The sequence below is a fragment of the Jiella flava genome, from assembly GCF_017349315.1.
GTDB lineage: Bacteria > Pseudomonadota > Alphaproteobacteria > Rhizobiales > Rhizobiaceae > Jiella > Jiella flava.
Map to the genome: position 1 here is coordinate 56710 of NZ_JAFMPP010000001.1, position 57671 is coordinate 114380.

The window sequence follows — 57671 nt, forward strand, 5'->3', positions numbered from 1 at the left end:
TCGGCGCAAGCAGTTTGACGACGGTTAAAACCGACGACGACAGAGCAGTCCGCGTGAAATTTCAAGGCCCAACTTCAGCATCAGGCGACCTTGAAGAGCGCGAATTCTCCGGCGCAGAAGCCGATATAAGCCTCAAGCGCTGGTGTTGGTGCAACATTTCCCGGAACGGGGTCATAAGGGATAATTTAATTTTTCACGATCGGCCGGTGTGCGGCCTGAGCGCAGCGTCAATGTGCGGCGCGTCCATGCCCGAAACGCCTGTCGCATTGACGCGGATTTCCGTTGAAATCCACCGTGCCCAGTTTCACTATGAAAGTGATTTCGGTAACGATTTGTTCTCCGCAGCTCTTCGAGCAAACGTCAGATTTTCCGGAGATGAGCCTGGCAACGATGTGGGAGCGCGGCAGAGGCCTCTGCCTATCAAGATCGGAATGAGATGTGCCATTAAAATGATAGAAAAATAAATCTCATTGATGAATCGATGAGCAATATCATTTTCCAATGACATTACATCTATATTTCGACCTCCATTAGAAAACTCAACATAATTGTAATTTAAATGCAAATGACATATGATTAGCAAAATAATATTATATCTTTTCCGCTAGAGGCCGCACGGCGCACGTTATTTTGAGAATGCGAGACGGACCAATGCCAATCAATAAGAGCAGATCGGTGATTCTTTACGGCAACAGCCACGTCGAATGTGTCGCCCGCGCCGGTGTAACATGGCCCGATTTTTCAATTGCCCGCATTTGCAGCATCCGAGAGGAGGAAGACGAACTATCAGGAAAACAAATGACGGGCAGCTTTATTGAGCGCTCCAGAAACTTTTCTCGCAGCGTTAAGATATTCACCTCATATCTTGGTACATATCATAATATTATTGGCTTATTAAACCATAATATTCCGTTCTCACTCCTTGATGGCTTTGATGATTTGGATCTCAACAACGTTGAAATAGTGCCAGAATCGGTCATGGAGGAAGTCATTTCCGATTACTGGAAATCAAAATCATTTCTACCACGCTTACGAGAGTCGACAAACTGCGAGATTTACCATCTGATGTCGCCGCCCCCAAAACAAGATTTGCAAAGATTCGCTTCGAAAGCGAAACGATATCGTGGTCAAGCGATTGCAGATTACGGCTATGCACCCGCAAAGCACCGCCTCGCCTTGTGGAAGCTGGAAAAGGCGTTCATCGACCAATATCTCAACAGCCTCGGCGTTACGTCACTCGGGCCGCCAGCTGATGCTGCGACGCCAGAGGGGTATCTCAAACCCGAATTCTGCGCCTACGATGCCCAGCATGGAAATGAAGCTTATGGAGCATTGGTCGCGAGGCAGATTCATCAAGTCGCCGAAGCTGAAGAGCCCTTGACCGTCAGCCGATGAGGCGGGCGAAGAGGCGATCTCCGCGCCACCTCGGAGGGACCGTCTGAAATTGGTCTTGAACATCGTGCCAATTCCGCAGTGCGCACGCAGCGTGAACGCGCGTGGGTTCCATGGGCGTGAGTTCGTCAGGCGTTTCGGCCGAAAACACACAGACGGGGATGGCCTGGAATAGGCGCCCGTCACGCCGCGCCAAGCCCATGCAAGCCATGCCGACGACGCGTCGGATGATCGCTCCGCCCCGGTAGCAATCGGGCGGGTTTCTTGCCATATAGGGGCTGATTTGAGCTGCAGATCCGGTTTCGAGACGTGTCAGAGCCTTCCGTCCCCTTTGCCCGCATGAACGGTTGCGGCAACGAGATTCTCGTCGTCGACCTGCGTGAAACGACGGCGCGCGTCGCCGCGGAGGCGGCGGTGGCGCTGGCGGCGCAGGCGGAGACGCATTTCGATCAGATCATGGCGATCCATGCGCCAAAGACTGTCGGCACCAGCGCCTATATCCGCATTCTCAACTGCGACGGTTCCGAGGCCGAAGCCTGTGGCAACGGTACGCGCTGCGTCGTCCAGGCGCTATCCTCCGAGACCGGCGAAACCCGCTTCACCTTCGAGACCCGCGCCGGACTGCTCCTCGCCGAAGAGCACACCGACGGCTCGATCTCCGTCGACATGGGCAAGCCGCGGTTCTCCTGGCAAGAGATCCCGCTGGCCGAGGAGTTCCGCGACACGCGCGCGATCGAGCTTCAGGTCGGGCCGATCGACGCGCCGGTGCTGCACTCGCCTTCGGTCGTCTCGATGGGCAACCCCCACGCGATCTTCTGGGTGAAGGGCGGTGTCGAGACCTTTGCCCTCGACAAGTTCGGACCGATCCTCGAACATCATCCGCTCTTTCCCGAGCGCGCCAACATCTCGATCGCCGAGGTCACCTCCCCCTCGGCTCTGACCATGCGCACCTGGGAGCGCGGCGCCGGCTTGACCCGAGCCTGCGGTTCCGCCGCCTGTGCCGCGGCCGTCTCGGCCGCACGCACACGGCGCACCGGCCGATCGCTCGCCGTCACCCAGCCGGGCGGCACCTTGCAGATCCTCTGGCGCGAGAGCGATGACCACGTGATCATGACCGGCCCGGCCGAGTGGGAATGGTCCGGCCGCCTCGATCCCGAGACTGGACGCTTTCGCCGCGACGCGGCCGAGGAGCTTAAGATCGGCTGATGGGCGTCGAGGTGATCTCCTTCGGCTGCCGGCTCAACACCTATGAGTCGGCGGTGATGAAACGCGAGGCGGAAGAGGCTGGCCTCGGCGAGGATGCGCGCGGCGCGATCGTCTTCAATACCTGCGCGGTCACGGCCGAAGCAGTGCGTCAGGCGCGCCAGCAGATCCGCAAGGCGCGGCGCGAAAACCCCGACGCGCGGATCGTCGTCACCGGCTGCGCGGCGCAGACCGAGCCCGGCCGCTTTGCCGACATGGCCGAGGTCGACGCGGTCATCGGCAACATGGAAAAGCTGACCGCCGAGAGCTATCGCCGGTTGCCCAATTTCGGCGTTTCGGCCGAAGAAAAGATCCGCGTCAACGACATCATGAGCGTGACCGAGACGGCCGGGCACATGATCGACGCGATCGAGGGCCGCTCGCGGGCGATCGTCCAGATCCAGAACGGCTGCGATCACCGCTGCACCTTCTGCATCATTCCCTATGGCCGGGGCAATTCGCGCTCGGTGCCGATGGGCGCCGTCGTCGAGCAGATGAAAAAGCTCGTCGCCGGCGGCTATCACGAGGTGGTGCTGTCGGGCGTCGACATGACGAGCTGGGGCGCCGATCTTCCCGGCACACCGAAGCTCGGCAATCTCGTCCAGTCGATCCTGCGCCACGTGCCGGATCTGAAGCGGCTGCGGCTCTCTTCGATCGATTCGATCGAAGCCGATCCGGCGCTGATCGAGGCGGTCGCTTCGGAGCGCCGATTCATGCCGCATCTGCATCTGTCGCTCCAGGCGGGCGACAACATGATCTTGAAGCGGATGAAGCGGCGGCACAGCCGCGAGGATTCGATCCGCTTTTGTGCCGATATCCGCGCCAAAAGGCCCGACATCGTCTTCGGCGCGGACATCATCGCCGGTTTTCCGACCGAGACCGAGGCGATGTTCGACAATTCGCTGGCGATCGTCGACGAATGCGGTCTGACCTATTTGCACGTGTTCCCGTTCAGCCCACGCGAAGGAACGCCGGCGGCGCGTATGCCGCAGCTGCCCAAGGCGGTTGTCAAGGAGCGCGCGGCGAGGCTTCGGGCGCGCGGCGAAGCGGCCCATGCCACGCATCTCGAGCGTCTCGTCGGCAGCCGCCAAAGCATCCTGATCGAACGCGAAGGCCTCGGTCGGGCCGAGAACTTTACCCTCTGCCGCATCGATGCTGGCCTCCCCGGCGAGATCGTCGACGCTATCATGACCGGGACGACGGGCGACATCTGCATCGCCCGCCCCGCCGCGGCCGCCGACACCGCGACCAAGACGACGAAGGACAGGCATGGCTGAAACAAAGAGCTTCTTGCGGAAGATCTTCTCCTTCGGCCCGTCGAGCGAAGCGGAGCGGCCCCCGGAGCACGGCACGACGCCCCGCCCCGCCGAGATCGAGGGCGGCGGCATCACGCCGCCGAGCGAGCGCGAAGCATCGCCGACAGCGTCTGCCGAACTGCCAGCGGCGGGCGAGGCTCAAAAAAAAACGCTCTCGTCTCAGGAGCCGCTGGACTTAGATCCGCCTGACGAGCCGCTGGCGCCGCACCATCCAATCGAAGCTGAGGACGAGCCGGACACCGATTTCTCTTTCCTCGACGATCCGGCGCCGATGGCCGAGAGCGAGGCGGATTTTTCCTTCCTTGACGAACAGGTCGAACCCGTCGAGAGCGCCACGCGCGAACCCTCCGCAGTCGCCGACGCGGTTTCGCCGTCGGTCGAGCCGGCAGGCGATGACGATCACATCGGCGTCGAGCCGGCGGAGCCCGGCACCGCCGATGACCTGGGCGATGGCCTCGGCGATGACAACAACGATGACGGCGCCGACTTCTCCTGGCTCGACGAAGATCTGCCGCCCGAAGAGGACGACACGCCGGCCACGCGCCCGAGCGACGCCGCGCCGGCCCGGGCGCCTTTGCCGGACGATTCCGGTTTCCGCCTGCGCGAACGCCCGACCGAAACCGTCGCACTCACCGCAGCGCCGAAGGTCTCCTGGGTTGAACGCCTGCGCCAAGGCCTGTCCCGCTCGTCGACCCAGCTCACCGGCTCGATCACCTCGCTGTTCACCAAGCGCAGGCTCGACGAAGACACGCTGCAAGATTTCGAGGACGTGCTGATCCAGGCCGATCTCGGCGTGGAGACCGCGACGCGGATCACCGACCGGCTTTCGGATGGTCGCTTCGGCCGTGAAATCGCCGGATCGGAAGTCCGCCGCATTCTCGCCGAGGAGATCGAAAAGGCGCTGGATCCGGTCGCCCAGCCGCTGGAACTTGATCTCGAAAAGAAGCCTCACGTCATTCTCGTCGTCGGCGTCAACGGCACCGGCAAGACCACCACGATCGGCAAGCTCGCCGCGAAGCTGACCCGCGCCGGGCTGAAGGTCACGCTGTGCGCCGGCGACACTTTCCGCGCCGCCGCCGTCGAACAGCTGAAGATCTGGGGCGAGCGCACTGGCTCCGAGGTCGTCGCCAAGCAGATCGGCGCCGACGCGGCGGGCCTCGCCTTCGAGGCTTACGACCGGGCGGTGGAGAATGACTCCGACGTCTTGATCATCGACACCGCCGGCCGGCTGCAGAACAAGGCCGAGCTGATGGCCGAGCTGGAAAAGATCAACCGCGTTTTGGCCAAGCGCGAGCCGGACGCCCCGCACACGGTGCTGCAGACCCTCGACGCCACAACCGGCCAGAACGCCCTCTCCCAGGTCGAGATTTTCCGCAATGTCTCCGGCGTCAACGGACTGGTGATGACCAAGCTCGACGGCTCGGCCCGTGGCGGCATCCTGGTCGCCATCGCCGCCAAGCATCGCTTGCCGGTCTATTTCGTCGGCGTCGGCGAAGGGATCGACGATCTCGAACCGTTCAAGGCGAAGGATTTCGCCAGCGCCATCGCCGGAACGCCGCTGAGCTGATATCGATCGCGGCAACGAGACGCCACCGCCGCACGGCCGGCGGGTTTCGCGCGCCACACGATGTTTTGCTGCGAAATCCGGCTATCAATCGCTGTCAGCTTCGCCCATATGGGGCGGAGAAAGAGGTGAGCATGACTGATCGCATCATCGAACGCGAACCCAACAAGCCCGGCCGCAAAGAAATGAGCCCGCTGCTCAAATTCGCGTTGGAGCTGGGGCCGCTTCTGGTCTTCTTCTTCGCCAATTCGCGCGGCGATCAGCTCGCTGACGCCTTTCCGGTGCTCGGGCAGCTCGGCGGGCCGTTGTTCATCGCGACGGCGCTGTTCATGGCGGCGATGGTCGTCGCTCTCGCCGTCTCCTGGAGCGTGACCCGCACCCTGCCGATCATGCCGCTCGTCTCCGGTCTCGTCGTGCTGGTTTTCGGCGGCCTGACCCTCTGGCTCAAGGACGAGACCTTCATCAAGCTGAAGCCGACGATCGTCAACGCGCTGTTCGCCGGCGTGCTGCTCGGCGGGCTGTTGTTCGGCAAATCATTTCTCGGCTACGTCTTCGATCAGGCCTTCAAGCTCGACGACGAAGGCTGGCGCAAGCTGACCTTCCGCTGGGGGCTGTTCTTCGTCTTCCTTGCCATCGTCAATATCGTCGTCTGGCAGGCCGCGGATGCCTATTACGGGCCCGGTAAGATCGCCGACGATGTCTGGGTCGACTTCAAGGTCTGGGCGACGATGCCGATCACCATCGTCTTCATGCTGTTTCAGTTTCCGCTGATCAAACGCCATTCGCTGGAACCGCTCGGCGGCCAGAAAGACAAGTCATAAGACTGCGCCCATCATCGAAAAGCGAAAATGCCGGGCGCCGTGCAGCCCGTGGATGCCCGGCGCCGAGACCTCTTGATGGCGATCTGACGCCGCTTATTGCATCGTCACGTTCATCCAGGTGTCCGCCTTCATCGCGCCACAGCGCTGCCGGCGGACGCGCTTGTCGGCCTCATAGCATCGGGCTTTTCGACGGCGAAGTCGACCTTCATGCTGCCGGCTTTCTTGAACATCAGCGTCACGGGCAGCGTCTCGCCTTCCCTGATGCGCTTGGCCGGCTTCATCAGCATCAGGTGGACGCCGCCGGGCTGCAACGTGACCGTGCCCCCGGCCGGGATTTCCAGGCCATCCTTCAAACGGCGCATCGTCATGACGCTGCCGTCCATTTTCATCTCGTGGACCTGAACCTCCTTGGCCGCCGAGGTCGTGCCGCCGATCAGACGATCGGAGGTCTTGCCGGTGTTCTTGATGGTCATGTAGGCGCCGGCGACCGGAGCATTCGGCAGGGTCGCGCGGGCCCAAGCGTTTTCGATGACGAGCGCGCCCACTTTGACGGGCTGAGCGTCGGCGCTTGCGACGGTGGCGATGAGGGCGGCGATGGCCAAAGCGGTGGTGATGATACGCATGGAGAACTCTCTCGATCAGACGTGACCTTGCCGCGAGGGCGTGGCCGCTGGCAAGGAAGCGCTGGTTCGGTTCGCAGACCAGCCGGCGGCGGGCAACCTGCGACGGCCAAGGCCGACACGGTCATCCGATCGCACTGCAGTCCTCGAAATCCTCCCATCGCCGGCTGTTTTGGCAGGGAAGATATCCGATGTCATCAACGGCTTCGACTTTGCCGATTGCGGCGCGGATATGCCGCTCCGAAACGCTTGATCCGGCGATCGATCAACGACGACGCCGCGACCTTTGCGCCAAAATTCGCTGAAGCGCTTGAAGCCGAGGGAGCAGGCGCGCTACGCGTGAAACCATGTGCACCGCCCGCTCCCTCGCCTTGCTGCGATCCGTTCTGCTCGTGGTTCTTGCAGCCTTCGTCTTCGTTGGGCGGGCTGCGGCCTTTGAGACCAGCGCACCGACCGCGATCCTCGTCGACGTTGCGACCAAGCGCGTGTTGTTCGAAAAGAACGCCGACGATCCGATCCCGCCGGCCAGCCTTGCCAAGCTGATGACGGCAGCCGTCGTCTTCGACGCGCTGAAGGACGGCAAAGCCTCGAAGGACGAAACCTTCACCGTCTCCGAGCGAGCCTGGCGGGAGGGCGGCGCCAGTTCTGGCGGCTCGACCATGTTCCTGCCGCTCGGCAAGACGGTGACGCTGGGCGACCTAATCAAAGGGCTGATCATCCAGTCCGGCAACGACGCGGCGATCGTGATCGCCGAGGGGCTTGCCGGCAGCGAAGCGGCTTTCGCTCAGCGGATGAACGCTGAAGCCAAGAAAATCGGCCTTTCCCACTCCCATTTCGTCAATCCGCATGGCTTGCCGGCGCCCGGTGAAGTGGTGACGATGCATGATCTGGCGGTGCTCGCGCAGTATCTGATCGAGACCTTTCCGGACGAATATCCGCTGTTTTCAGAGGAGCGCTTCACCTATAACGGCATCACGCAGCGAAATCGCAATCCGCTTCTCGCGCTCGGCGCCGATGGCCTGAAGACCGGCTACACCGACGCTTCGGGTTACGGCCTCGTCGCCTCGGCCAAGCGCGATGGCCGGCGGATCGTACTCGCCATGTCCGGGATGAAATCGGCCACAGAGCGGGCGCGCGAAGCCAAACGGCTGATGGATTTCGGCCTGCAGGACTTTCAAGAGGTCACGCTGATCGCCGCCGATCAAGTCGTCGGCGCGGCCACCATCAGCGCCGGCACCAAGACCAGCGTGCCGCTTATCGCGGCGAAATCGCTGACCATGCTGGTGCCGCGCGGCAGCCTTGCCGACGTCAAGCGCCAGCTGGTGAGCAACGGCCCCCTGCCCGCGCCGGTCAAGAAGGGCCAAAGGGCCGGCTGGGCAGTGTTCTCGCGCGGCGACGAGACGCTGCGCGAGGTGCCGCTTTATGCCGCAGAGGATATTCCCCGGGCCGGCATTTTCGCGCGCATCGCCGACACCGTCGCCGGCCATTTCGCGCCGCTGCGAAAGTGACGGTGGGCGCGCACAGCAGGACCCGCGTCCCGAATTCACCTTGACGCGCTGCGGCAAAACAACGATATAGGCGCCTTCACGCCGTGATCGCGCGATCGTCGTTTCAACCGTTTTCAGTCCACCGGATCGTTTCCGGATTGAAGACCACCGACGAATTCGGATCGGCCCGCAGGCTCCTCGCCGCTGGCCCGCCCGACACGGCCCGTCGAACCGTCCGCCCGCGCGAAGATGTTCGACATGTTCCGCGGATCGAAGCCGATCCGCACGCATCCTAAAGGCCTCTTTTTGACCTCTCTTGATTTCCAGGCGTTCGGCCTTGCCGACACGCTTCTTTCCGCGCTTGCGCGTCTTTCCATCACCGAGCCGACGCCGATCCAGGCCCAGGCGATTCCCGCCGTGATCAGCGGCCGCGACGTCCTCGGCATCGCCCAGACCGGCACCGGCAAGACCGCCGCCTTCTCGCTGCCGGTCATCCACCAGCTCCTCGCCAAGGGCGGCCGTCCGGCCGCGAAAACGGCGAAGGTGCTGATCCTGACCCCGACCCGCGAGCTCGCCACCCAGATCGCCGGCAATGTGAAGTCCTATACGGACGGCACCAAGATCAGCCACACGGTGGTGTTCGGCGGTGTCTCGATCCGTCCGCAGATCGCCACGCTGCAGCGCGGCGTCGACATCATCATCGCCACTCCCGGCCGCCTCCTCGACCTGATGAACCAGCGGGCGGTGAATCTCTCCGGCGTCGAGCACGTCGTCCTCGACGAGGCCGACCGGATGCTCGACATGGGTTTCGTGCGCGACGTCATGAAGATCGTCGCCAAGCTGCCCGACGAGCGGCAATCGCTCCTGTTCTCGGCGACGATGCCGAAGTCGATCGAGGATTTGGCCGCCAAGATCCTGACCAAGCCGGTGCGCGTCGAGGTGACGCCGGAAGTCGTTACCGTCGAGAAGATCGATCAGAGCGTCTTCCTGGTACCGCAAAAAGCCAAGAAGCACTGGCTGATCGATCGCCTGGCGGATGCCGCGCTTGCCAAGGTGGTGATCTTCACTCGCACCAAACATGGCGCCAACCGGCTCGCCGGCGATCTCGAAAAGGCCGGCGTTCCGGCCCTCGCGATCCATGGCAACAAGAGCCAGGCGGCCCGTCAGAAAGCCCTCGCCGCCTTCCAGCACGGCAGCGCCCGGGTGCTCGTCGCCACCGACATCGTCGCCCGCGGCATCCATGTCGACGACATCACCCATGTCGTCAATTACGAACTGCCGGAAGAGCCTGAGAGCTACGTTCACCGCATCGGCCGGACCGCCCGCGCCGGCCGGTCGGGCATCGCCATCTCGCTGGTCGATCCGTCCGAGCGCAGCAAGCTGAAAGCGATCGCCCGGCTGACCCGGCAGACGCTGGAGCCGGAACAGACCAACTATGTCGTGCCGGAAGGGGCGACTTCGGATCACGACGACCGCCCGGCCCGCGGCGGTCGCCCGCCGCAGAGCCGCAACGGCCAGAAGCGTCGCGGCGGTCCGGCCAAGGCCGGACAGCGCAGCGGCAATGGCGGCGGCGGCGGCCGGCCGGACAATGCCGGTCAGCGCCAGGGCCCGCGGCGGCGGCGGCGCGGCGGCGGCGGGCAGCGCCAGGCTGTCGCCGGCGCCTGAGCGGCATCATGCTTGACGGACTGCAAGCCAGGAGCGCGGGGACAACCTCCGCGCTCTTGTCACATCAGGCGGTCCTTCTCCGCTCCTGTCTTGTGCCCGGACGAGTGAAATCGGCCGTAAGGTCAATGCTTTCGCTGCTCAATGCCGTTGCGAGGGGGCATCCGCACCGCCATATGCGTTTCTCCAAGGACATCAGGAGACGCTCATGGCCGAAACGGTGAAGGTCGACATCCCCCACAAGCTGACCCGCGAGACGGCTCGGGGCCGCATCGAGGGCGGCTTTGCCAAGCTGCGCGAGGACATGCTCGGCGGCATGGTCAAGTTCGAGGACACCTGGACCGGCGACCACCTCGACTTTCGCGCCCGAGTGATGGGCCAGACCGTCACCGGCCGGCTCGACGTTCTCGACGACAGCGTCCATGTGGAGATCGATCTGCCGGGCTTCCTCGCCGCCATCGCCGGCAAGCTCAAGGGCCAGTTGCAGAAGCAAGGCCAGATCCTGCTCGAAAAGAAGTAGATCGCCGGCGCAATCTGCCCGTCGCGCCGGCATCCTCGTGTTCTCACCGCGAAACTGCGACGGGCCGCGTCGCAATCGCGGGCGCTCTCACCCTTTGAATCGACGCATCGTGCTTTGCCGAAAATCGATTCCGATTGTCTCGCCGATGCTGTAGTGTAGACCGGGCCGATGATCGATACCACCGCCAGCCCGACCTTCACGCTTCTTGGCCAATCGCGGCCGGCCCCGCGTCCGGAGCCAGCGCTCTATCTGGTCGCGACGCCGATCGGCAATCTCTCCGATATCACGATCCGGGCGCTGCAGATCATCGCCGGGGCCGATCGCCTAGCCTGCGAAGACACCCGCGTGACCGGCAAGCTGCTGCAGCGCTTTGCCATCGAGCGGCGGATGACGCCCTATCACGAGCACAATGCGACCGACGCCGGGCCGGCACTGATCGCCGCGATCGAAGCCGGCGAATCCGTCGCGCTGGTCTCCGATGCCGGCACGCCGCTGGTGTCCGATCCCGGCTACCGGCTGGTGCAGAGCGCCTATGAGGCCGGCGTCAAGGTCGTGCCGATCCCCGGTGCTTCAGCGGTGACGGCGGCGCTGCTCGCCTCCGGTCTGCCGTCGGACGCCTTCTTCTTCGCCGGCTTTTTGCCGCAGAAGGACAAGGCCCGCGCCGATCGGCTGGAGGCGCTGACCCGCGTGCCCGGCACACTGATCGTCTTCGAGGCGCCGCATCGGATCGCCGCCAGCCTCGCCGCGATGGCCACCGCCTTTCCCGAGCGCGAGGCCGCCGTCTGCCGGGAGCTGACCAAGCTGCACGAAACCGTCTATCGCGGCGCGCTGCCGGTTCTTGCCGAAGAATTCGCGGCGATGGACGAGGTGCGCGGCGAAATCGTCGTCTGTATCGCGCCGCCGCTCGAAGACCGGCCGGTGGACGCGGCCGATGCCGACGCGATCCTTTCCGGCCTGCTTGCCGAGATGAAACCCGCCAAGGCCGCCCAGGAGGCGGCACGACTGACCGGCCTGCCCCGCCGCGAGCTTTATCAGCGCGCCCTCGCGCTGAAGGATCGATGAAATCCTGGCGCGCGCCCAAGACGGAGAAAGCACCGGGCGCCGCCGCCAAGCGTCGTCATCTGTTTCGCGGCCATCGCGGCGAGGTCCTTGCAGCCATGGCCCTGCGGCTGAAGGGCTATCGGATCGTCGCGCGCCAATATCGCACCAAGCTCGGCGAAATCGACATCATCGCCCGGCGCGGCGATCTCGTCGCCATTGTCGAGGTCAAAGCCCGGCCGACGCTCACCGGCGCCATGGATGCGGTCGGCATCGGTGCCCAGCGGCGGATCGAGGCCGCCGCCGATCTTTGGCTTTCCAAGCAGAAGGACGCATCGCGCCTGTCGATCCGCTTCGACATCGTTGCGGTGATGCCGCGCCGCTGGCCGGTCCATGTGCCGGACGCCTGGCGGGGACGCGCGTGAAAATCGCTGTTCAGGTCTCGGGCGTGCCCACGCCTTCGCCGCGATCGATGCCCGATCCTGGTTTGCGCGCGTAGCCGCGCGGCGTATAGGCCCAGCATCGGCCGTCGCCGGTCCGCACCGTACGGGAGTTCGATGAGCCAACGATGACCACGGTCAGCATGTCGACATCCTCGACCTCGAGCTTTTCCAGCGGCACGATACGCACGTTCTCGCCGGCTCGGCCGAGATTGGCCGCGAGAATCACCGGCGTGTCGGCCGGGCGATGCTGCAACAGCGTGTCCCGGGCGAACGCGAGCTGGGTGCGGCGCTTTTTCGAGACGGGATTATAGAAGGCGATGACGAAATCGCCCTCGGCCGCTGCCCGCACACGCCGCTGAATGTCGTCCAAGGGAGTCAGGAGATCGGACAGCGAGATGGTGCAGAAGTCGTGGCCAAGCGGCGCACCGGCCCGGGCCGCAGCCGCCTGTAGCGCGGAGATGCCGGGTGCGTTGACGATCTCGATCCGCCGGGCGGCGTCGGACAGGTCGCCGCGATCGATGAGCTCGTAGACCAGCGTTGCCATGGCGTAGATGCCGGCATCGCCCGAGCAGACCAGCGCCACCGTCCGCCCCGTTCCGGCGAGTTCCATCGCATGGCGCACCCGAGCCTCTTCCTGGCCAAGGTCGAAATCGTGGCGCGTCTTGCCGGAGACGAGCGGCCCGAGGAGATCGAGATAGAGCGAATAGCCGACGAGATCGCTGGCACGAGCCACCATCCGGCTGACCTCGGGCGAGCGCCAAGCCTCGCTGCCCGGCCCGATGCCGACAACGAAGAGTTTGCCCCGCGCCCGGCCGATGGTCTCCGGATCCACCGGCGCCGCCGCTTCACCCAGAGCGGCGGTGACCCGCGCCGCCTTGCGCTTGGCGATCCTGAGCCGCCCGCCCGGGCCGGTGGCAGCGAGCGCGGCCCCCTCGGCAACGCCATGGCAGCCGACTTCGGCGAAGACGACATCCGAGGGCTGTTCCAGCCGCGGCGTCTCGGCTTCCAGCCGCGCAGCGGAAAACACCCGCATCGGCACGCCGAAATGGTTGGCGACGGCATGCAGCGCCGCCTCGTCCGCCTTGACGTCGAGGCTGGCGACAGCGGCGAGCGACAACGGGCTGACGCCGGCTTCGGCGAGGACACGCGCGGCAAGCGCGATCGCCTCGTCGGCCGGCGCGCCGCGCTCGGCGCCCAAGCCGAGGACGAGGCTCTGCGGCCGATAGAGCAGCTCGTTCGGCTGAGCCGGGCGGGCTGCGCTCGAGACGGTGAGGCGCAGCGCCCCATCGGCCGAAACCGGTATAGCGGACGCATCGATCCACGGCGCCGAACCGCTGATCGTCGCGTCCTCGCCGGCGAGCAGCGCCGCCATCACCGCCTTGGCGTACTGCGGATTTTCAAGGCAATAGCCCGCTGGCGGCGCATCGAGCGCGACGCCGAAGGCCACGTCGCCCGCCGTCGTCACCGCCGCAAAGCCCTGCGTTTTGGCCGCAATCGTCCGCGCCAGATCGTTGGCGCCGTGGTGACCGCCGAGGAGCGGCACGACCGCCGAGCCATCCTCGGCAACGGCGACGACCGGCGGCTCGGTTCGCTTGTCGGCCAGGAGCGGCGCGAGAATGCGGATCAGCGCCCCGCTCGCCATCAACGCAACGATCGGCCGGCCCTCGGCAAACAGCACCCGCAATCGGTCGCCGACGCCGGTCTCACCATCACCTGCCCGCCGGCCAACTGCCTCGACCATCCCGCCGATTGCCGCCGCAATCGTCTCCGCCAGCGGGCGGGCAGCCTCGGTCAGATAGAGGACCACGGGTCGGGGATCTCGCGCAGCGCTCACGCCGGACCTTTCTCATGCGTCGGATCAACAGTCTGGCGGGCCGCCGCGTCGCGACGATAGCGCCCGGCGATCGCCGGCTCGTCGCCGCAATAGCCGAGGATCATCGAGAAGTAGGGGGCAGCCCCCGAGACCTCGGCAAGCGGCAGAATTCGCTCTTCAGCCAGACTCACACGCTCGCAATAGACCGACCGGTCGATCAGCCCGAGCCGCGCGATCAGCGCCCGCACGCGGTCGAAATGCCGGCCGAGCTTCATGATCACGAAGGCGTCGGCCGCTTCGAGCTGGGCGGCCAGAGCCTCGTCGTCGAGTGGCCCCGGGATCACCGTCAAGACGTCGTTGCGGGCCGCCAGCGGGCGCAGCGATCGTGCAGCCGATGCCATTGGCGAGGCGACGCCCGGCACAATCTCGATCGCATAGCGCTCTGCGAGCCGCTCGAAGAGATACATGAAGGAGCCGTAGAAGAACGGGTCGCCCTCGCACAACACGGCGACATCGTCCCCGGCGTCGAGCCGCGCCGCAATCTCATGTCCCGCCTGGTCGTAGACCTCCGCAGCCGGGAAGCGCTCGACCCGCATCGGCACCACGATCGGAATCTCGTCCTGATCGGCGCGCAAAAACTCCGCGACGATCGCGCGGGCAAAACTTGCCCCCTTATCGGGCGCCGGATACGCGACGACCGGGCACGCCCGCAACACACGCAGCGCCTTCAACGTCAACAGCTCCGGATCGCCGGGCCCGACGCCGAGGCCGAACAACCGGCCTGTCATCCCACAGGCTCCGGCTTGGCCTGCGGCTTTTGATAAGGCTTGGCGACATGCCAATGGATCACCGGCATCGCCGGCTTGAAACCGCGAAATGGGCCGACCTTTTCCGCCCGGTCGATCTGCGCCCGCATCAACTCGCCGCCATGGCGGGCGTGCAAGTCGATGAGGATCGCTTCGGATTCCAGCGTGACCGCGTGGGCGACCATCCGCCCGCCAGGCTTCAACGCGCTCCAGGCCGCTTCGAAGACACCGTCCGAAAGACCGCCGCCGATGAAGATCGCATCCGGCGCGTCGAGCCCGGCCAGCGCTTCGGGCGCCCGCCCTTCGACGATCAACAGTTCCGGCACGCCGAGGGTCGAGGCATTTTCGGCGATCATCGCCGCCCGCTCCGGCTTCAGCTCGATGGCGATGGCGCGCATGCGCGCAGCGGCGCGCAACCATTCGACGGCAACCGAGCCGGCGCCCGCACCGACGTCCCACAACAGCGCGCCGGGCATCGGCTCCAGCGCCGCGATCGCCAACGCCCGCAGCATGCGCTTGGTCATCTTGCCGTCGTGAATGAAGGCGTCATCCGGCAGGCCGGCGACGGCCGGGCGCGGCGTCGCGGCGCGCCCGGCGACGCAATCGACGGCGACGATGTTGAGATCGGCCTCATCAGTCAGGTCATAGCCGGCCGCGACGGTCTCGCGCCGCCTCTCCTTTGAACCGCCGAGATGCTCCAGCACGGTCAGCCGGCTCTGGCCAAAGCCCCGGCTGGTGAGGAGCCGCGCGATCTCTCGAGGCGACGCCGCATCGGCGGACAGAACCAACAACCGTTCGCCGGGGAACAGATGGCGCGAGAGCTGATCCACCGGCCGGCCGTGAACGGTGAGACAGGCGGCATTCTGCAGCGGCCAGCCAAGCTTGGCCGCGGCCAGGGAAAAAGCCGAGGGCGCACTGAGAACGCGCATCTCGGCGGCCTCGATGTGCCGGGCCAACGTCGCTCCGACTCCGAACCACATCGGGTCGCCGGTGGCGAGCACCACGGTTGGCGTGCCGGCGCGCTGCAGGAGGCGATCGAGCGCGTCCACGAAGGGCTTATCCCAGAGGAACGTTTCAGCGTGGGTATCGCCAAGCATGGCGAGATGGCGCTCGCCGCCAAAGATGGTCTTGGCCGCGTCGAGAGCGTCGAGCGCATCGCCGGTCAATGAGGCAAGGCCGGCATCGCCGATGCCGATGATCGTCAGCCAGGGCTCGGCGGCTGAAGAAGCGGCCCGTTCGTCGTCTGATGGCCCGGACGCGCCGGACAGCCAGGGGCGGACCGGATCGCTCATCTCTCCTCCGTGCCGATGGCAAGCGCGTTGACCACGGCGGCCGCGAGCGCCGAACCGCCGAGACGGCCGGACAGGGTGACGAAGGGCACACCGCGGGAGTCGGCGAGAAGCGCCGCCTTGGATTCGGCCGCGCCGACGAAGCCGACCGGCAGGCCGATGATCAGCGCCGGGCGCGGCGCACCGTCGTCCAGCCGCTCGAGCAGTCGAAACAGCGCCGTCGGGGCATTGCCGATAGCGACGATCGCGCCTTCGAGGAGGTCATCGCCCCACAGATCGACCTGAGCCGCCGAGCGGGTGGTGCCCTCGCGCTCGGCGATGCGCCGGGTGCGCGGGTCGGTCAGCCGGCAGACGATCTTGTTCTGCTGCTTCAGATTGGCGCTGATGATGCCGTGGGCGACCATTTCGGAGTCGCACAGGATCGGCGCACCGGCATCGAGCGCCGCGCGGCCGGCGGCAACCGCACCCTCAAAAATCGTCAAAGAAGAGACGATATCGGTCATGCCGCAGGCATGGATCATCCGCACCGCGATCGGTTCGGCCTCGTCCGGGATGCCGGACAAGTCGGCCTCGTCGCGGATGATCCGGAAGCTCTCGGCGTAGATCGCCGCCGGATCGCGCAGGTAACCGCCGGCGACGCCGTTGGCGAAAGCCTCGACGCCGCCCTCGCCGGACTTGTCCGCGACGAGATTGGCCTCCTGCAACTGATCGAGACCGACGATCCAGCCTTCTTCGCCGAGGATCACGCCAAGATCGTCCTCGCCGAGATGGCGCGGCACATCGAGCAGCGGGAAAAACCGATCCGCGGCATCAAGCCGGGCGAAGAGTTCGGCGAGCGTGTCGACCTGGGCTTCGTCGAGACAGGTCTTTTCGCCGCGATCGATGTCGACGAGGCTTGGATAGATTTCAGCGAGCACGATGGGCGCTTCGATCGCCTCGGCAAACCGCGTCTCGAACGGCCAGACGGCAATCTTGCCGGCAAATTCGGGATCGGCCCGCAGCTGCTGCAGGCGGGCAAGGCCGGTGATCGCCTGGCTGCCGACAGAGCCGGTGAAATTCAGCTTCCAGACCGGCTGAGCCTTGCCGGTGCGCGCCTCGCACAAGCGCTTTTCGGGCAGCGCCGTCGGATAAGGATCGGGCTTGGTGACCGACAGACCCGGCACCTCCTGATGCATCGGGCGGCCCCAATACATCGGCGCGAAGGCGAGCTTTTCGCGATTGAGCCGCCCGGTGACTTCAAAGCGGTTGGAGAAGTTGTCATCGCGGTCCTGCATCGCCTCGCCGAAATAGGCCCACAAGGCCTGCCAGCCGCCCTCGCCGGCGATCACCGTCGAGGCCCCGCGCGGATAGCCCAGCGGGAAATCGAAGCCGCAGAACACGGTCTTGTCATCGGCGAGCGCATCGCGCAGGAACTGACGCAGCCGCGCCATCGCCGCCGCGCGGGTCGGCGGATTGACGGTCTCGATCATCCGGATGCCGCCCGCAGCGCGCTCGGCAAGGGCGATCCAGATCGAATCCTTGCCGGTGGTCGGCGTATTGGAGGCCGACCAGTCGATGATGGCGTAGCGGTCGAAAAGGGGCATGGTCCTGTGTCGTCTCGTCTGTTCAGGCGCCGTATCTAGCGCATCGACCGCGGGCCGAGCGGGTGATCGGCATGCGGATAAGGATGGTGATGGTGGCCATGCCCGTGGTCGTGGGAATGGCCCTGCCCATGCGCATGCCCGTGATCATGGGCGTGATGATGACCATGATCACCGTGATGGTGATGATCGTCGTGATCATGCCCGTGATGATGGTGCGCGTGATCACCATGGGAATGGCCGTGGTCAGCCTTTTGCCGAGGCGTCTGTGGGCCAGCCGTGCCGCGATACTCGCTGTCGTCGGAAAAGCCGATTCCCTCGACGTGATGGTGATGGCTCTCCTGGACGAGCCCGACCTCTGCCTCGAAGCCGAGCATCTGCTCGCGATATTTGCAGAGCTGGCAATTCATGTTGTTGGTGCCTTCGAGGATCTCGGTCAGGCGATCGACGAAGGTCTCGACCACCAGATCCTGGGCACCGATATAGGAGGCCTTGAGAAAATTCAGCTCCGGATGGGCTGCGGCAACGGCGTCCGTCGCATCGTAGATCCGCCGGACCAAGATGCCGGTGAAGAGGAAATACGGGAAGACGACGATCCGCCGGTAACCGAGCTTGGCCGCATGGGTCAGCCCGGGCTCGACCAATGGGAAGGTCACGCCCGAATAGCAGGTCTCGCCCCAGCCGAAGCCGAAGCTCTCCCACAGCATCCGCATGACCTTGGCGACGTTGGAGTTGGCGTCGGGATCGGAAGCCCCGCGCCCGACGACGACGAGCATCGTGTCGTGTAGCGGCTCGCCCTCACGCCAGCCATCGGCCATCAGGCATTCCTTGATCCGCTCGCCGGCGGCCCGCAGCATCTTCAAATCGATGCCGAGTTCGCGGCCATAGGTGATCGTGATGCCGGTCTCGGCAGCGTAGGTGTTGAGCACCGAGGGAATGTCGTTCTTGGCATGGCCGGCAGCAAACAGCATGCCGGGCAACGCCATGATTTCGCTCGCGCCCTCCTTCCGCAGGCGATCAAGCCCGTCGCGGATGATCGGCTTGGCAAATTCCAGATAACCGTAATCGGTTGTCCAGTCGGGCAGACGCGCTTTCAGCTTTTCGGCAAGGCTGGCGAATTCCTGCACCGCCCCGCGATCCCGGCTGCCATGGCCGCACAGCATCAACGCTTTCATGACTGTCTCCGATCCTCCTGTCCCTGCACGACGCCGGAGGATCCACCGCCCCGATCTCGCGGGGGCCGGCGAATCATTCCGACAGCTCCGTCTTGGTCCCCTATTTGGGTCAACCGCACCGGAATCGCTTTCAACCCCATCGCGGGGGCACCGTCGTTTCGTGAGCCATGGCCTAGTGGTCCGATTCCGACATTTGATATCGTGTTGTGGAGACTGTTCAGCCAATATCGGAATCGAAATGACCACGAGCCAAGATTATGATCCTTGTGGATTTTTCGAATTTGACATTTGATTCAACGGACGATCCCAACTGGGATTCAAATGTCAAATTCAATCCACTAGAGGGGAATTGCCGCGCGGTCAAACCAGGTCGTGGCGGCGGCATCGCGGGCTGGCGGCCACGACTAAGCGTGGCGTGGAGCCGTGCAGCGGTGCCGAAGCTACCCTTCAGATATGGCTTGGCTCCGCGTTCCACGTTGCAAGCCATCGATCGAAGGCCTCAAACGGCATAGGCCGAGCGAAGTGATAGCCCTGAAACTTGTGATAGCCAAGCTCTTCGAGACTTGAGACTTGATCGTCGTCCTCCACGCCCTCGGCGATGCAGGGCAGCCCCACCGACGAGCACAGCGCCAGGATCGAGCGCAGCAACGCAGCGCCATTTTGGGATTTGTAGTCGCGCACGAAACTACGGTCGATCTTCACCCGATCGATCGACAGACGATGCAGATAGCTCAGGCTCGAATAGCCGGTCCCGAAATCGTCGAGGGCGATTTCGCAGTCGAGCGAGCGCAAGAGAATGATCGTGCTCTCGGCGATCTCGAAATCGCGCATGAGCACCGTCTCGGTCAGTTCGAAGATCAGCTTGTACGACGGCAGGCCAGACTTGAGCACGCGGGCGACGATCGACAGCACCGTCATCGAATTGGTCAGGTCGTGGGCTGACAGGTTGAACGACAGCTTGATCGCCGGCGGCAGGCGCGCGGCAATCGCCAGCGCCTTGTCGAGCAGCGTCAATGTCACCTCGTGCATCATGCCCATCCGCTCGGCGACGGCGATAAAGAGATCGGGCCGAACGTCACCGAGAACCGGACTTTTCCAGCGCGCCAGAACTTCCACGGCAACGATTTCATCCCGTCGCAGATCGATGATGGGCTGCAAGACGAGCTGCAGCTCGTTGACCAAGTTCGCTTGGCGCAGGGCTGATTCGATTTCCCGGGTCGAACGAACCTTGGCTTCATGTTCGAAGGAATAGGCGGTGACGGCGCTGCGCCGCTCGGCCTTGCAGCTGTGAACGACGAACGCCGTACGGCCGAATAGAGAGTCGGCACTTTCGTCGGCACCGAGCGTGGCCAGCCCGCAGGATGCCGTAACCCGCAGGTTCAACCCGGCGACCTCGAAGGGAAGGGTCATCGCGTTGCACACTCTCTCTCCGATGGCACGACCGGCAGATTCGTCGCTCTCGACCAGAAAGGCAAACTCGTCACCACCGAGGCGAGCGACAACGATGCTGTCGTCCACAACCGCCCGCAACCGTTGGGCAACCGCTTGCAGAAGCTTGTCGCCGACGATGTAGCCGTGGACATCGTTGATCAGCTTGAACCGATCGAGACCGACGATACCCAGCGTCAGGGGCTTTCCGGCGGCGACAGCCGCGTTGATCCGATTCTCAAGGACTTCGAAGAAAAACCGGCGGTTTGGGATCTCGGTCAAAAGATCGGTGTGGGCAAGCTGGAGATTGGCATGACTGAGGGTCTCAGCCGTCTCCATCGACTGCACCGACTGCCGAAAACTTTCGAAGCTGTTCAGCATGACCTTGATCATCACCGCGATCACGAGGGCGAGATTGAAGCTGATCGTAAGATGTTCGGCGCCGCCGTCATTCAGGAAGATGAACAGAGGTGGAACGACCACCACGGCGCTGACGATCAGAGCCGCCTGCGGGAGCAGGGTTAGCGACAAGATGCAACCGATCACCGTGATCGCCGAGAACACCATCACATGGGCTTCTGTGGTTTTGTCGCCGTAACGTGTCAAAGCCAGGGCCCAGAAAACATAGATGGCCGAAACGACGGCCGACAGGATGATCGCCCGACGCAATTTGCTCCTGGCTGCCTCAGCCGACATGCTTTCCACATTCGGGCGGATCCAGAAAAACGTGCGCGCCAAGAACGCCGACAGCATCAAGACCGGCATAAATATGGTCAGCGTCAGGGGCGCCTGATCCCTGAAACTGTAAGCAATTGAGGCGATATTGATGGCGAGGAAGGCATAGAGCAATGGCAGTTGCGGACGCAACTCGTGCAATTGCGAGACGAACATGCGGTCACCGACGTTGCGCAAGCTAAACCAATCGGCGGCCTCACTGAACCTCATGACATCTTCTTCCGGGAAATACACGCCAGCGCAACCAATAAGGCATATGTCAAACCACACTTAAATAAGCGTAAATCAGCGAAACATCCGCGATAATCATGCTTGTCATCGCGCGAATTTGAGTCAGCCCACAAGAAATTCTGGCGGCTCTAAGCGCACCGCGTTCCGCCTCGCTGGATTCGACGGTATATGCGATGCCACGCCACAGCGAAGACGCGTCTTGCCATCTCCTGCCGACCATGTTCGTCCGAGTTTGCGAGGCTCATTTCAGCCCTGCCTCCAATTTTACGGACGTCATGCCAATCGACATTCTGGTTCTTCTTGTCGCCGTCGCTTTCGTCGCCGGTTATGTCGACGCGGTCGCAGGCGGTGGCGGTCTGATCACCATCCCGGCGCTGCTTTTGGCGGGGGTTCCGCCGCTGACGGCGCTCGGCACCAACAAGGTGCAGGCGATCTTCGGATCGGCGTCAGCGACCTACGCTTATGCCGCCAAGGGCCATATGAATCTGCGCCGGCAGGCTCCGATGGCAGTCTTGTCCTTCGCCGGCTCGTGTCTCGGCGCGGTCGCGGCCCGCAGCGTGCCGACGGCGATCCTGCAAGTCGGCCTGCCGTTTCTGCTGATCGCCATCGCCCTGCTCTTCGCCTTCAAGCCGGGCCTCTCCGACGTCGATGCCGAGCGACGACTGTCGCCAGCGGTGTTCGCCTTCCCGCTGGTCCCGCTGATCGGCGCCTATGACGGCCTGTTCGGGCCCGGCACCGGTTCGTTCTTCATGCTCGCCTTCGTTGCGCTCGCCGGCTACGGCGTTTTGAAGGCGACGGCCCATACCAAGCTTCTCAACTTCGCCTCCAATCTCGGCGGCTTCGCCGTCTTCACACTCTCTGGTTCGGTGATCTGGCAGGTCGGCCTGGCAATGGGCATCGCGCAGTTCGTCGGCGCCCGGCTCGGCGCGATGACGGCGATGCGCTTCGGCTCGAAACTGATCCGCCCGCTGCTCGTCGTGGTGTGCCTCGCGCTGGCCATCAAGCTGCTCTGGACCTAAAGGAGATCGGCGGCAGCGACACGGAGGGTGCGCAGCAATGGCGACACGAACACCGGCGATCATGCTGCAAGGAACCGGCTCCGACGTCGGCAAATCGGTGCTGGTTGCCGGGCTCTGCCGGCTTTTTGCCAATCGCGGGCTGACGGTGCGTCCCTTCAAACCGCAGAACATGTCGAACAACGCCGCCGTCGCCGTCATTCCCGGCACGACCGATTTCGGCGAGATCGGCCGGGCCCAGTGGCTGCAGGCGCTGGCCTGCCGCACCCCGCCAAACGTCGACATGAACCCGGTGCTGCTCAAGCCGCAATCGGAGACCGGCAGCCAGATCGTCCTTGCCGGCAAGGTCGCGGGCGCGGCCCGCGGCCGCGAATATCAGGCGCTGAAGGCGACCTTTCTCGACACGGTCCTCGCCAGCTTCGAGCGACTCGCGGACCATGCCGATCTCGTCGTCGTCGAGGGCGCCGGCTCGGCCGCCGAGATCAATCTGAGAGCCAACGACATCGCCAATATGGGCTTTGCCCGCGCCGCCGACGTGCCGGTGATGCTTGTCGGCGACATCGATCGCGGCGGGGTGATCGCCTCGCTGGTCGGCACCCATGCGATCCTTGACGGCGCCGATCGGAGGATGGTGAAGGGCTATCTGATCAACCGGTTTCGCGGCGATGTGACACTGTTCGACGACGGGGTCGCGGCGATCACAGACTTCACTGGCTGGCCCTGCCTCGGCGTCGTGCCGCATCTTGCCGCCGCCGCGCGGCTGCCGGCAGAAGATTCCGTCGCGCTGGAGCGGCCGGCGCAGCCGGTGAAAGCCGGCGCGCGCCTCAAGGTGGCGGTGCCGGTGATCGGCCGGATCGCCAATTTCGACGATCTCGATCCGCTCGTGGCCGAACCCGAGGTCGCCGTCGTCTTCGTGCGGCCCGGCGATCCGCTGCCGGCCGATGCCGGGCTGATCGTCCTGCCCGGTTCGAAATCGACCATCGCCGATCTTCGCGTGGTCCGGGCCAATGACTGGGATCGCCAGATCGCCGATCACGTCGCCCGCGGCGGCCATGTCGTCGGCCTTTGCGGCGGCTATCAGATGCTCGGAACGCAGGTCCGCGATCCTGACGGCATCGAGGGTGAGGAGCGCGCGGCCGAAGGGCTCGGCCTTCTTGCGGTCGAGACGGTGCTGCTTCCGGCCAAGACCGTCCGCCCGAGTCGTGCCATGACGCCCGACGGGCTGGCGCTCGAGGGCTACGAGATCCATCTCGGCCGCACCCATGGCCCCGATTGTGCCCGTCCGACGGCGATCCTCGACGGCGAAGCGGACGGCGCGAGCACGGCCAACGGCCGCATCATCGGCACCTATCTGCATGGCCTGTTCGTTGCGGACGATTTTCGCCGTGCCTTTCTGGCCCGCTTCGGGATTACCAGCAGCGGCGGCTATCGCCAGTCGGTCGATGCCGCCCTCGATGAGATCGCCGCGGCGCTGGATCGACATGTCGACATCGAGACCCTGCTGGCGATCGCGCACGATCGATGAACGAGTTGCGGCCGAACCGCCGCGGCATCGGCCGCAGAACCCTATGACATGCGGAGAAAAACCCGCCGGCCGGACACCGACGGACGGGCCGAGAGGTGCGTCAGCCGTTGAAGGCGGTTCTCAGCAGATCGATCTGCTGGCCGACCGGATTGGCGATCTCGTCGAGATCGTCCTGCGGCATGGCGGCACCATAGATCTCGCGGTCGAGTATTGCGATCCGCCTCTCCAGCTTGATCGCCCGCTCGACAAGATCGCGGAAGCGATCAGGCAATTCGCCGAAATGCGCTGAATCCTTCGCGCTGCCGAGGCCTTCGAGGCGAACCTTCACCTTCTCCGCCTCGACCTGGCTACGCGACATGTCGCCCTGATTCGCCGCGCGCTGCAGCAGCAGCCAGGATGCGACCTGCATCAGCCGCGTCGTCAGGCGCATCGATTCCGCTGCGTAAAGCGTGGCGCCGGCCCGGGACAGGTTGCGCGCTTCGCTCCGCCCCTCGCCGTCGAGATAGGCCGCGGTCTCGTCGACCATCGCCATGCCCTCGTTGAAGAGCGGCTGAAACGACCGCGAGAACGCCAGGTGTTCGGCCAGCTTGATGGTCCGGTCTGCATTTCGAGAATCTGTCGTCTGGGATGCCATCGCCTCGCACCAACTCCTGCCTGCATGTCGGAAGAATCTTAATACGCGCAACACTGTAGCGTCGTCATCGCGTTGTAAGGTGCTGCGAGTTCGCCTCCGACGCAAGCCGGCATGGTAGTCTTTTCTTAACCAAGGTTAATCCCGAGCGCACCTGCCGACGAACAAAAAAAAGAGCCGCAGCGAACGGCTCTCAGGAGTTTCAACAGGGAGGCGTCAAGCGAAGCGGGGAAGCCGCGCCGCCTATCCAGTGAACTGGACTGACCTCATTGATACACAGGAAACCTTACCTGAAGGTTAACAGTGGCTTTCCATCGCAACAGAATTTCTACCTTTTGCCAGACGAGTCAGCGCTGGTGGATTGAATTTGACATTTGCATCCCAGTTGGGGTCGTCCGATGAATCAGATGTCGGAATCAGACCACTAGACGCGGACCGTCACGACGAAGACATTGGCAGGAAAGAGCTTGAGATGACGGAGCATCACAAGAAGATGCGGGTGGTGGAAATCGGCGAGCCGGGTGGTCCGGAGGCTCTGCGCATTGCAACCCGCGCCCGGCCGGCACCTGGCGACAGCGAAATTTTGATCGAGGTCGCCGCCGCCGGCGTCAACCGACCGGACGTCATGCAACGGCAGGGGTTCTACCCCCCGCCAGCGGGTGCGCCGGATTGGCCAGGCCTCGAGGTCGCCGGGACCGTCGCCGCGCTCGGATCCGGCGCATCGCGCTTCGCGCTTCACGACAAGGTCATCGCGCTGGTGCCCGGCGGCGGCTATGCTGACTATGTGACTGTTCACGAGACGAATGCTGTCGCGGCGCCCCACGGCCTCAGCTTCGTCGAAGCCGCCGGTATCCCCGAGACCTTCTTCACCGTCTGGCACAACGTTTTCCAGCGCGGCGGCCTGAAAGCCGGCGAGACCGTCCTCGTCCACGGCGGCACCTCCGGCATCGGCACGACAGCGATCCAGCTTGCCGGCGCTTTTGGCGCGCGGGTGTTCGCGACTGCCGGCAGCGACGAGAAATGCCGGGCGGCCGAAAAGCTCGGCGCCGAGGTCTGCATCAACTACAAGACGGCCGACTTCGTCGCCGCCCTGAAGGAGGCCACCGGTGGGCACGGTATCGACCTCACCCTCGACATGATCGGTGGCGACTACACCGCCCGCAACATCGAGGTGGCGGCCGAAGACGGACGAATCGTGCAGATCGCCGTCCAGAAGGGTGCCAAGGCCGACATCGATCTCTTCAAGATCATGCGCAAGCGCCTCACCCTCACCGGTTCGACCCTGCGCAACCGGCCGGTCGCCGTCAAGGCCACGATCGCCGAGGAATTGTCCACCCATGTCCTGCCTTTGATCGCAAGCGGCAGGGTCAAGCCGCTCATCGATGCGACCTATCCGCTGGAGAAGGCGGCCGACGCCCACCGGCACATGGACGACGACCATATCGGCAAAATCATCCTGACCACCGGCCTCGGCGACGAGGCTTGAGAGACGCGGGCAGCCGTCGCCGCAGCAGACGACGCCAACGGCCGATCGGGTAACCGGGCTTTTCGCGGCGCTGATGGTATCGTGCGGGGCCTCGGCATGCTGAAGCGTGAGAAACGCGGCGCCTTCGCTGTCAGATTTGAGAATGTCAGCGTCTTCGGCTCTCCGCACGCGCGGCTGCCGTGTGCTTTTTGCCTGAAAAATTTTCGACAAACACATTACAAATCCCGCGCCCACCGCTCTTTTCCTTGCGCCGTCAGCGCGAAGGTCCTATATCGGTGCGCGAATTTCCGGACATCCTGCGATGATCCAAAGCCTCTCCCGCTCGGGGCAGGCGAACAGGAGGATTTTATCCATGGCCCAGCAATTGTTGATGCCGAAAGCGACCGCCGTCTGGCTGGTCGACAACACCTCGCTCTCCTTCGAGCAGATTGCGGATTTCTGCACGCTGCACCCGCTCGAGGTGAAAGCAATCGCCGACGGCGAGTCGGCGCAGGGCATCAAGGGCCTCGATCCGGTGATCACCGGTCAGCTCAGCCGCGAGGAGATCGAGCGCGGCGAGAAGGACGAAAAGTATCGCCTCAAGCTCGCCCCGCCCAAGGTCCGCGTTCCGGAATCCAAGCGCAAGGGCCCGCGCTACACCCCGGTTTCCAAGCGTCAGGATCGGCCGAACGCGATCCTGTGGCTGGTGCGCAATCATCCCGAGATAAAGGACGCGCAGATTTCCCGTCTCGTCGGCACCACCAAGAACACGATCGAACAGATCCGCGAGCGCACCCATTGGAACTCGGCCAATCTGACGCCGATGGACCCGGTGACCCTCGGCCTTTGCTCGCAAATCGATCTCGACCTCGAGGTGGAGAAGGCGACCCGCGGCCTGCCGCCACGCGCCGAGGATCTCGCCGAGGAAGAGCGCCTCTTGTCAGCCGCCCAGACTCAGGATTGGATTTCCACCGAGCCGCGCCAGCCGAGCGACGAAGACGAGATCGACGAGGCGGCGGTCTTCGCCAAGCTCTCCTCGATGCGTCGCTCCGAGCCCGAGGACGACGACGACAGCCAGCTCTAAAGGCTCAGGCCGGGCAGATCGCGCCGTGCCCTTTTTGATCACACGAAGCCCGGCAACGCGATTCTGCGTGCCGGGCTTTGCCTTCTTTGGATCGTGACGCGAGCCTTGCTCGGATGAGCGTTATTTCTCGGCGGCGGCCGCGCCATCCTGGGGCGGGATCGCCTTCAGATAGGCGGCGATCGCTTCACGGTCGGCCTTGGTGAGCTTGGCCATATTCTCCTGCACCTCGACCATCGAACCGCCGACGGAATCGAAATCCGGCGTGAATCCGGATTCGAGGAAATAGGTGATGTCGTTCGCTGACCATGAGCCGATGCCGGCATTGGACGGCGTGATATTCGGGATGCGGCCCTTGCCGTCCGGATTGGGCGCACCGGCAAGCCATTCGCCGGTCTCGAGACCGCCCGCGCCGCCAAAGCTGCGCGGTGTGTGGCACTGGCCGCAATGGCCGGGGCCTTCGACCAGATACTGCCCTGTATGCGCGGCTTTCGAGGCGTCTTCGGGAAGCTGGATCACCGGGCGGCCATCGCCGAGGAAGACGAGCTTCCAAAGACCCACCGCCGGCCGGATGTTGAACGGGAATATGAGATCGTTCGCCGGCGCCTTGCCCTTGACCGGCGGAAGCGTCTTCAGAAACGCCCAGAGATCGGCGATATCCTGCTTCTTCATGGTGACGTAGGAGGTGTAGGGGAAGGCCGGATAAAGATGCCGCCCCGTTGGATCGACGCCGCGCTGCATGGCGTTGGCAAAGTCGGCCAGCGTCCAGCGGCCGATCCCGTCATCCGGGTCCGGTGAGATGTTGGGCGCGTGAAACGTGCCGAAATCGGTGTTGAGCGGGTCGCCGCCGCCGAGCTTTAGCCGGTCGTCGCCCTTCGCCTTCGACGGCGCATGGCAGGACACGCAGCCGCCCGCCCAGAACATCCGCTCGCCGCGGCTCGCATCGCCGCTGCCCTCAGCGGCGATCTGATCGGCATTAAGCCGGTGCGGGATGGTGAGCACCTTGAACGTTCCTGCGCCGGCGAGAAGGACGACGAAAACGCCGATCAGGATGGTGTTGAGCATTGGGCGCTTCCCGTTCAAAGCCGCCCGCATCCGGGCCCTGCCGATAGGGCAGAGTGGGGGTCGGCGTTGAGGACCGTCAAGCGCCGCGGCGGCACGTCCCATACCCAAACGATCAAGGCCCCGCGCACGATCGCGTGCGCGGGGCCTTGGTTTTGCCAAAGGGTTCGGAGCTGCGTCAGATCCGGCCCAGCAGCAACAGGACGATCAGCACCACCACCACAAGGCCGAGAATGCCCGACGGTCCATAGCCCCAGCCGCCCGAATATCCCCAGGTCGGCAGCGCGCCGACCAAAAGCAGAATGATGATGATGAGAAGGATCGTTCCGAGACTCATGGCGTTATTTCCCTTGCGGAATACTGAACACCCTCACAAACCGTTGAACATCGCAAAGCGTTCCCTGAGCAAAGAAATTTCGGCGCGAGGGTGAGAGCGACCTTTGAATCGACGCATCGTGCTTTGCCGAAAATCGATTCCGATGTTCGGGCCGATGCTGGAGTGGTCTGACTCCGACATTTAGTCCCGTGACGTGGAGACCGCTCAGCACATGTCGGAATCGAAAAGACCACGGGCCAAGGTTATGATCCTCGTGGAGTTTTTTAAAATTTGACATTTCATTCAACGGACGACCCCGACTGGGATGCAAATGTCAAATTCAATCCACTAGTTCGGACCTAAGCCCCCGATCGCGACGAAGACCGCAATCATCAGAAAGATCAGCCCCATCGCGATCGTTGGACGATAGCCCCATTGCCGCGAATAGGGCCAGGTCGGAATGGCGGCGATCAGCATCAAAAACACGATCACGACGAGGATCGGACCCAGTCCGACATCCATGGCGATCTCCTCCCTTGGCGATGCATGGCAGACGACGAGAGCCCTTGGGTCGGGCGCTCGCCGCCGTCATTGAGATAGCCGCAAGGGCCGGCGCGGCAATTGCCGCAAGGGATCGGCGGTCGAGGCGCCAATCATTCGGTCACATGACTAAACGTGATCGCGCTACCAATTGCATCCTATTAGATAGGACACTATCAATAATACCATGAACACAAACCAATCCCTTCAGTTCGATCTGACGACGAACCTCGTGCGTGTCGGCCGCGTTTGGCGCCGGCATGTGCGCAATCTTGTCGAAGCGCACGGCATCTCCGAGGCCTGCGCGCATCCGCTGATCACCATCGGCCGGATGGGCGACGGGGTGCGCCAGGGCACGGTGGCGGACGAAGTCGGGATGGAGGGCCCGTCGCTGGTGCGCCTGCTCGACCAGCTCTGCGAATCCGGCGTGGTGGAGCGTCGGGAAGACCCGTCCGATCGCCGCGCCAAGACGCTGTGGCTGACGAAAAATGGCCGCGCGTTGATGGAAAGCATCGAGGCCGATCTCGTGGCGCTCCGGACGCGGGTGCTGAAGGACGTGCCCCGCGCCGACATCGAGGCGACGCTACGGGTCATCGCCGTGCTCGACGCCTATCAGCCCGAAGTGGATGCGGGCGACGCGTCCGAGAGCCCGAAAGAGCGACCATGATCTCCGGATTTTCCCTGCCCAACCAGCGGGAGTGGATCTTCTCGGCGAAGACTTTCGCCGCGTCCATGCTCGCCCTTTACATCGCCTTGAAGGCCGGCCTGCCGCGTCCTTATTGGGCGATGGCGACGGTGTTCATCGTTGCCAATCCGCTGGCCGGCGCGACCCGCTCGAAGGCGCTTTACCGCGCGCTCGGCACGGTGTTTGGGGCGACGGCGGCAATCGTCGTCGTGCCGCTTTTCGTCAATCAGCCCGTCATCTTGAGCGCGATTGTCGCGACCTGGACCGGCGGGCTGCTCTTCCTCTCCTTTCTTGATCGTACACCGCGCGCCTATATGTTCATGCTGTCGGGCTATAGCTTGCCGCTGATCGCCTTGCCGCTGGTCGGCGATCCGGCTTCGGTCTTCGACGTCGCCCTCGCCCGCTCGCAGGAAATCATCCTCGGCATTACCTGCACCAGCCTCGTCAGCGCCCTCGTCCTGCCCCAGAGCCTCGGTCCGGTCGTTGCTGCACGGGTCGACGACTGGATGAAGGACAGCCGCGGCTGGATCCGAGGCGCTCTGACCGGCAAGGGCGAAGACAGTCTTCGCGAGATCGTCGCCCTGGCCCCCGACGTGCGCGCCGTCGATCAGCTCATAAGCCAGTTGCGCTACGATCCGGAGATGACCGCCGTGGTGCGAGCCGCCCACGAGCTGCGGGGCCGGCTGGTCATGCTGCCGGCTCTCGTCTCGTCGCTGTCGGACCGGCTCGCCGGAATCCGCGGCGACGACGGCAAACTGAGCGCCGAAATGACGGTGCTTTGCTGGGAGATCGAGGCCTGGGTGATGAGCAACGGGACGCCTCATGCGCAGGGCAGCCGGCGGCTCTTTGCCAAGATCGCCCAATTGCGCGGGCGTTACGATGAGAAAAGCGACTGGTCGTCCCTGCTCACCGAAAGTGCGCTCGCCCGCCTTGCCGATCTTGTTTCCCTATGGACGGACATGGTCACCCTTGAGGGGGAGATCCTTGCGGGCCGGAAAGCCCGCTGGACCCCGCCGCTGCAATTGGCGAATGTCGCCGCCAACGTGCCGCATTACGATTTCGGCATGATGGCGTTTGCCGCCGGCTCGGCGATCCTCGGCGTGTTTGCGGCGTCGTTGATCTGGATCTTTTCCGGCTGGGACCAGGGAGCGGGCTTCGTGTTGATCGCCGCCGTCTCGGGCTCTTTCTTCGCCACCGCAGACAATCCGCTGCCACTGCTGAAGCAGATGACGCTTGTCACCATTCTCGGCTGCCTGATCGCCGGCATCTACGTCTTCGCCGTCCTGCCGCAGGTCACCACCTTTGCCGGTCTCGTCGTGGTCTTCGCGCCGGTCTATCTCGCTCTACCGATCTTGATCGCCCGCCCGCAGACCGCCTTCATCGGCCTTCTTCTCGCGGTGAACAGCGCGACGCTGATGACCCTGCAGGAGGTCTACAGCGCCGACTTCACCCGCTTCGTCAACGGAGCCATCGCCGCAATCCTCGGCGCATTGTTTACAATGGTCTGGATGATCCTCACCCGGCCCTTCGGGGCGGCGCTGGCCGCGCGGCGGTTGGAGCGCCAGGGCTGGCGCGAGATCGCCGAACTCGCCGCCGGCCGCCGCGGCGACGCGACGGCGGTCTTCGCCGGCCGATTCTTCGACCGGACGAGCCAGCTCGTGCCGCGCCTTGCCGGGGCCGCACCACAGCGGAGCGCCGAAATCTTCGCGGAAATGCGGGTCGGCATCAATGTTTTGGAATTGCGGCGGCTGGTCGATCACAGGACCGCCGGTGCGATGACGGAAGCGATCCGTGCCGTCCTCGATGCCGTTGCCGATCATTTTCGCCGCCGCGCTGAAACGGGAGGGCCGGCCACACCGGACGGGCGGGCTTTGGGCCAAATCGATACCGCCCTCCTCGCCATCGCCCGGCATCCGGCTGACACCGATCGGCAAAAAGCGGCCCAGGCCCTGGTCGGCCTGAGACGGGCATTGTTCGCCGAGGCGCCACCACTGGCGCCGGCTCCTGAACCCGACGCTCGCGCGCCCTTATCCACACCCGCCGCCGCTGCGGCCTAGGAGATATCGATGACTGGTGATCTGCCGATCTTCGGGATCTTCGTCCCGAAGGCTCTTCTGCTCGCGCTGACGTCTTACGGCGCGCTGCTCCTCTGCAAGAAGGTTCTCGCCCGCCTCGGCGTCTATCACGCCGTCTGGCACCCGGCACTGTTCGACCTTTCGATCTACATCCTCATCTTCTCCGGCTCGGCGAAGGCCGCTCAATGGTATCTGACATGACCGCTCGTCTCTCCCGCATCCTCAAAAGCCTGTTCACTCTCACCGTCTTCGCCGTCGCCCTCTTCGCCGGCTGGAACGTCTGGCAAGGCTATATGGACACCCCATGGACCCGCGACGGCCACGTGCGGGCCGACGTCGTCTCGCTCGCGCCGGACGTCTCCGGCCAGGTCGAGGCAGTGCTCGTTTCCGACAATCAGCGGGTCCACAAAGGCGACGTGCTCGTCCGGCTCGATCCGCAGCGCTTCCAGATCGCCCTCGACCTTGCTAACGCCTCGTTGAAGGACAAGACGGCGGCGCTCGATCAGGCCCAACGCGACGCCGAGCGTTACAACCGGCTGAAGGGCGGCCCGGCGGTCTCGGCTCAGGCGATCGAGAAGGCGGACCTCGCCCTCAAACAGGCCGAGGCGGCCTATCAGGAAGCCCAGTCCAACCGTGATCTCGCGGCGCTCAATCTGAAGCGCACCAAGGTGCGCGCGCCGTCGAACGGCGTGATCAGCAACCTCGCGCTCAATCCCGGCGATTATGTTTCCGCCGGCAAGGGCGTCATGGCGCTGATCGATACCGATACACTGCGCGTCGAGGGCTATTTCGAGGAAAACCAGCTGCCACAGATCGCCGTCGGCGACCCGGTGGACATCGCGCTGATGGGCCAGCGTTCCCCCCTCCACGGCCATGTCGAGAGCATCGCCGCCGGCATCGAGGACCGCGAGCGATCGGACGGCTCGAACCTGCTCGCCGATGTCACGCCAACGTTCTCCTGGGTGCGGCTCGCACAACGCGTGCCGGTCCGCATCGCCCTCGACGAGGTGCCGGACGGAACGCGGCTCGTCACCGGCCTGACCGCGACGGTGACCGTGCATCCGACCGACACAGCCGCGACGACCACCGCTGATGCCGAGAACACCGACAGGACAAAGCCGCAGATCGGCGGCTGACCGCGCCCAGTCACGTCACGGTTCCGTCACTCCGGGACGGCACAATTGACAAGGGATGGCGAACGCGCCACGTCGAAGACACGCGCTTGCATCCTTCGTTCGACAGGACCTGCCCCATGACTCTCCAGACGCCGATCCAGACCGTCTCGGCTGACCCCGCCCCGCGCCGCCAGACCGTCGGCGTCGACGTCGGCGGCGTTCTTGTCGGTGGCGGGGCGCCGGTGGTCGTCCAGTCGATGACCAACACCGACACGGCGGATATCGACTCGACCGTCGCGCAGGTCGCAGCGCTGTCGCGGGCCGGCTCGGAGATCGTCCGCATCACCGTCGACCGCGACGAGGCGGCCGCCGCAGTGCCGAAAATCCGCGAAAGGCTCGAGCGCCTCGGCCTGAACGTGCCCTTGGTCGGCGACTTCCACTATATCGGCCACAAGCTGCTCGCCGATCATCCGGCCTGCGCCGAAGCCTTGGCAAAATACCGCATCAATCCCGGCAATGTCGGCTTTCGCGACAAGCGCGACAAGCAGTTCGCGGCGATCGTCGAGATGGCGATCCGCTACGACAAACCGGTGCGCATCGGTGTCAATTGGGGCTCGCTCGATCAAGAGCTTTTGACCACCTTGATGGATGCCAACAACGCACAGCCGCAGCCTCTCTCGGCTCGCGCCGTGACCCGCGAGGCGATCATCCAGTCGGCGCTGCTCTCGGCCGCGCTTGCCGAGGAGATCGGCCTGCCGAAGAGCCGGATCATCCTCTCGGCCAAGGTCAGCCAAGTGCAGGATCTGATCGCCGTCTATCGCGATCTTTCCCGCCGCACCGATCATGCGCTGCATCTCGGCCTGACCGAGGCCGGCATGGGCTCGAAGGGCATCGTGGCCTCATCGGCGGCGATGGGAATCCTGCTGCAGGACGGCATCGGCGACACCATCCGGGTGTCCTTAACCCCGGAGCCGGGCGGTGATCGGACCAGGGAGGTTCAGGTCGCGCAGGAACTGCTCCAGACCATGGGCTTTCGCCAGTTCATCCCGATCGTCGCCGCCTGCCCCGGCTGCGGCCGCACCACCTCGACGGTGTTTCAGCAGCTGGCGGAAAAGATCCAGAGCGACATTCGCGAAAACATGCCGCTCTGGCGGGAGAAATATCCGGGCGTCGAAGCATTGAACGTCGCCGTCATGGGCTGCATCGTCAACGGCCCGGGCGAATCGAAGCACGCCGACATCGGCATCTCGCTCCCCGGGACCGGCGAAACCCCGGCCGCGCCTGTCTTCGTCGACGGCAAGAAGGTCACGACCCTGCGCGGCTCGACGATCGCGGCGGAATTTCAGACGATGGTCGCGGATTATATCGAGAACCGCTTCGGCAAAGGGCGCGCCGACGCCGCCGAATGATGCCCGGGCGCAGGCGCCGACACGACCGACATCGACGCGGCCAGCCTATGGCTCAGCGCCCCACGCGCTCGGTGACCCGTGTCGTCGGAGCGATTGGACTCGCTCTCGCGGCGGCATTTCCCGCCGGCGCGACGACGCCGCAGCTTGGGTCGGGCGACGCGGCGATCACCCTGCCGGCGCTCGCCTATCCGCCCTCGCCGCCGCGTTTCAGCCCGCCCGCAAACGGGGCGGACATGGGATCGAGCCCGACCCCGGCCAAGGGCGCATCCGAGGTTGACCGGATCTGCCAACTCATCGGTGACAACGCCGATGCCGTCGGCATGCCCCGATCCTTTTTCGCCCGGCTGATCTGGAAGGAAAGCCGCTTCGACGCGAAAGCCCTGTCGCCGGTCGGCGCGCAGGGGATTGCCCAGTTCATGCCCTATACGGCCGCCGAGCGCGGTCTTAACGACCCCTACGACATCGCCCAGGCAATCCACCACTCGGCGCTCTATCTCGCGGACTTGCGATCGGAACTCGGAAATTGGGGCCTCGCCGCCGCCGCCTATAATGGCGGCATCAACCGGGTGAAGCGCTGGATGGCGAGCGGTGGATCGCTGCCGCTGGAAACCGAGAACTACGTCCTGTCGATCACCGCCCATCCGGCCGATTGGTTCACCGAAGACGACCGCGAGGTCGAAGGCCGCCCGCTCGAAGAGGGCACCGGCTTTGCGAGCGCCTGCCGCAAGCTGCCGGTGATGACGAGCCGCTCGGTCTTTGCCGCTCTCAAGACCGGCGCGCCCATGAAGCCCTGGGGCGTCCAGGTCGCCGGCAATCCGCGCTCGCCTGCCGCCATGGCGATGTTTCGCCGCGTCCAAAGCCGCTTTCCGAGCCTTCTCGGCGACAAGAATCCGCTGGTCATACGCGAGCGCGTGCCCGGCCGTGGGCGGATCTTTGCCGTGCGGATCGGCGCTGACAGCCGCGCCGAAGCCGAAGCGTTTTGCGGCAAATTGAAAAGTGCCGGCGGCTCATGCATCGTCATGAAGAACCGGTAGAAGATTCGGCATCAGAGCCGATCGAGCATAGGAGGTTAATCCTGCATGAAGGCGCTCGTTCTGGAAGAGATCCACAAACTCTCCTTGCGCGATTTTCCGATCGACGCGGCGGAAAAAGACCTCGCGCCCCGCGACGTTCGCATCAAACTGCACACCGTCGGCATCTGCGGATCGGACGTCCACTATTACACCCACGGGCGCATCGGCCCCTTCGTCGTTGAGGAACCGATGATCCTCGGCCACGAGGCGAGCGGCACCGTGATCGAGATCGGCGCCGAGGTGACGAGCCTTGCCGTCGGCGATCGGGTCTGCATGGAGCCAGGCATCCCCGATCCGAACTCGAAGGCAACGCGGCTCGGCCTTTACAATGTCGATCCGGCCGTGCGCTTTTGGGCAACGCCGCCGGTCCACGGCATTTTGCGCCCGACCTGCGTTCATCCGGAGGCCTTCACCTTCAAGCTGCCGGACAGCGTCTCCTTTGCCGAGGCGGCGATGGTCGAGCCGCTGGCGGTCGGCGTTCACGCGGCAACCAAGGCGGAGATTCGCCCCGGCGACGTCGCCCTCGTCATGGGGGCGGGGCCGATCGGTCTCGTCACCGCCCTCTCCGCGCTCGCCGCCGGCTGCGCCCGCGTTTACGTCTGCGACCTCGACGACGCCAAGCTGGAGATCGCGGCCAAGCTCGGCGCCATCACGCCGATCAACGTCACGCGCGAGGATCCGGCTAAGCGCATCCTCGCCGAGACCGACGGGTGGGGCGCCGAAATCGTCTTCGAAGCGACCGGCAGCCCCAAGGCGGCGGCGAGCGTCTTCGAGCCGCTGTCGCCCGGCGGCCGGGTGGTGATGATCGGCGGCCAGGCCGAACCGATCGCCTATGACGCCGGCGCGGCGATGGTGCGTGAGGCGCGGGTCGAAAACATCTTTCGCTACGCCCACGTCTTCCCACGCTGCGTGAAGATGCTGGCTTCGGGTGCAATCGACGTCAAACCGCTGATCACCCGGACCTTTGCCTTTGAAGACAGCGTGAAGGCCTTCGAAATCGCGGCCTCGGCGCCGAAAGGCGACGTCAAAATGCAGATCGAGCTGCCACAATAGGCTGCGTTCGCCCCAGCCCGTGCTGCCTCCGATGATCGCAAGCGGCCCCGCCTACGCTCCGAGGGCGTAGGCGGCCGATATGTTGAAGCGGCGCGGCACGCTCGCGCCGCTCCCCAAGGTCAAGGATGGACTGTCAGGACGCCCCGAGCCGCTCGCCGGCATAGCGCTCGCGCAGCGGCTGCCACCAGGATTGATTCTCGAGGAACCATTGAACGGTCTTTTCGAGACCCGTCTCGAAGGTCTCCTCGGCCCGCCAACCGAGTTCGCTCTCGAGCCGGGTCGCGTCGATCGCATAGCGCAGATCGTGGCCCGGCCGATCGGTCACGAAGGTGATCTGCTCGCGCCGCGAACGCCCATCCTCGCGGGGGCGCAGCCGATCCAGCGTGTCGCAGATCGCATGGACGACGTCGAGATTGGTCCGCTCGTTGCGGCCGCCGACATTGTAGGAGCGGCCAACGGTCCCGCGCGTCGCAATGATCTCGAGCGCCTTGGCGTGATCGTCGACGAACAGCCAGTCGCGGACGTTTTCGCCGCGACCGTAGACCGGCAGCGGGTTGCCGTCCAAGCCGTTGAGAATCATCAACGGGATCAGCTTTTCAGGGAAATGATACGGGCCGTAATTGTTGGAGCAATTGGACAGCACCACCGGCAAACCGTAGGTGTGGTGCCAGGCCATTGCGAGATGATCGGACGCGGCCTTCGACGCGGAGTAAGGCGATGACGGCTCATAAGCCGTCTCCTCGGTGAACAGACCGCCATCCAAGGGCAGTTGACCGTAGACCTCGTCGGTCGAAACGTGATGGAAACGGAAGCGCTCGCGGCGATCCTCGGATAGCTCCGCCCAATAACCGCGCACCGCCTCAAGCAAGTCGAAGGTGCCGACGACATTGGTGCGAATGAATTCGCCCGGCCCGTCGATCGAACGGTCGACATGGCTTTCGGCGGCAAGATGCATGACCACATCGATCTCGTTCTCCCGCAGCAGGCGGCCGATCGCGTCCCGGTCGCAGATGTCGGCCTTCGCGAAAATGTAGCGCGGGTCGTTGGAGATCGGCTCCAGCGAGGCGAGATTGGCCGCGTAGGTCAGTTTATCGACATTGAGCACATGATGCTCGGTGTCGCGGATCAGATGCCGGCAGACGGCCGACCCGATGAAGCCGGCGCCGCCGGTCACGAGAAACTTCATGAGAGAGCTCCGAGGTCAGGCTTGGTGCGTGAAGATTACGGGCGTTTCTTCGAGCGTTGGCGCGACCGCGTCCTTGTCCGAGAGCACGGGCGTCCCGCCATCGAGCGGCCAATCGATCCCGATTTGCGGATCGTCCCACCGGATGCCGCGATCATGCTCGCCGGAGTAGGGCGCCGAAACCTTGTAGAACACCTCGGTATCCGGCTCGAGCGTCAGGAAACCGTGAGCAAATCCCTTCGGCACCAGGATCTGATTGAAGGCTTTGGCCGAGACATGAAGCGCGACCCATGCCCCGAATGTCGGCGATCCGTGGCGGATATCCACCGCGACATCCAGGATCGCACCCTTGAGCACGCGAACCAGCTTGTCCTGAGCAAAAGGCGGCGTTTGGTAGTGCAGCCCGCGAAGGGTCAAGCGTGCGGCCGAAAAGGACTGGTTATCCTGGACGAACGGCATCGACAGTCCCGCTTCCGCGAACCGCTGCGCGTTGTAGGTCTCACTGAAGAAACCGCGGTCGTCCCCGAATTTACGCGGCTTGATTTCCAGGACGTCGGGAATGGCGAGGGGAATGACTTCCAGCATGACGATCCTTCATTGCTCTTAGCCGGGCGCCGGGATGATGAAGGTCCGGCTTGACATGATGCCCGTCCAGTCTCGATTCAGCTTCGCTGTTGCGCTGCGCCATAGTGGCGCCCGACGGGTGGATATATTAAGCGGTTCGCAACGGCAATCGCGAATGGAGACGCGCGTGAAAGGTATCATTTTGGCGGGGGGAAGCGGCACTCGCCTGCATCCGATGACACTGACGGCCTCGAAACAGCTTCTGCCAGTCTACGACAAGCCGATGATCTATTATCCGCTGTCGACGCTGATGTTGGCCGGCATCAAGGATGTCTTGCTGATTTCGACGCCGCATGATTTGCCCCGTTTCAAGGCCTTGCTTGGCAACGGCGAGCGGATCGGCATTCGCCTCGAATATGCCGAGCAGCCGAGCCCGGATGGCCTCGCCCAAGCTTATTTGATCGGTGAAGAATTTGTAAACGGCGAACCGTCTGCCCTGATCCTCGGCGACAACCTGTTCTATGGTCACGGCCTTCCCGACCTGATGCAACGCAGCATCCGACGCGAAGCCGGTGCCACCGTGTTCGCATATCACGTTCAAGACCCCGAGCGTTATGGTGTCGTCGCATTCGATAGCGCCAACAAAGCCACCTCGATCGAAGAAAAGCCGCAGCGCCCCCGCTCGAACTGGGCGGTGACCGGGCTCTATTTCTACGATGGCCGCGCCTCGCAGCTGGCGCATACGCTGAAGCCCTCCCCGCGCGGCGAGTTGGAGATCACCGATCTCAATCGGATCTATCTGGAGGAAGGCAGCCTCGAAGTCTCGCGCATGGGGCGTGGCTATGCCTGGCTCGACACCGGCACGCCGGCCTCCCTCCTCGAGGCCGCGGAATTCGTGCGCACGCTCGAAAACCGGCAGGGCTTCAAGATCGCCTGTATCGAAGAGATCGCCTTTGAGATGGGCTATATCGACCGCGATCATCTGATGGCGGTCGGCAAGGAGCTCGGCAAGAGCACCTACGGCCAATACATCCAGCACATTGCCGCGATGGAGGCCTGAGCGCCCCTAAGCGCCGGAGCGGCACGCCAGACGACCCGCCCGCGGAGAACCGAGGCGGGGCGGCCCATCGCGCGACTGTGTGATGATCATCTCGAGCGCAAGGGGGGAGAAATATCGCCGCAGGCCGGTCCAGCGCCCGCGGTGGGCGCTATAATCGTCGATCAGACTTTGGCCCGCGCCGATCGTGCCGCGGGCCACGCTCCAGCTGACGACAGGCCAAAGGCTCCCCGCGATGGACTCCCAAGACCGCCGGCGCGACGACGCACATGATGACGACCCGGATACCAATTCGCGGCGGCACTCGAACGACGTCACCGAAAAGCGTCTCGAACACGAAGGCTCGACGCTTACCGAGACCGAACTGCACGAGATCGAGCGCAGGCTCAGCCTGCGGCCGCTGGCGATCTACGAGCTGGTGCGTCAGGAGGGTGAGGACGAGCTGACGCGGCCGCTCGCAAGCCTGTGGTGGTCGGGTCTGGCCGCCGGCCTGTCGATCGGCTTTTCAGTGTTCACCCAGGCTGTCCTGCGGGCCTATCTGCCCGACACACCGTGGCGGCCCCTGATCGAATGCTGGGGCTATTCGGTCGGCTTTTTGATCGTCATTCTCGGCCGCCAGCAGCTCTTCACCGAGATCACCCTGACCGCAACCCTGCCAGTCCTTGCCCGGCCGAAATGGATCGGCGTCAAGGCGATCATCCGGCTCTGGGCAATGGTTTTCATCGCCAACATGGCGGGTACGGCGGTCTTCGGCGCCGGCATCGCCTTCGACGCGCTCCACACACCCGAGATCACCGACGCCGCGCTCGCCATTGCGCGTGAGGCGATGGAGGCCGGACCATGGACGACGCTGATGCGGGGCATGGCCGCCGGGTGGCTGATCGCGACGGTGGTCTGGGTGCTGCCTTCGGCCCAGAACGCCGGCTTCTTCGTGATCGCGCTGTTGACCTACCTGATCGCGCTGTTTCATCTCTCTCACATCGTCGCCGGTTCGGTCGAGGCGATGGCGCTGATGTTTGCCGGCGAGTTGATGCCGCACCAGGCGATTTGGAGCTTCTATCTGCCGGCGCTCGCCGGCAACATTCTCGGCGGCTCGGCGCTCTTCGCCCTGATCAGCTACGGCCAGGTCGCGCCCGAACTCGATCAGCGCGGCAACTGATCGGCAGCTGAAGCGCGAAGCGGTCAGCCCTTAATCAACGAGGGCGCCCGCATCGACCGGGCGCCCTCGTTCGTTCGTCAGCGGTTGAAGCCGCCGCTCAGCCTCGCAGAATCGAGCGGCCGGCGAAAACCGCCTGATCGCCGAGTTCCTCTTCGATGCGCAGCAGCTGATTGTACTTCGCCAGCCGGTCGGACCGGGCCAGCGAGCCGGTCTTGATCTGTCCGCAATTGGTCGCAACCGCGAGGTCGGCAATGGTCGAGTCCTCGGTCTCGCCCGAGCGGTGCGACATCACCGCCGTGTAACCGGCGCGATGGGCAACGCTGACCGCATCGAGGGTCTCCGACAGCGAGCCGATCTGGTTGACCTTGATCAGGATCGAATTGGCGACACCCTTCTTGATGCCCTCGCGCAGACGCACGGAATTGGTGACGAAAAGATCGTCGCCAACGAGCTGGACCTTGCTGCCGATCTGATCGGTCAGCGCCTTCCAGCCGTCCCAGTCGTCTTCGGCCATGCCGTCCTCGATCGAGACGATCGGATAGGCCTTGGCAAGTTCGCCGTAATAGGCGGCCATGTCGGCCGGCGAGAGCTTCCGCCCCTCGCCTTCGAGATCGTAGACGCCGTCCTTGAAGAACTCGGTCGAGGCCGGATCGAGCGCAATGGCGATTTCCTCGCCCGGCTTGTAACCGGCCTTTTCGATCGCCTTGACCACGAAGTCGAGCGCTTCCTTGGCCGAGCCGAGGTTCGGCGCAAAACCGCCCTCATCGCCGACATTGGTGTTGTGGCCGGCGTCCTTCAGCATCGTCTTCAGCGTGTGGAACGTTTCCGATCCCCAGCGCAGCGCTTCAGAGAAGCGATCGGCGCCGAGCGGCATGATCATGAATTCCTGGAAGTCGATCGGATTGTCGGCATGGGCGCCGCCATTGATGATGTTCATCATCGGCACCGGCAGAACATGGGCCGAAGCGCCGCCGACATAGCGGTAGAGCGGCAGACCGGCGGATTCCGCAGCAGCCTTGGCGACAGCGAGCGACACGCCGAGGATGGCATTGGCGCCGATCCGGCCCTTGTTGGCCGTGCCGTCGAGTTCGCGCAGCGCGGCGTCGATGCGGATCTGATCCTCGGCCTCGAAGCCGGCGATTTCTTCGAGAATCTCGCCATTAACGAAGCCGACGGCCTTCTCGACGCCCTTGCCGAGATAGCGCGCGCCGCCGTCGCGCAGTTCGACCGCCTCATGGGCACCGGTCGAGGCGCCTGACGGCACGGCGGCTCGGCCCATCGAGCCGTCTTCCAGAACGACGTCGACCTCGACGGTCGGGTTACCGCGGCTGTCGAGAATCTCGCGGCCGATAATGTCGATGATGGCGGTCATGGTGCCACTCCCTGTGATGAAGAACGAACCGTTCGGATGGCGTTCTAGAACAACAGAGCGAGTCTGAATAGCGTGTCAGGCAGACGGTTGCGTATTGCGCAACATTGCACGCGAAACGCCGCCGCGGTCCGCGGCGGCGGCAGCTTCTGCGAACCGGGGGAGGCGACGCCATGGCAGCCTCGAAAGGCGCGGTCCAATGCGCGCTCCGCCAGCCGCCTCACCCAAAAGATTTCGCCAGATCGTCCAGCGCCTTCAGCCGCTTTAGCAGCTCCGGCATCTTGTCGAGCGGCACCATGTTCGGGCCGTCGGAGGGTGCGTTGTCGGGATCCTCGTGGGTCTCGATGAACAGGCCCGCCACGCCAACGGCGACGGCCGCCCGCGCCAGCGTCTCGACGAAACGGCGCTCGCCGCCGGACGAGCCGCCCTGGCCGCCCGGCTGCTGCACCGAGTGAGTGGCGTCGAAGACCACCGGCAGGCCGGTTTCGGCCATCACCGGCAGCCCCCGGAAATCCGAGACCAGCGTATTGTAGCCGAAGGAAGCGCCGCGCTCGGTGAGGAGCACGTTGGGATTGCCGCTCTCGGTCACCTTCGCCGCGACGTTCTTCATGTCCCAGGGCGCGAGGAACTGCCCCTTCTTGATGTTGATCACCCGGCCGGTCTTGGCAGCGGCGATCAGAAGATCGGTCTGGCGGCAGAGAAAGGCCGGGATCTGCAGGATGTCGCAGACCGCGCTGACCTCCCGGCACTGCTCCTCGCTATGAATGTCGGTCAGCACCGGCAGGTCGAAGGTCTCGGCGACCTCCTGAAACACCGGCAGCGCCCCGGAAAGACCAATGCCGCGCTTGCCCGACAGGCTGGTGCGATTGGCCTTGTCGAAACTTGCCTTGAAGACGTAGGGGATGCCGAGGTCGGCGGTGATCCGCTTCATCTTTTCGGCGATCATCATCGCATGATCGCGGCTTTCCATCTGGCACGGCCCGGCAATCAACGCGAAGGGAGCGGTGTTGGAAAAGCGGGCCGATTTGGCGGAGACGGTCGTGATCGAAAAGGTCATTCTTAAGGTTCCTCGAAGGCGATGAAGGTGCTGTGCAATCCCAGTGGGACGACGAGACGACCGACCATCTCATGCACGGAAACTGCGCCGCGATCGAGGCATGCGCGCAACCGTGTGAGATCAGGCGTTGCGAAGATGAGTCCAAGCGCCATCGCTGCCCGATCTGCGCTCGGCGCCGGAGCGATGCCGAACCTGTCGGCCAACGCCGGCGCCGCATGAAACTCCAGCCCGACATTGGCGAGATCGGCCGCCGGATCGATTCGATCCTCCGCCTTTTCCACCGTCGGGCGTTCCAGCGCCTGGCGCACGGAGGTTACGGCGGGACGAGCCGCATCGGAAAGAACGAGCCGCTTCAGCCCGATCGCGCCGTTTGCGTGGCGGGTCAACAGCGTGCGGTCCGGCGCGCTGCCATGGCGCGGCTCGCACACGAACAGCGTCAGATCGCGGTCGATGCCGGTGTGTGCGAAGGCGAGGCGAAAGCTGAGGATGGACGCTTCACCGCCGTCGGTGGTAAAATCGCGCGAGAAATCGACCAACTGATCGTCCGCCAGCCCGGCTGCAGCCAGCGCTTCGCGATCCGCTACCGCATCCGACGACCGCAGCCCAAGCGCCGAGATCGCCGGCAATCGACGCCCCGGACGGAAGGCAGCGTCGCACAGAACGAACCGGTTGCCGGCCACCTTGGCGTTCCGATAAGCAACGGGATCAGCAATCACCAGCGGCTCAAGATAGGTCCCGTCGGCGAGAAAGACGCAGGTATTGCCGGTCCCGAAAGGATGCACCGCGTCCGGCGCGACGGTGAAGCCGAGAGTCTCAAACGTCGTCCGCGCATGGGCGGGTGAGGCGAAAGGCAGGACGACGTGATCGAGAGAGCGCATGGGCTTACGCTTTAGTCGATCCCGGTCGACAAGGCCAGTCTCGAGGGCACCCCGCGAAAAATGTCGCGTCGCGTTTGGCGACCAGGTGGCCGTTACTGCGGTGTCCCCTGCTGAATCCAGCAGCCGAAGGTGTTGACCTTATCCTGGCCCCAAGTGGGTTCACCGGATCCGGGAGGCGGCATCGCGCCGCTTGCCACTTCGTTGTAGATCTTTGACGCGTAGATCTTTACCGAATTGTAGTTGCTGAGGTCGAGCGCGCCGTTTGTCACCTGTTTCATGTGATCGACATCGGTTTGGGTGAACATACCCTCAATGTCATTCGTCCAGGTCACCGACGTGGGGCAGGACATTGCGTCGAAGTGCTGACGGTCGAAAGCCATGGTTGGCGTCCTTTCAAGTGGATGAAAGAGGTTACGGCAAGAGCGAACGGTTGCGCGGAACATGCGTCAGCGCCTTCGATCCAAGCTCGTTCATCTCGCCGGCGTTCGGCTTGAAGGTAAAGGTACGGGCTGCAGCGGAAAGCGGCTCGGGTACCGCCGGCACCTCCGGACGGATGACCGCTCCGCGCGCCAGGATCACGCTGAAGTCGCCCGCCTGGCCGGCCGGATTCTGACCCTGGCTGCCGTGGCATCCCATGCAGCCGCCCATATTGTAGAAGCTGCCGCCGTAATAAGTATTCTTATGCGGCGAGCCATCCTGGTTCCATTCCGTCGCAATATTCGGCGAAAGTCCGCCCGCAAACATTTGCAAGGACCGGTTTGTCTCGACCAGGATGTTGGCTTGATAGTAGCTCGACGGGGCCGGATTGGTCGCCGAATAGGGCGGAGACCCGGTGTAGGGTGAGCCGTTCGGCCGATTTGGGTCGGGAATCTTGTCGAACGGGAGATACTGGACGTTGACGAGCTTGTAGGCGAGCCACGGAGTCGATGCCATCCCATTGGCCGAAAGGTAGGACTGGATGGTAGAATGCGCGTCTTTATTGGCATCGATGACGTAGTCGGGAATAGCGAAATCTCGCTTATTGACGCATATATTACCGCCGGATGGTTGGTTGTTGGTCGGCGGGAAAGCTGAATTGAAATAGTAGATCTGCTTGCCCGGCTGACCGCAGTAACTCGCCGTCTGTGCTGGCTTGCAGGTGGAGGGATCGTCGGTGAGCACCACCGTGCCGGAGACGCTCGGCGCGTCCGACGCGGCACTCCCCTTCGCGGGCTGCGGATCCTCGAGGCAGACTTGCGGCGTCGTCGCCGTTGCCGGCTCAGGTCCGACGATATTTCCGTCCGCATCCTCCAGCGGCTTGCCGCTTGCCGTTAGGATATTGTCGGCCTGTTCGAACGTCGCATAGATAAAATACGGTGCCGATGGCGTTTTCTGGATGATGTGCAGCGCCACGAGGCCCCAGGTCGCATCGCGATAGCAGGGGTGAGAGGACGATCCTTCGTAGAACCGCACCGTCTGCGTATGAAACCGGTGGGAGGAAATCTCGTCCGCATTCAGCGGGCGCCAGCCGGCCTTCACCTCGATGGTGCCGTCAGGAAGGCTGACCATATCGCCACTTCCCGGCGGCGGACTGGCCTGATTCTGCGCGAGATATGCCTTGGTCGCACTGACCACCGCTGGCGGAATGGCACTCCACCACTGGTCCAGCAGATTGTTGGGATCACTGTTTTCGGCAACGTAGACGTACTGCGTCCGGTTGGTCTTGGCGAGGTAGCGGATCAGCTTCGGCTGGCTGTTTCCCGGCGAACTGGCGTCATCGACAACTCCGGCGTACATATTGGCGAGGGTGATCTCGTCGGTTTCGTCGAGATTGATCCAAGGTGTCGGATCATCCGCCTGCTCGGGGGCACACGCGGCCACCGGAACTGCGTAATTGTACTGCGGCAGCGCGTCGTAGCCCCAGGACGTTGCGGCGGTGGAGCCGGCATAGCCCGGCGGCATACCCGTCCCCGGAAAGACCTCCACCTTGTGGCGGAACGTCTCCCAGGTCAGCAGCGAGCAGTCGCTCGCCGTTGAGCCAAACTGGCAGGTGGTCGATGGCGTGTCGCGCTGGCCGGGCTGCCCCTCCTGCGGACCGGCCGGCCAGTTGAGCGCGATGAATTCCTGCCAAGCAAACGCGGCGGCCTGTGCAGGTGTCGCCGCCGGCGCTCCGCCCGAGGTCGGAGGGCCGGCAACGAACGGCGGATTGAGCTCGCTCGGCACATCCGAGGAGATAGTAATTGACGGAGAGGATTGGGCAAAGGACGTGCCGCCAATCAGAAGCGCCGACAAAGCCATCGACGCCCCAACTCGGCTCGCCCGCAACCAAGCCATGCGAAACCAAATGGTCACAGCTGCCTCCCATGCGAAAGTCACATGGGAATACCTTCATCTTACCAAAAGAAAAGTCAACCCTCAGTTGTCTATTTCAATTTAAAACTTTAGAATACATGACTAAACTAGTCTACTTTGCTCCAAAGCGGCCGCCACGAAGCTGGCGAACAGCGGATGCGGCTCGAACGGGCGGGATTTCAGCTCGGGGTGGTATTGGACGCCGATGAACCACGGATGGTCGGCGAGTTCCACCGTTTCCGGAAGCAGCCCGTCCGGCGACATGCCGGCAAACAGCATGCCGGCCTCTTCGAGCACCGCGCGATAGTCGCGATTGACCTCGTAGCGATGACGGTGGCGCTCTTTGATCGCGGTGTCGCCGTAGATGCCGGCGATCTTCGAGCCCTCCTTGAGATGCGCCTCGTAGGCGCCGAGGCGCATGGTGCCGCCGAGATCGCCTTTGGCCGCACGGGTTTCCAGCTCGTTGCCCTTCAGCCATTCGGTCATCAGACCGACGACCGGCTCCGGCGTCTCGCCGAATTCCGTCGAGCCCGCCTTTTCGATGCCGGCCAGCGAGCGCGCCGCCTCGATCACCGCCATCTGCATGCCGAAGCAGATCCCGAAATACGGCACGTTTCGCTCGCGGGCGAAACGGGCCGCGTGGATCTTGCCCTCCGAGCCGCGCTCGCCGAAGCCGCCCGGCACCAGAATGCCGTTCACCCGCTCCAGATAGGGCGAGGGATCCTCCTGCTCGAAGACCTCCGATTCGATCCAGTCGAGCCGCACCTTCACCCGATTGGCGATGCCGCCGTGCTGCAGCGCCTCGATCAGCGACTTATAGGCGTCCTTCAGGCCGGTATATTTGCCAACGATCGCGATGGTGACTTCGCCCTCGGGATTGCGGATGCCGTCCACAACCTGATGCCAACGGTGCAACTGCGGCTTCGGCGCCGGATCGATGCCGAAAGCGGCGAGCACTTCGGTGTCGAGCCCTTCGTGGTGATAAGCGGTCGGCACATCGTAGATCGTCGCGACGTCGAGTGCCTGGATGACGGCGGTCTCGCGCACATTGCAGAACAGCGAGAGCTTGCGACGCTCTTCCTTCGGCACCGGCCGATCGGCCCGCACCAACAAAATGTCGGGCTGGATGCCGATAGCGCGCAGCTCGCGCACCGAGTGCTGGGTCGGCTTGGTCTTCAGCTCGCCCGCCGTCGGGATGTACGGCATCAGCGTCAGGTGAATGTAGATCGCTCCGCCCCGCGGCAGGTCGTTGCCGAGCTGGCGGATCGCCTCGAAGAACGGCAGCGCCTCGATGTCGCCGACCGTACCGCCGATCTCGCAGAGAACGAAATCGTAGTCCTCGTTACCGTCGAGGACGAATTCCTTGATCGCGTCGGTGACGTGCGGGATCACCTGGACCGTTGCGCCCAGATAATCGCCGCGCCGCTCGCGGGCGATGATCTCCTGGTAGATCCGCCCGGTGGTGATGTTGTCCATCCGGTTGGCCGAGCGGCCGGTGAAGCGCTCGTAATGGCCGAGATCGAGATCGGTCTCCGCGCCGTCGTCGGTCACGAAGACCTCGCCGTGCTGCGTCGGGCTCATCGTGCCCGGATCGACGTTGAGATAGGGATCGAGCTTGCGCAGTCGAACCCGATAGCCCCGGGCCTGCAACAGGGCCCCCAAGGCTGACGATGCAACGCCCTTCCCAAGAGAGGAAACCACGCCGCCGGTGATGAAGATATATCGCGCCATGGGCCTTCCCGATAACCGCGTGCGGGCGATTCTGCCAGTCACAAATCGCACGCGGGTTCATTTCGATGCCGATCCGGCCCCCCTGCGGCCGGTCGATGCGTGACGTTTTCGGCGAACGAGCGGATCGGGTAAAGCGCCCCGATCCGCTCGCGATCCTTCAAAAATCAAGTGGGGCGCCGAAGGGCGCCCCACATCGTGTCTTGGCCGCGATCAGCGCGCAATCACTGCCCGGTCGAAGATCCGGTGGTCGCGGGTATCTGCATCGAGGGCTGGGGCGTTATCGTCTCGCGAGAGGGGGTCGGCGTCGTCACCGTGCCGCTCTGCGTCGCTTGGCCGCTGGCGGTCGACGCGCCGGCCGCCGGGGCAGACGTGTCGCTGCCGGTCACCGGGGCTGTGCTTTCCGCAGGCGGCGTTGCCGTCGTGGCCGCGCCGTCCGTGCCAGCATGACCGCTCGACGGGGTCGCCGTGCCGCTGGCCGGCGTCTTGGTCTCGTCGCTCGGCCGCGTGGTGCCGGCGGCCGGGGCCTCGACCGGCGGAACGGTGGTTTCCTTGGCGCCGGCCGGCGTGTTCTCGGCCGGGTTCGCCGGAATGGCGCCCTGCGACGGGGTGGTCTTCGCCGCCCCCGAATCGCTCGCGTCAGGCGCTGCCGGCGTCGATGCGCCCGTGGTCGGGGTCGCCGGTTGGCTGGCGCCGTCGATCAGCGAGGGGCTCGGCGTCTCATCGCTCTTGACCGCGTTGGCGGGCGCAGTGGTCGCGGCGCCCTCTCCCTTGGCCTTGTCGCCACCCGGCAGCCCGCCGAGCTGGTCGAGCAGGCTCTTATCCCCGCCATTCGTCTGCTGGCCATTCTGCGCCGGCAGCGTGTCGAGGATGTCGGTCGGCTTCGAGCCGTAGCGCGACAAAAGGCCGAGCGACAGAGAGGTGATGAAGAAGCCTGCCGCGAGAATGGAGGTCGTCCGGGTCAGCGCATTGGCCGCGCCACGGGCCGACATCAGGCCGCCACCGCCGCCAATGCCGAGGGCGCCGCCCTCTGACCGTTGCAGCAACACCACGATGACGAGCGCCACGACGATCATCAAGTGGATGATGATGAGAATGGTTTCCATCGAACTTTCGTTGAAGGTCTTTTCTGGCAATTTCCGCGCCTTCTACAGAAGCTGGCGCCGGTTTCCAACCAGATTCCGCGTTAAGCGTCACAAGACGGGCACGCCTGGCATATCGCGATGAAATCCGCCGCCTTCAAGCTCGCCCCGCCGATCAAGGCGCCATCGACATTTTCGACCGCCAAAAGCGCGGCGGCATTCTCGGGTTTCACCGAGCCGCCATACAATAGCCGGATGCCGTTTGCGAGCTCATCGCCAAAGCGCTTCGACAGCGTCTCACGAAGAAAATCGTGGGCGGCTTTGACATCCTCGATGGTCGGCGTGCGACCGGTTCCGATCGCCCAGACCGGTTCGTAGGCGACAACGGTGTTGGCGGCCTGTACCCCGTCGGGCAGCGAGCCGGCAAGCTGGCCGCCAAGAATCTCCAGCGTCTTTCCGGCTTCACGCTCGGCCTCGGTCTCGCCGATGCAGATGATCGCGGTCAGCCCCGCGCGCCAGGCGGCCTTGGCCTTGGCGTTGACGGTCGCTTCACTTTCGCCGTGATCGGCCCGACGCTCGGAATGGCCGACGATCACATAGGTCGCGCCGAGGTCAGCCAGCATCTCGGCCGAGACATCGCCGGTATGGGCGCCCGAGGCCTCGGCGTGGCAATCCTGACCGCCGACAGCGAGCTTGCCGTGACACAGGCCCGCACTCGCCGAGAGGATCGTCGCCGGCGGGCAGATCAGAAGCTCTTTCCCCTCACCGACATCCGCAGCGGCGCTGGCAATTGTCTCCAATTCGGGGAGCTGCCGCAGCTGGCCGTTCATCTTCCAATTGCCGGCGATCAAAGGGGTTGGCTTCATAGTGCTTCGAAAATCCTTCTCGTCCTGCGGGGCATCCAGTATGGGCCCGCGCCCGCCGCGCAGGACAATTCCCGATTGACCGTGGAAAATCAATCACGGCGCATCGCTTGCGCCGCTCGCCGCATCTTCACTAATAAGGCAAAGCATTCCGCCCCCGTCGCCACCCGAGCGACATCCGGCGCTCAGAATTGGAGAACGCGATGCTCGAGACGATGCGCAAAAGCGTGTCCGGTTGGACGGCCAAGATCTTGCTCGGCCTTCTGGTGGTGAGTTTCGCGATCTGGGGGATCGGCAGCAGCCTGCTTCAAAGCGGCCTGTCGCGCACGGTGCTGTCGGCCGGCGAGACCGAGGTGACGCCGACCGAATACGCCTTCGCTTATTCGCAGGCGGTGAACCGCATCTCCCGCCAGATCGGCCGGCAGCTCTCCTCGCAAGAGGCCGCCTCCTTCGGTGTCGATCAAAGCGTGATGAACCAGTTAATCGCCGGCGCGGTCCTCGACGAGGAAAGCCGCAGCCTCGGCCTCGGCGTCTCAAACGCCCGCGTCGCCCAGGTGATCGCCGACGATCCGACCTTCAAGGATTCGAACGGCAACTTCTCGCGCGGCAATTTCAAGGCGATCCTCGCCAATGCCGGCATCAGCGAGAACGACTATATCGCCCAGCAGATGAAGGTCGCCCGCCGTGGCCAGTTGATCGACGCCGTCGCCCGCGACGCCGAGACGCCGAAGATCTTCCTGACGGCGCTGGGGCTCTATAGCGGTGAACGGCGCACCGTCGATTATCTGACGCTGAGCGCTCCGAACATCGACAGCATCAAGGATCCGAGCAAGGACGAGCTCGCCACCTATTTCGACCAGAATCAGGCGCGCTACGCCGCCCCGGAATACCGCTCGATCTCCTATGCCGAGGTCACGCCGCAAACACTCGCCGATCCGAAGACGGTGACCGACGCCCAGGTGAAAGCCGACTACGAGGCGCGCAAGGACCGTTACGCGACGCCCGAGCGCCGACATGTCGAGCAGATCGTCTTCCAGGACAAGCAGGCCGCCGACGCCGCGAAGGCCAAGCTTGATTCCGGCACCAGTTTCGCGGCGGTGGCCAAGGCCGCCGGCCGGTCGCCCGCCGACATCGATCTCGGCACGGTGACCAAGAGCGCGATCCCCGATTCGAAGATCGCCGACGCGGCATTCGCGCTGAAGAAAGGCGAAACCTCCGGTGTTGTCGAAGGCCTTTTCGGCCCCGCGATCCTGCAAGTCACCGACATCCAGCCGGCAAGCGTCAAGCCGCTCGACGCGGTCAAGGACGAGATCCGCAAGGAGCTTGCCCTGAACAACGCCGCCGATGCGGTCAGCAACGCCTACAATGCCTATGAGGACGCCCGCGCCGGCGGTGCAACGTTCGAAGAGGCGGCCAAGCAGGCGGCGATCCCGATCAAGAGCGTCAAGGCGGTCGATCGCAACGGCAACGGCCCCGATGGCAAGCCGATCGCCCTGCCCGACAAGTCCGATCTCCTCGCCGCGGCCTTCGAGAGCGAACCCGGTGTCGATGCGCTGCCGCTGAACATCGATCCGAACGGCTATCTCTTCTACGACGTCAACAGCGTCGACGCGGCCCATGACCGCAAGCTCGCCGATGTCCGTGACAAGGTCGAAACCGATTGGAAAAAGCAACGGGCGAGCGAACAGCTCGAACAGCGCGCCAAGACGCTCGAAAAGGCGATCGAGGGCGGCAAGAGCATTGCCGAGGTCGCCAAGCAGGAAAAGCTGCAGGTGGAGACGGCCCAGGCGATCACCCGCCAGTCCGGCATCGACGAGTTGGGCCGCTCCGGCGTCGACGCGGCGTTTTCCGGCCCCAAGGGCTCGGTCGAAACCGCGGTCGGCGAAGCGCCGGATACCCAATTGGTGATGACGGTGAAGGAAGTAGCACCCCCGGCCGATCCCCTCGACAATGTCACGCCCGGGCAGCGGCGGCAGATGGCCGGCATGATGGAAAACGACCTTTATCAATCCTTCGTCACCCGTCTGCAAAACGAATACCCAGTGCGTGTCCATCCGGGCGCGATCGAACAAGCCAAGGCACTGGTGAGATGAGTGCAACGCTGAAACCCTTCATTGCCAAGGCTGCGGACGGCCAGGCTCTCACTCGCGAGGAGGCGACGAGCGCCTTCGAGGTGATGATGAGCGGCGAGGCGACACCATCCCAGATCGGCGGATTGTTGATGGCCCTCAGAGTGCGGGGCGAAACCGTCGACGAAATCACCGGAGCGGTCTCCGTTCTGCGCCGGCACATGATCCGGGTGAGCGCGCCCGAAGACGCCATCGATATCGTCGGCACCGGCGGCGATCATGCCGGAACCGTCAATATCTCGACCTGCTCGGCCTTCGTTCTGGCCGGCTGCGGGTTGGTGGTCGCCAAACACGGCAATCGGGCGCTCTCGTCGAAGTCGGGGGCGGCCGACGTTCTGACGGCGCTCGGCATCGACGTCGATCTGAAGCCCGAGCAGATCGGACGGGCGATCGCTGAGGCCGGCTTCGGCTTCATGTTCGCCCCCACCCACCACGCCGCGATGCGCTTCGTCGGCCCAAGCCGGGTCGAACTCGGCACGCGGACGATCTTCAATCTGCTCGGCCCACTGTCGAATCCGGCCGGCGTCAAGACGATGCTGGTCGGCGTCTTCGCACCGCAGTGGCTGCGCCCGATCGCCGAGACCCTGCGGGCCCTTGGCGCCGAGTCGGCCTGGATCGTCCATGGTGACGGCCTTGATGAAATGACCACCACCGGCACGAGCGAAGTCGTCGCGCTGAAGGACGGCGGCATCAGCCAATTCACCGTCGACCCGGAAGAGGCTGGCCTCAAGCGCTGGACGCTCGCCGACCTGAAAGGCGGCGACGGCACTTATAATGCCGCGGCGTTGAAAGCCGTCCTCGAAGGCCAGCCCGGCGCTTATCGCGACACCGTGCTCCTCAACACCGCCGGCGCCCTGGTCATGGCCGGTATCGTCGACGATCTGCGGGCGGGCGTTGCCATGGCAGCACAAGCAATCGATTCCGGCCGCGCCAAAGCTGCCTGCGAAAGGCTGGCGATCACCACCCAGAAACTCGCGAGGGAGAACGCATGAGCGACATTCTCACCCGGATTCGCGACTACAAGCTGGAAGAGATCGCCGCGGCCAAGCAGCAGGTCACGCTGGCCGATCTCGAAGCGCGGATTGCCGAGGGCGAGCCGCCACGCGGTTTTTATGCCGCCATTCGGAAGAGGTTGGCGAGCGGCGATCTTGCGCTGATCGCCGAGATCAAAAAGGCAAGCCCCTCCAAGGGTCTGATCCGCGAAGACTTCGATCCACCGCGCCTAGCCAAGGCCTATGAAACGGGCGGCGCCACCTGCCTCAGTGTCCTCACCGACACGCCGTCCTTCCAAGGCAAGCCCGACTATCTGACGGCAGCGCGAACTGCTGTCTCGCTTCCGGCCCTGCGAAAAGACTTTCTGTTCGATCCCTATCAAGTGGCGGAAGCCAGAGCCTGGGGCGCCGACGCGATCCTGATCATCATGGCCGCCGTCTCCGACGACGTCGCAATGGCGCTGGAGGACGCGGCCGGGCGCTATGGCCTCGACGTTCTCATCGAAGTCCATGATGAGGCCGAGACCGAACGCGCGCTGAAGCTCGTCTCGCCGCTGATCGGCATCAACAACCGCAATCTCAAGACCTTCGAGACCAGCCTGGAAACGGCGGAGCGGTTGGCGGGCCTCATCCCCGGCGATCGCACGGTGGTCGGCGAAAGTGGCATCTTCACCCATGCCGACTGCCTGCATCTCGCCGAACACGGCATCCGGACCTTCCTCGTCGGTGAAAGCCTGATGCGCCAGAACGACGTCGCCGCTGCCACCCGCGTCCTCCTGGGCAGCCCGCGCCAACCGGACTCCGGGACCGGCCGATGAGCGACGACACGATGGCCAGCGCCTCGCCAGAGCCGCGCCTCACCCATATCGACGCCGACGGCAAGGCGGCGATGGTCGATGTCGGTGATAAGGCGGAAACGGTTCGGATCGCTGAGGCCGAAGGGCTCGTGCGCATGCAGCCGGAAACGCTCGCCCTCATCGAGCGCAAGGAAGCGGTCAAGGGCGATGTCGTCGGCGTCGCGCGGCTCGCCGGTATCATGGCGGCCAAACGCACCCACGAGCTCATCCCCCTCTGCCATCCGCTGATGCTGTCGAAGATCGGCGTCGAGATCACGGCGGAGCCCGCTTTGCCTGGCCTGCGCGTCACCGCGACGGCAAAGCTCACCGGCCGTACCGGCGTCGAGATGGAGGCGCTGACCGCCGTCTCCGTCGCCTGCCTCACCATCTACGACATGGCCAAGGCCGTCGACCGGTCGATGGAGATCACTGGCATTCGCCTGCTGGCCAAATCCGGGGGCCGCTCCGGCGACTTTCGCGCCAAAGAGAACGGCCGATGATTTCCGTCGATGAGGCCCACCGCCGGCTCGTCGAAGCCGCCCGCCCGATCCGCCGCACCGTTTGCGTGCCGCTGCGCGAAGCGGCAGGCCGCGTCTTGGCCGAAGACGTTCTCGCCACGCGCACCCAGCCGGGCTTCGATGCCTCGGCGATGGATGGCTATGCGTTGCAGGCGACCGATTGCCAGGCGCCGTTTCAGCCTCTGATGGTCATTGGCGAATCGGCCGCCGGCCGTGGCTTTGACGGCGCAGTCGGCCCCGGCGAGGCGGTCCGCATCTTCACCGGTGCTCCTCTGCCTCAGGGCGCCGACGCAGTGCTCATCCAGGAAGATGCCGAGCGGCGCGACGACGGCTCGCTCCTGCCCCAGGAAGCGGTGACAAAAGGCCAGCATGTGCGCCCGGCAGGCATCGACTTTGCCGCCGGCCGCAGATTGCTGGAAACCGGTCTCCGGTTGTCGCCCGGTGCCGTCGCGCTCGCCGCGAGCGGTGGCCATCCACAGCTCCGCGTCCTCGACCGGCCAAAGGTCGCGGTGCTGGCGACGGGCGACGAGTTGGTCGAGCCCGGCGCCGCGATCGGCCCATCGCAAATCATCGCCTCGAACGGCTACGGCGTTGCCGCTCTGGTCGAAGCCGCCGGCGGAACGATTATCGATTGCGGCATCGCCCGCGACCGCGAAGACGAGATCGCCAGCCATCTCGATCGGGCCCTAGCCGAGGGCTGCGATTGCTTCGTGACGATCGGCGGCGCCTCGGTCGGCGACCACGATCTGATCGGCAAAGTGTTTGCGGCGCGCAAGGTCGACATCGCCTTCCTGAAGGTCGCGATGCGCCCCGGCAAACCCCTAATGGCCGGCCGGATCGGCGACATGCGCCTGGTCGGCCTGCCGGGCAATCCGGCCTCCTCGATGGTCGCCGCGACACTGTTTCTCGCCCCGCTGGTGCGCCGGCTCGCCGGTCGGCCGGACCGTCCGCTGACCCGCGCCGCGATCCTCGGCGCCGACGTTCCCGCCAATGGCCAGCGGACGGATTTCATGCGGTCTTTGGCGACGACGCGGGACGACGGCACGATCGTCGTCACACCGCTGCCGCGTCAGGACTCCTCACTGCTTTCGATCTACGCTGCCGCCAACGCCCTGTTGATGCGGGCACCGGATGCGCAATCCGCAAGGGCCGGCGCGCCGTGCCGGATTATCGATCTCGCCTAACGCGGGCTCTGCAGGGACCGTTGCGGTGAGCGCATTGCCGGCCTGCCATGGAAGCGTCGTATCGCTCCCATATGTTCGGCTTCATCAGTGATGAATCAGCCGGAGACCGTGATGCGGACGCGCCCTGCCTTCCTTTTTGACCTCGATGGCACGCTGGTCGACAGCGTCTACCAGCACGTCCTGTCCTGGAAGGACGCCCTCGACGCCGAAGGCATCACGCTTTCGGTCTGGCGGATCCATCGGAAGATCGGCATGAGCGGCGGCCTGTTCACCAATCAACTTTTGCGCGAAGTCGGCCGCGAGATCACCGAGGAGCGGCGCGAACGGCTGCGCCAGCTCCATGCTGAGGCCTATCAGACTCATTCGAAAAGCGTCGTGCCGCTGCCCGGCGCGCGCGAACTCCTCGATACGCTGACACGGGAAAAGATCGCCTGGGCAATCGCCACCAGCGGACGCATGGAAACGGCCAAGCACAATCTCGACCGGCTCGGCATCGATCCGGACGAAATCCCGGTCGTCACCCGCGATGCGGTGACCTATGCCAAGCCGGAGCCAGATCTTTTCATCGCGGCGGCCGAACGGCTCTCGGTGCCGACCGAAGGCGCGATGGTGATTGGCGATTCAATCTGGGACATGCTGGCGGCAAGGCGCTGCCGCGCTCTTGGCGTCGGGCTGTTGTCCGGCGGTTATGGCGAAGAGGAACTCGACCGGGCTGGCGCCTTCCGCGTCTATGAAGACCCGGCCGACATGCTCGACCATCTCGACGAGGTCGGTGGCCGGTCTTAAGACTGGCCCCGCTCGCCATCAAACGCGTTGCAACAAACGTCAGGCGACGCCGAGACGCAGCAGATCGTGCAGATGGACGATGCCGACGGGCCGGCCCTCGCGCACGACCATCATGGCGGTGATATTGCCGGCATTGATCATTTCCAGGGCCGCCGCGGCCAGCATATCAGGCTTGATCGTTTTCGGAGCAGGCGTCATGACCTGATCGACCGTTCGGGCCAGCAGACCAGCATCGAGGTGGCGGCGGAGATCGCCGTCCGTGATCATGCCTTTCAGCCGACCATCCTCGCCGACCACGCCGACGCAGCCGAAGCCCTTGCGTGAGATGGTGATGATCGCCTCCGCCATCAGCGTCCCGGACGCCACCAGCGGCATCGCCTCGCCGGTATGCATGATGTCGGCGACATGCTTCAGGCTCGCGCCAAGCTGGCCGCCCGGATGAAAGACGTGGAAGTCGTCGGGCGTAAAGCCTCGGCGCTCCAGAAGAGCGACGGCGAGCGCATCGCCCATGACCAGCTGCATGGTCGACGACGAGGTCGGTGCGAGGCCGAGCGGGCACGCTTCGGTTGCGCGTGGCAACAAAAGGGTTTCGTCCGCCTCCCGGCCAAGCGTCGATTCCGGCCGCGAGGTCACCGCGATCAGCGGAATGCGAAAGCGCCGGGAATAGGCGACGATGCCCTGCAGCTCTGCCGTCTCGCCGGACCAGGACATGGCCAGGATCGCATCGTCCTTGCCGATCATGCCGAGGTCGCCGTGATTGGCCTCCGACGGATGCACGAAAAAAGAGGGGGTGCCGGTCGAGGCGAAGGTCGCAGCGATCTTCGAGCCGATATGCCCGCTTTTGCCGACGCCTGTGACGATCAGACGGCCTGAGACGGCACTGATCAGATCGAGCGCCCGCTCGAAGCTCGCCGCCATGTCTGTTTTCAAAAGAGCTGCCAGTGCCTTCAGAGCATCGATTTCGGTCTCGATGGTGCGCGCAGCAGAGCTTGACGCAGAGAGATCGGCAGCAAAGCGATTGGCAATAGTCGTGGACATGGTGGTCTTCTCTTCGTGGCCGGGCGATGAGGAAATTTCTTAGGCAGGTCATCCTTCGAACGACGACCTGTGAAGCTATCTGACGCAAACGTGACCTTATCGGGACCAGAAGCGAGATTCCTGTTTCGCGCAACCACCACAAGGTAGCTTCTCGCCCGATCAGTGTCCGATTTGTCACAATCGGTCAGGACAACAGACTAGAGTGCTCCCACCTCGCTGGATGTGGGATCGTTCTTTAACAGACCGCTGGGCGCGCGAACATCATGAGAGATCGGGCAGGACGGACCGTCACGCGACTGCTGCTCGGGGCGGCAGGGGCGGCTGCGACCGTGTCGGTGTCCGTCGCGCTGGCGCAGACAATGTCCGACGGCCAATTGCGCCAGACCGTCGATGAATCGCCGACCACCCTGCGCCTGGCCGATCCTTATGCCGATCTGATCCGACAGCTCGGGGCCTATGATGAGCGCAATCCCGTGGCACCGAGCGATCAGGGTAAGAACCCCGAGACGCTGCGTCAGATCCCGACGCCGAGAGACGACGCTGCAGACGGCGACGGCACATCATCGCCGACGACGGGACCGGATGTCCAGGCGCCGCCGAAAACCACCTTCAACCTCCTCGACGGCACCTCGACCCTGGCGCCGCTCGACGACGGAACCAGCCTGCCCGCCCAACGCACCAATCGGGCACAAACGCCATCGACGCGGCT

The 57671-nt window shown here is 64.3% G+C and carries 53 protein-coding genes (1 of these 53 running past the window's edge); 31 read left to right on the top strand and 22 right to left on the bottom strand.

Annotation, left to right across the window (positions count from 1 at the left end; all coding sequences use genetic code 11):
• Nucleotides 1-53: 53 nt before the first annotated feature.
• The 6 genes from J1C48_RS00280 to J1C48_RS00305 all read left to right on the top strand — a co-directional run bounded on the left by J1C48_RS00280 (nt 54) and on the right by J1C48_RS00305 (nt 6335).
• Entirely contained in the window at nt 54-464 is a 411-nt protein-coding gene (locus tag J1C48_RS00280) for a hypothetical protein (protein WP_207255647.1), read from the top strand.
• Nucleotides 465-675: 211 nt separating this feature from the next.
• Nucleotides 676-1395, top strand: coding sequence for a hypothetical protein (locus J1C48_RS00285; protein WP_207255648.1), 720 nt, complete (start codon nt 676-678; stop codon nt 1393-1395).
• Between the two features lie 336 nt (nt 1396-1731).
• The gene (dapF, locus tag J1C48_RS00290; protein ID WP_207256097.1) at nt 1732-2598 is read left to right on the top strand and encodes a diaminopimelate epimerase; all 867 of its coding nucleotides are present in this window, start codon (nt 1732-1734) and stop codon (nt 2596-2598) included.
• Nucleotides 2598-3911, top strand: a complete 1314-nt coding sequence (gene mtaB, locus J1C48_RS00295) for a tRNA (N(6)-L-threonylcarbamoyladenosine(37)-C(2))-methylthiotransferase MtaB (RefSeq protein WP_207255649.1) — start codon at nt 2598-2600, stop codon at nt 3909-3911. The genes dapF and mtaB overlap by 1 nt, the downstream gene beginning before the upstream one ends.
• On the top strand, nt 3904-5517 hold the full coding sequence (gene ftsY / locus J1C48_RS00300) for a signal recognition particle-docking protein FtsY (protein ID WP_207255650.1): 1614 nt from the start codon (nt 3904-3906) through the stop codon (nt 5515-5517). The genes mtaB and ftsY overlap by 8 nt, the downstream gene beginning before the upstream one ends.
• Nucleotides 5518-5648: 131 nt before the next feature.
• Nucleotides 5649-6335, top strand: coding sequence for a septation protein A (locus J1C48_RS00305; protein WP_207255651.1), 687 nt, complete (start codon nt 5649-5651; stop codon nt 6333-6335).
• A gap of 128 nt (nt 6336-6463) precedes the next feature.
• On the opposite strand, the gene J1C48_RS00310 is transcribed toward J1C48_RS00305, so the two are convergent.
• Nucleotides 6464-6958, bottom strand: a complete 495-nt coding sequence (locus J1C48_RS00310) for a copper chaperone PCu(A)C (RefSeq protein ID WP_207255652.1) — start codon at nt 6956-6958, stop codon at nt 6464-6466.
• Nucleotides 6959-7302: 344 nt separating this feature from the next.
• On the opposite strand from J1C48_RS00310, the gene J1C48_RS00315 reads away from it, so the two are divergent.
• From J1C48_RS00315 to J1C48_RS00335, 5 genes are all read left to right on the top strand, one after another.
• Nucleotides 7303-8463, top strand: coding sequence for a D-alanyl-D-alanine carboxypeptidase family protein (locus J1C48_RS00315; RefSeq protein ID WP_207255653.1), 1161 nt, complete (start codon nt 7303-7305; stop codon nt 8461-8463).
• 285 nt (nt 8464-8748) lie between these two features.
• Complete coding sequence (locus J1C48_RS00320) at nt 8749-10107, top strand: DEAD/DEAH box helicase (RefSeq protein ID WP_207255654.1); 1359 nt, start codon at nt 8749-8751, stop codon at nt 10105-10107.
• A gap of 205 nt (nt 10108-10312) precedes the next feature.
• Nucleotides 10313-10624, top strand: a complete 312-nt coding sequence (locus J1C48_RS00325) for a polyhydroxyalkanoic acid system family protein (RefSeq protein WP_207255655.1) — start codon at nt 10313-10315, stop codon at nt 10622-10624.
• Between the two features lie 168 nt (nt 10625-10792).
• On the top strand, nt 10793-11686 hold the full coding sequence (gene rsmI, locus J1C48_RS00330) for a 16S rRNA (cytidine(1402)-2'-O)-methyltransferase (RefSeq protein WP_207255656.1): 894 nt from the start codon (nt 10793-10795) through the stop codon (nt 11684-11686).
• Complete coding sequence (locus tag J1C48_RS00335; protein WP_207255657.1) at nt 11683-12087, top strand: YraN family protein; 405 nt, start codon at nt 11683-11685, stop codon at nt 12085-12087. Before rsmI ends, J1C48_RS00335 begins: the two co-directional genes overlap by 4 nt.
• Nucleotides 12088-12097: 10 nt before the next feature.
• On the opposite strand, the gene cobJ is transcribed toward J1C48_RS00335, so the two are convergent.
• The 6 genes from cobJ to J1C48_RS00365 all read right to left on the bottom strand — a co-directional run bounded on the left by cobJ (nt 12098) and on the right by J1C48_RS00365 (nt 21141).
• Nucleotides 12098-13939 (bottom strand): precorrin-3B C(17)-methyltransferase, encoded by a 1842-nt coding sequence (gene cobJ / locus J1C48_RS00340; protein ID WP_231081500.1) that lies wholly within the window; start codon nt 13937-13939, stop codon nt 12098-12100.
• Nucleotides 13936-14706 carry a precorrin-2 C(20)-methyltransferase gene (gene cobI, locus J1C48_RS00345; protein WP_207255658.1) on the bottom strand — a complete coding sequence of 257 codons (771 nt, stop codon included), beginning with the start codon at nt 14704-14706 and terminating at the stop codon, nt 13936-13938. The genes cobJ and cobI overlap by 4 nt, the downstream gene beginning before the upstream one ends.
• Nucleotides 14703-16016, bottom strand: coding sequence for a precorrin-6y C5,15-methyltransferase (decarboxylating) subunit CbiE (gene cbiE, locus J1C48_RS00350; protein ID WP_207255659.1), 1314 nt, complete (start codon nt 16014-16016; stop codon nt 14703-14705). The genes cobI and cbiE overlap by 4 nt, the downstream gene beginning before the upstream one ends.
• Nucleotides 16013-16636, bottom strand: a complete 624-nt coding sequence (locus tag J1C48_RS18805; protein ID WP_231081535.1) for a precorrin-8X methylmutase — start codon at nt 16634-16636, stop codon at nt 16013-16015. Before J1C48_RS18805 ends, cbiE begins: the two co-directional genes overlap by 4 nt.
• A 995-nt stretch (nt 16637-17631) precedes the next feature.
• Nucleotides 17632-18768: a sirohydrochlorin chelatase gene (locus J1C48_RS00360; RefSeq protein ID WP_207255660.1), complete on the bottom strand. Its 1137-nt coding sequence runs from the start codon at nt 18766-18768 to the stop codon at nt 17632-17634.
• Nucleotides 18769-19215: 447 nt separating this feature from the next.
• A complete protein-coding gene (locus J1C48_RS00365) occupies nt 19216-21141 on the bottom strand; it encodes a putative bifunctional diguanylate cyclase/phosphodiesterase (protein WP_207255661.1) in 1926 nt (641 codons plus the stop codon).
• 296 nt (nt 21142-21437) lie between these two features.
• Here J1C48_RS00365 and J1C48_RS00370 point away from each other — a divergent pair, with 296 nt between their 5' ends.
• Nucleotides 21438-22181: a TSUP family transporter gene (locus tag J1C48_RS00370; protein ID WP_207255662.1), complete on the top strand. Its 744-nt coding sequence runs from the start codon at nt 21438-21440 to the stop codon at nt 22179-22181.
• 37 nt (nt 22182-22218) lie between these two features.
• On the top strand, nt 22219-23703 hold the full coding sequence (locus J1C48_RS00375; RefSeq protein WP_207255663.1) for a cobyric acid synthase: 1485 nt from the start codon (nt 22219-22221) through the stop codon (nt 23701-23703).
• Between the two features lie 100 nt (nt 23704-23803).
• Here J1C48_RS00375 and rcdA read toward each other — a convergent pair whose 3' ends face one another.
• Complete coding sequence (gene rcdA, locus J1C48_RS00380; protein ID WP_207255664.1) at nt 23804-24337, bottom strand: protease adaptor protein RcdA; 534 nt, start codon at nt 24335-24337, stop codon at nt 23804-23806.
• Between the two features lie 469 nt (nt 24338-24806).
• Here rcdA and J1C48_RS00385 point away from each other — a divergent pair, with 469 nt between their 5' ends.
• Together J1C48_RS00385 and J1C48_RS00390 are read left to right on the top strand one after the other, a co-directional pair.
• Nucleotides 24807-25820, top strand: coding sequence for an NAD(P)H-quinone oxidoreductase (locus J1C48_RS00385; protein ID WP_207255665.1), 1014 nt, complete (start codon nt 24807-24809; stop codon nt 25818-25820).
• Between the two features lie 352 nt (nt 25821-26172).
• Entirely contained in the window at nt 26173-26883 is a 711-nt protein-coding gene (locus J1C48_RS00390) for a DUF1013 domain-containing protein (protein WP_207255666.1), read from the top strand.
• Between the two features lie 120 nt (nt 26884-27003).
• On the opposite strand, the gene J1C48_RS00395 is transcribed toward J1C48_RS00390, so the two are convergent.
• From J1C48_RS00395 to J1C48_RS00405, 3 genes are all read right to left on the bottom strand, one after another.
• On the bottom strand, nt 27004-27945 hold the full coding sequence (locus tag J1C48_RS00395; RefSeq protein WP_207255667.1) for a cytochrome c: 942 nt from the start codon (nt 27943-27945) through the stop codon (nt 27004-27006).
• Between the two features lie 175 nt (nt 27946-28120).
• On the bottom strand, nt 28121-28279 hold the full coding sequence (locus J1C48_RS00400; RefSeq protein WP_207255668.1) for a DUF3309 family protein: 159 nt from the start codon (nt 28277-28279) through the stop codon (nt 28121-28123).
• Nucleotides 28280-28606: 327 nt separating this feature from the next.
• Nucleotides 28607-28780 (bottom strand): DUF3309 family protein, encoded by a 174-nt coding sequence (locus J1C48_RS00405; RefSeq protein ID WP_207255669.1) that lies wholly within the window; start codon nt 28778-28780, stop codon nt 28607-28609.
• 205 nt (nt 28781-28985) lie between these two features.
• Here J1C48_RS00405 and J1C48_RS00410 point away from each other — a divergent pair, with 205 nt between their 5' ends.
• The 7 genes from J1C48_RS00410 to J1C48_RS00440 all read left to right on the top strand — a co-directional run bounded on the left by J1C48_RS00410 (nt 28986) and on the right by J1C48_RS00440 (nt 36208).
• Entirely contained in the window at nt 28986-29465 is a 480-nt protein-coding gene (locus J1C48_RS00410; RefSeq protein ID WP_207255670.1) for a MarR family winged helix-turn-helix transcriptional regulator, read from the top strand.
• Nucleotides 29462-31540 carry an FUSC family protein gene (locus J1C48_RS00415; protein ID WP_207255671.1) on the top strand — a complete coding sequence of 693 codons (2079 nt, stop codon included), beginning with the start codon at nt 29462-29464 and terminating at the stop codon, nt 31538-31540. The genes J1C48_RS00410 and J1C48_RS00415 overlap by 4 nt, the downstream gene beginning before the upstream one ends.
• 9 nt (nt 31541-31549) lie before the next feature.
• Nucleotides 31550-31759, top strand: coding sequence for a DUF1656 domain-containing protein (locus tag J1C48_RS00420; protein ID WP_207255672.1), 210 nt, complete (start codon nt 31550-31552; stop codon nt 31757-31759).
• On the top strand, nt 31756-32694 hold the full coding sequence (locus J1C48_RS00425) for an efflux RND transporter periplasmic adaptor subunit (protein ID WP_207255673.1): 939 nt from the start codon (nt 31756-31758) through the stop codon (nt 32692-32694). Before J1C48_RS00420 ends, J1C48_RS00425 begins: the two co-directional genes overlap by 4 nt.
• Nucleotides 32695-32810: 116 nt before the next feature.
• Entirely contained in the window at nt 32811-34082 is a 1272-nt protein-coding gene (ispG, locus tag J1C48_RS00430; RefSeq protein ID WP_207255674.1) for a flavodoxin-dependent (E)-4-hydroxy-3-methylbut-2-enyl-diphosphate synthase, read from the top strand.
• Between the two features lie 47 nt (nt 34083-34129).
• Complete coding sequence (locus J1C48_RS00435) at nt 34130-35116, top strand: lytic transglycosylase domain-containing protein (protein ID WP_207255675.1); 987 nt, start codon at nt 34130-34132, stop codon at nt 35114-35116.
• A gap of 45 nt (nt 35117-35161) precedes the next feature.
• A complete protein-coding gene (locus J1C48_RS00440; RefSeq protein WP_207255676.1) occupies nt 35162-36208 on the top strand; it encodes an NAD(P)-dependent alcohol dehydrogenase in 1047 nt (348 codons plus the stop codon).
• A gap of 133 nt (nt 36209-36341) precedes the next feature.
• Here the strand turns inward: J1C48_RS00440 and rfbB are convergent, their stop codons facing one another.
• Both rfbB and rfbC read right to left on the bottom strand, forming a co-directional pair.
• Nucleotides 36342-37394 (bottom strand): dTDP-glucose 4,6-dehydratase, encoded by a 1053-nt coding sequence (gene rfbB / locus J1C48_RS00445; protein WP_207255677.1) that lies wholly within the window; start codon nt 37392-37394, stop codon nt 36342-36344.
• Nucleotides 37395-37409: 15 nt separating this feature from the next.
• A complete protein-coding gene (gene rfbC, locus J1C48_RS00450) occupies nt 37410-37976 on the bottom strand; it encodes a dTDP-4-dehydrorhamnose 3,5-epimerase (protein WP_207255678.1) in 567 nt (188 codons plus the stop codon).
• Nucleotides 37977-38142: 166 nt separating this feature from the next.
• On the opposite strand from rfbC, the gene rfbA reads away from it, so the two are divergent.
• Together rfbA and J1C48_RS00460 are read left to right on the top strand one after the other, a co-directional pair.
• On the top strand, nt 38143-39015 hold the full coding sequence (rfbA, locus tag J1C48_RS00455) for a glucose-1-phosphate thymidylyltransferase RfbA (protein ID WP_207255679.1): 873 nt from the start codon (nt 38143-38145) through the stop codon (nt 39013-39015).
• 232 nt (nt 39016-39247) lie between these two features.
• Complete coding sequence (locus J1C48_RS00460) at nt 39248-40171, top strand: formate/nitrite transporter family protein (RefSeq protein ID WP_207255680.1); 924 nt, start codon at nt 39248-39250, stop codon at nt 40169-40171.
• 97 nt (nt 40172-40268) lie between these two features.
• Here J1C48_RS00460 and eno read toward each other — a convergent pair whose 3' ends face one another.
• The 8 genes from eno to tpiA form a co-directional block, all read right to left on the bottom strand.
• Complete coding sequence (eno, locus tag J1C48_RS00465) at nt 40269-41543, bottom strand: phosphopyruvate hydratase (protein ID WP_207255681.1); 1275 nt, start codon at nt 41541-41543, stop codon at nt 40269-40271.
• 217 nt (nt 41544-41760) lie between these two features.
• Complete coding sequence (kdsA, locus tag J1C48_RS00470) at nt 41761-42597, bottom strand: 3-deoxy-8-phosphooctulonate synthase (protein WP_207255682.1); 837 nt, start codon at nt 42595-42597, stop codon at nt 41761-41763.
• 2 nt (nt 42598-42599) lie between these two features.
• Nucleotides 42600-43475 carry a VOC family protein gene (locus J1C48_RS00475; protein WP_207255683.1) on the bottom strand — a complete coding sequence of 292 codons (876 nt, stop codon included), beginning with the start codon at nt 43473-43475 and terminating at the stop codon, nt 42600-42602.
• Nucleotides 43476-43567: 92 nt separating this feature from the next.
• Entirely contained in the window at nt 43568-43855 is a 288-nt protein-coding gene (locus J1C48_RS00480) for a hypothetical protein (protein ID WP_207255684.1), read from the bottom strand.
• Nucleotides 43856-43886: 31 nt separating this feature from the next.
• On the bottom strand, nt 43887-45806 hold the full coding sequence (locus J1C48_RS00485) for a hypothetical protein (protein ID WP_207255685.1): 1920 nt from the start codon (nt 45804-45806) through the stop codon (nt 43887-43889).
• Nucleotides 45807-45908: 102 nt separating this feature from the next.
• Entirely contained in the window at nt 45909-47537 is a 1629-nt protein-coding gene (gene pyrG, locus J1C48_RS00490) for a CTP synthase (protein WP_207255686.1), read from the bottom strand.
• 221 nt (nt 47538-47758) lie between these two features.
• The gene (gene secG / locus J1C48_RS19205; RefSeq protein WP_207255687.1) at nt 47759-48640 is read right to left on the bottom strand and encodes a preprotein translocase subunit SecG; all 882 of its coding nucleotides are present in this window, start codon (nt 48638-48640) and stop codon (nt 47759-47761) included.
• Nucleotides 48641-48720: 80 nt separating this feature from the next.
• Complete coding sequence (gene tpiA, locus J1C48_RS00500; RefSeq protein ID WP_207255688.1) at nt 48721-49482, bottom strand: triose-phosphate isomerase; 762 nt, start codon at nt 49480-49482, stop codon at nt 48721-48723.
• Between the two features lie 200 nt (nt 49483-49682).
• Between tpiA and J1C48_RS00505 the strand changes: the two genes are divergently transcribed.
• The 6 genes from J1C48_RS00505 to J1C48_RS00530 all read left to right on the top strand — a co-directional run bounded on the left by J1C48_RS00505 (nt 49683) and on the right by J1C48_RS00530 (nt 55924).
• Entirely contained in the window at nt 49683-51572 is a 1890-nt protein-coding gene (locus tag J1C48_RS00505) for a peptidyl-prolyl cis-trans isomerase (protein WP_207255689.1), read from the top strand.
• On the top strand, nt 51569-52600 hold the full coding sequence (trpD, locus tag J1C48_RS00510) for an anthranilate phosphoribosyltransferase (RefSeq protein ID WP_207255690.1): 1032 nt from the start codon (nt 51569-51571) through the stop codon (nt 52598-52600). Before J1C48_RS00505 ends, trpD begins: the two co-directional genes overlap by 4 nt.
• The gene (gene trpC / locus J1C48_RS00515) at nt 52597-53418 is read left to right on the top strand and encodes an indole-3-glycerol phosphate synthase TrpC (protein WP_207255691.1); all 822 of its coding nucleotides are present in this window, start codon (nt 52597-52599) and stop codon (nt 53416-53418) included. The genes trpD and trpC overlap by 4 nt, the downstream gene beginning before the upstream one ends.
• Entirely contained in the window at nt 53415-53936 is a 522-nt protein-coding gene (moaC, locus tag J1C48_RS00520) for a cyclic pyranopterin monophosphate synthase MoaC (protein WP_231081501.1), read from the top strand. Before trpC ends, moaC begins: the two co-directional genes overlap by 4 nt.
• A complete protein-coding gene (locus J1C48_RS00525; protein ID WP_207255692.1) occupies nt 53933-55138 on the top strand; it encodes a molybdopterin molybdotransferase MoeA in 1206 nt (401 codons plus the stop codon). Before moaC ends, J1C48_RS00525 begins: the two co-directional genes overlap by 4 nt.
• Nucleotides 55139-55249: 111 nt before the next feature.
• Complete coding sequence (locus tag J1C48_RS00530; protein ID WP_207255693.1) at nt 55250-55924, top strand: HAD family hydrolase; 675 nt, start codon at nt 55250-55252, stop codon at nt 55922-55924.
• Between the two features lie 39 nt (nt 55925-55963).
• On the opposite strand, the gene J1C48_RS00535 is transcribed toward J1C48_RS00530, so the two are convergent.
• Entirely contained in the window at nt 55964-56962 is a 999-nt protein-coding gene (locus tag J1C48_RS00535) for a KpsF/GutQ family sugar-phosphate isomerase (protein ID WP_207255694.1), read from the bottom strand.
• Nucleotides 56963-57225: 263 nt separating this feature from the next.
• Here J1C48_RS00535 and J1C48_RS00540 point away from each other — a divergent pair, with 263 nt between their 5' ends.
• Nucleotides 57226-57671 carry the start of an outer membrane beta-barrel protein gene (locus J1C48_RS00540; RefSeq protein WP_207255695.1) on the top strand. 1375 nt of this gene lie beyond the right edge of the window, so the window shows 446 of its 1821 coding nt (coding positions 1-446); its start codon is at nt 57226-57228; its stop codon lies off the right edge, out of view.

Coding starts and splice junctions, on each gene's coding strand:
- rfbC (WP_207255678.1), bottom strand. CDS start 37,976: ATGCTGGAAGTCATTCCCCTCGCCATTCCCGACGTCCTGGAAATCAAG.
- moaC (WP_231081501.1), top strand. CDS start 53,415: ATGAGCGACGACACGATGGCCAGCGCCTCGCCAGAGCCGCGCCTCACC.
- tpiA (WP_207255688.1), bottom strand. CDS start 49,482: ATGAAGCCAACCCCTTTGATCGCCGGCAATTGGAAGATGAACGGCCAG.
- trpC (WP_207255691.1), top strand. CDS start 52,597: ATGAGCGACATTCTCACCCGGATTCGCGACTACAAGCTGGAAGAGATC.
- pyrG (WP_207255686.1), bottom strand. CDS start 47,537: ATGGCGCGATATATCTTCATCACCGGCGGCGTGGTTTCCTCTCTTGGG.
- J1C48_RS00475 (WP_207255683.1), bottom strand. CDS start 43,475: ATGCGCTCTCTCGATCACGTCGTCCTGCCTTTCGCCTCACCCGCCCAT.
- J1C48_RS00370 (WP_207255662.1), top strand. CDS start 21,438: ATGCCAATCGACATTCTGGTTCTTCTTGTCGCCGTCGCTTTCGTCGCC.
- J1C48_RS00535 (WP_207255694.1), bottom strand. CDS start 56,962: ATGTCCACGACTATTGCCAATCGCTTTGCTGCCGATCTCTCTGCGTCA.
- J1C48_RS00410 (WP_207255670.1), top strand. CDS start 28,986: ATGAACACAAACCAATCCCTTCAGTTCGATCTGACGACGAACCTCGTG.
- J1C48_RS00385 (WP_207255665.1), top strand. CDS start 24,807: ATGACGGAGCATCACAAGAAGATGCGGGTGGTGGAAATCGGCGAGCCG.
- J1C48_RS00360 (WP_207255660.1), bottom strand. CDS start 18,768: ATGAAAGCGTTGATGCTGTGCGGCCATGGCAGCCGGGATCGCGGGGCG.
- rcdA (WP_207255664.1), bottom strand. CDS start 24,337: ATGGCATCCCAGACGACAGATTCTCGAAATGCAGACCGGACCATCAAG.
- eno (WP_207255681.1), bottom strand. CDS start 41,543: ATGACCGCCATCATCGACATTATCGGCCGCGAGATTCTCGACAGCCGC.
- J1C48_RS00505 (WP_207255689.1), top strand. CDS start 49,683: ATGCTCGAGACGATGCGCAAAAGCGTGTCCGGTTGGACGGCCAAGATC.
- ispG (WP_207255674.1), top strand. CDS start 32,811: ATGACTCTCCAGACGCCGATCCAGACCGTCTCGGCTGACCCCGCCCCG.
- J1C48_RS00435 (WP_207255675.1), top strand. CDS start 34,130: ATGGCTCAGCGCCCCACGCGCTCGGTGACCCGTGTCGTCGGAGCGATT.
- secG (WP_207255687.1), bottom strand. CDS start 48,640: ATGGAAACCATTCTCATCATCATCCACTTGATGATCGTCGTGGCGCTC.
- J1C48_RS00530 (WP_207255693.1), top strand. CDS start 55,250: ATGCGGACGCGCCCTGCCTTCCTTTTTGACCTCGATGGCACGCTGGTC.
- mtaB (WP_207255649.1), top strand. CDS start 2,598: ATGGGCGTCGAGGTGATCTCCTTCGGCTGCCGGCTCAACACCTATGAG.
- rsmI (WP_207255656.1), top strand. CDS start 10,793: ATGATCGATACCACCGCCAGCCCGACCTTCACGCTTCTTGGCCAATCG.
- J1C48_RS00480 (WP_207255684.1), bottom strand. CDS start 43,855: ATGGCTTTCGACCGTCAGCACTTCGACGCAATGTCCTGCCCCACGTCG.
- J1C48_RS00375 (WP_207255663.1), top strand. CDS start 22,219: ATGGCGACACGAACACCGGCGATCATGCTGCAAGGAACCGGCTCCGAC.
- cobI (WP_207255658.1), bottom strand. CDS start 14,706: ATGACAGGCCGGTTGTTCGGCCTCGGCGTCGGGCCCGGCGATCCGGAG.
- J1C48_RS00420 (WP_207255672.1), top strand. CDS start 31,550: ATGACTGGTGATCTGCCGATCTTCGGGATCTTCGTCCCGAAGGCTCTT.
- J1C48_RS00405 (WP_207255669.1), bottom strand. CDS start 28,780: ATGGATGTCGGACTGGGTCCGATCCTCGTCGTGATCGTGTTTTTGATG.
- J1C48_RS00310 (WP_207255652.1), bottom strand. CDS start 6,958: ATGCGTATCATCACCACCGCTTTGGCCATCGCCGCCCTCATCGCCACC.
- J1C48_RS00325 (WP_207255655.1), top strand. CDS start 10,313: ATGGCCGAAACGGTGAAGGTCGACATCCCCCACAAGCTGACCCGCGAG.
- rfbB (WP_207255677.1), bottom strand. CDS start 37,394: ATGAAGTTTCTCGTGACCGGCGGCGCCGGCTTCATCGGGTCGGCCGTC.
- J1C48_RS00315 (WP_207255653.1), top strand. CDS start 7,303: ATGTGCACCGCCCGCTCCCTCGCCTTGCTGCGATCCGTTCTGCTCGTG.
- J1C48_RS00415 (WP_207255671.1), top strand. CDS start 29,462: ATGATCTCCGGATTTTCCCTGCCCAACCAGCGGGAGTGGATCTTCTCG.
- J1C48_RS00400 (WP_207255668.1), bottom strand. CDS start 28,279: ATGAGTCTCGGAACGATCCTTCTCATCATCATCATTCTGCTTTTGGTC.
- J1C48_RS00335 (WP_207255657.1), top strand. CDS start 11,683: ATGAAATCCTGGCGCGCGCCCAAGACGGAGAAAGCACCGGGCGCCGCC.
- J1C48_RS00395 (WP_207255667.1), bottom strand. CDS start 27,945: ATGCTCAACACCATCCTGATCGGCGTTTTCGTCGTCCTTCTCGCCGGC.
- J1C48_RS00305 (WP_207255651.1), top strand. CDS start 5,649: ATGACTGATCGCATCATCGAACGCGAACCCAACAAGCCCGGCCGCAAA.
- dapF (WP_207256097.1), top strand. CDS start 1,732: ATGAACGGTTGCGGCAACGAGATTCTCGTCGTCGACCTGCGTGAAACG.
- ftsY (WP_207255650.1), top strand. CDS start 3,904: ATGGCTGAAACAAAGAGCTTCTTGCGGAAGATCTTCTCCTTCGGCCCG.
- J1C48_RS00525 (WP_207255692.1), top strand. CDS start 53,933: ATGATTTCCGTCGATGAGGCCCACCGCCGGCTCGTCGAAGCCGCCCGC.
- J1C48_RS00425 (WP_207255673.1), top strand. CDS start 31,756: ATGACCGCTCGTCTCTCCCGCATCCTCAAAAGCCTGTTCACTCTCACC.
- J1C48_RS00365 (WP_207255661.1), bottom strand. CDS start 21,141: ATGAGGTTCAGTGAGGCCGCCGATTGGTTTAGCTTGCGCAACGTCGGT.
- kdsA (WP_207255682.1), bottom strand. CDS start 42,597: ATGACCTTTTCGATCACGACCGTCTCCGCCAAATCGGCCCGCTTTTCC.
- J1C48_RS00460 (WP_207255680.1), top strand. CDS start 39,248: ATGGACTCCCAAGACCGCCGGCGCGACGACGCACATGATGACGACCCG.
- cbiE (WP_207255659.1), bottom strand. CDS start 16,016: ATGAGCGATCCGGTCCGCCCCTGGCTGTCCGGCGCGTCCGGGCCATCA.
- J1C48_RS00390 (WP_207255666.1), top strand. CDS start 26,173: ATGGCCCAGCAATTGTTGATGCCGAAAGCGACCGCCGTCTGGCTGGTC.
- trpD (WP_207255690.1), top strand. CDS start 51,569: ATGAGTGCAACGCTGAAACCCTTCATTGCCAAGGCTGCGGACGGCCAG.
- J1C48_RS00440 (WP_207255676.1), top strand. CDS start 35,162: ATGAAGGCGCTCGTTCTGGAAGAGATCCACAAACTCTCCTTGCGCGAT.